This window comes from Candidatus Nanopelagicales bacterium (assembly GCA_041393815.1).
GTDB lineage: Bacteria > Actinomycetota > Actinomycetes > S36-B12 > JAWKJK01 > JAWKJK01.
On sequence record JAWKJK010000005.1, the window covers coordinates 56,998 to 114,668 of the forward strand.

General features: G+C 73.3%; 49 protein-coding genes (2 of these 49 only partly in view). 18 read left to right on the forward strand and 31 right to left on the reverse strand.

Translation table 11 applies throughout. The features are described from left to right. A protein-coding gene (locus tag R2737_14320) for a PLP-dependent aminotransferase family protein (GenBank protein MEZ5117431.1) crosses the window boundary here: on the reverse strand, nt 1–793 show its 5' portion. 533 nt of this gene lie to the left of the window's left edge; only the first 793 of its 1,326 coding nucleotides appear in the window; it begins with the start codon at nt 791–793; its stop codon lies off the left edge, out of view. A 132-nt stretch (nt 794–925) separates the two neighbouring features. On the opposite strand from R2737_14320, the gene R2737_14325 reads away from it, so the two are divergent. Then, nucleotides 926–1,078, forward strand: coding sequence for a hypothetical protein (locus R2737_14325; GenBank protein ID MEZ5117432.1), 153 nt, complete (start codon nt 926–928; stop codon nt 1,076–1,078). On the opposite strand, the gene R2737_14330 is transcribed toward R2737_14325, so the two are convergent. From R2737_14330 to sigM, 5 genes are all read right to left on the reverse strand, one after another. Beyond that, nucleotides 1,053–2,171, reverse strand: a complete 1,119-nt coding sequence (locus R2737_14330; protein ID MEZ5117433.1) for an N-acetylmuramoyl-L-alanine amidase — start codon at nt 2,169–2,171, stop codon at nt 1,053–1,055. The genes R2737_14325 and R2737_14330 overlap by 26 nt on opposite strands. Before the next feature lie 87 nt (nt 2,172–2,258). Continuing rightward, nucleotides 2,259–2,585, reverse strand: a complete 327-nt coding sequence (gene trxA / locus R2737_14335) for a thioredoxin (protein ID MEZ5117434.1) — start codon at nt 2,583–2,585, stop codon at nt 2,259–2,261. Between the two features lie 180 nt (nt 2,586–2,765). Continuing rightward, nucleotides 2,766–3,740, reverse strand: a complete 975-nt coding sequence (trxB, locus tag R2737_14340) for a thioredoxin-disulfide reductase (GenBank protein MEZ5117435.1) — start codon at nt 3,738–3,740, stop codon at nt 2,766–2,768. Nucleotides 3,741–4,006: 266 nt separating this feature from the next. Then, nucleotides 4,007–5,254 (reverse strand): hypothetical protein, encoded by a 1,248-nt coding sequence (locus R2737_14345; protein MEZ5117436.1) that lies wholly within the window; start codon nt 5,252–5,254, stop codon nt 4,007–4,009. Then, entirely contained in the window at nt 5,251–6,030 is a 780-nt protein-coding gene (gene sigM, locus R2737_14350) for an RNA polymerase sigma factor SigM (GenBank protein MEZ5117437.1), read from the reverse strand. The genes R2737_14345 and sigM overlap by 4 nt, the downstream gene beginning before the upstream one ends. Before the next feature lie 1,760 nt (nt 6,031–7,790). Here sigM and R2737_14355 point away from each other — a divergent pair. Beyond that, nucleotides 7,791–8,360 carry an HNH endonuclease signature motif containing protein gene (locus R2737_14355; protein ID MEZ5117438.1) on the forward strand — a complete coding sequence of 190 codons (570 nt, stop codon included), beginning with the start codon at nt 7,791–7,793 and terminating at the stop codon, nt 8,358–8,360. Between the two features lie 116 nt (nt 8,361–8,476). Here the strand turns inward: R2737_14355 and R2737_14360 are convergent, their stop codons facing one another. The 5 genes from R2737_14360 to R2737_14380 form a co-directional block, all read right to left on the reverse strand. After that, on the reverse strand, nt 8,477–9,940 hold the full coding sequence (locus R2737_14360; GenBank protein MEZ5117439.1) for a protein kinase family protein: 1,464 nt from the start codon (nt 9,938–9,940) through the stop codon (nt 8,477–8,479). A gap of 235 nt (nt 9,941–10,175) precedes the next feature. Next, a complete protein-coding gene (locus R2737_14365; protein MEZ5117440.1) occupies nt 10,176–11,507 on the reverse strand; it encodes an NlpC/P60 family protein in 1,332 nt (443 codons plus the stop codon). A gap of 19 nt (nt 11,508–11,526) precedes the next feature. Next, complete coding sequence (gene murJ, locus R2737_14370) at nt 11,527–13,338, reverse strand: murein biosynthesis integral membrane protein MurJ (protein MEZ5117441.1); 1,812 nt, start codon at nt 13,336–13,338, stop codon at nt 11,527–11,529. Further along, nucleotides 13,335–15,449, reverse strand: coding sequence for a DUF6049 family protein (locus R2737_14375; protein MEZ5117442.1), 2,115 nt, complete (start codon nt 15,447–15,449; stop codon nt 13,335–13,337). The genes murJ and R2737_14375 overlap by 4 nt, the downstream gene beginning before the upstream one ends. Further along, nucleotides 15,446–15,871 (reverse strand): NUDIX hydrolase, encoded by a 426-nt coding sequence (locus R2737_14380; GenBank protein ID MEZ5117443.1) that lies wholly within the window; start codon nt 15,869–15,871, stop codon nt 15,446–15,448. The genes R2737_14375 and R2737_14380 overlap by 4 nt, the downstream gene beginning before the upstream one ends. Nucleotides 15,872–15,970: 99 nt before the next feature. Here R2737_14380 and R2737_14385 point away from each other — a divergent pair, with 99 nt between their 5' ends. After that, complete coding sequence (locus R2737_14385) at nt 15,971–17,620, forward strand: CCA tRNA nucleotidyltransferase (protein ID MEZ5117444.1); 1,650 nt, start codon at nt 15,971–15,973, stop codon at nt 17,618–17,620. Between the two features lie 59 nt (nt 17,621–17,679). On the opposite strand, the gene R2737_14390 is transcribed toward R2737_14385, so the two are convergent. The 6 genes from R2737_14390 to R2737_14415 all read right to left on the reverse strand — a co-directional run bounded on the left by R2737_14390 (nt 17,680) and on the right by R2737_14415 (nt 23,875). Then, on the reverse strand, nt 17,680–17,856 hold the full coding sequence (locus R2737_14390) for a hypothetical protein (protein ID MEZ5117445.1): 177 nt from the start codon (nt 17,854–17,856) through the stop codon (nt 17,680–17,682). Between the two features lie 140 nt (nt 17,857–17,996). Continuing rightward, nucleotides 17,997–19,304, reverse strand: coding sequence for a hypothetical protein (locus tag R2737_14395; GenBank protein ID MEZ5117446.1), 1,308 nt, complete (start codon nt 19,302–19,304; stop codon nt 17,997–17,999). A 49-nt stretch (nt 19,305–19,353) separates the two neighbouring features. Beyond that, nucleotides 19,354–20,655, reverse strand: coding sequence for an MFS transporter (locus tag R2737_14400; GenBank protein MEZ5117447.1), 1,302 nt, complete (start codon nt 20,653–20,655; stop codon nt 19,354–19,356). A 154-nt stretch (nt 20,656–20,809) separates the two neighbouring features. After that, nucleotides 20,810–21,889, reverse strand: a complete 1,080-nt coding sequence (locus R2737_14405) for an inositol-3-phosphate synthase (protein ID MEZ5117448.1) — start codon at nt 21,887–21,889, stop codon at nt 20,810–20,812. 25 nt (nt 21,890–21,914) lie between these two features. Next, entirely contained in the window at nt 21,915–22,532 is a 618-nt protein-coding gene (locus R2737_14410; GenBank protein MEZ5117449.1) for a PadR family transcriptional regulator, read from the reverse strand. 239 nt (nt 22,533–22,771) lie between these two features. After that, nucleotides 22,772–23,875 carry a hypothetical protein gene (locus tag R2737_14415; GenBank protein MEZ5117450.1) on the reverse strand — a complete coding sequence of 368 codons (1,104 nt, stop codon included), beginning with the start codon at nt 23,873–23,875 and terminating at the stop codon, nt 22,772–22,774. Between the two features lie 145 nt (nt 23,876–24,020). On the opposite strand from R2737_14415, the gene R2737_14420 reads away from it, so the two are divergent. The 3 genes from R2737_14420 to R2737_14430 all read left to right on the forward strand — a co-directional run bounded on the left by R2737_14420 (nt 24,021) and on the right by R2737_14430 (nt 28,537). Beyond that, entirely contained in the window at nt 24,021–24,539 is a 519-nt protein-coding gene (locus tag R2737_14420; GenBank protein MEZ5117451.1) for a DUF5318 family protein, read from the forward strand. An 83-nt stretch (nt 24,540–24,622) separates the two neighbouring features. Then, entirely contained in the window at nt 24,623–26,890 is a 2,268-nt protein-coding gene (locus tag R2737_14425; GenBank protein ID MEZ5117452.1) for a transglycosylase domain-containing protein, read from the forward strand. A 93-nt stretch (nt 26,891–26,983) separates the two neighbouring features. Then, complete coding sequence (locus R2737_14430) at nt 26,984–28,537, forward strand: glycosyltransferase 87 family protein (GenBank protein ID MEZ5117453.1); 1,554 nt, start codon at nt 26,984–26,986, stop codon at nt 28,535–28,537. 37 nt (nt 28,538–28,574) lie between these two features. On the opposite strand, the gene R2737_14435 is transcribed toward R2737_14430, so the two are convergent. The 3 genes from R2737_14435 to R2737_14445 are packed head-to-tail and all read right to left on the reverse strand — an operon-like array spanning nt 28,575 to nt 31,704. Beyond that, nucleotides 28,575–29,744 carry an alanine racemase gene (locus R2737_14435; GenBank protein MEZ5117454.1) on the reverse strand — a complete coding sequence of 390 codons (1,170 nt, stop codon included), beginning with the start codon at nt 29,742–29,744 and terminating at the stop codon, nt 28,575–28,577. A 23-nt stretch (nt 29,745–29,767) separates the two neighbouring features. Continuing rightward, a complete protein-coding gene (locus R2737_14440; GenBank protein MEZ5117455.1) occupies nt 29,768–30,904 on the reverse strand; it encodes a peptidoglycan bridge formation glycyltransferase FemA/FemB family protein in 1,137 nt (378 codons plus the stop codon). Next, entirely contained in the window at nt 30,901–31,704 is an 804-nt protein-coding gene (locus R2737_14445; GenBank protein MEZ5117456.1) for an exodeoxyribonuclease III, read from the reverse strand. The genes R2737_14440 and R2737_14445 overlap by 4 nt, the downstream gene beginning before the upstream one ends. A gap of 193 nt (nt 31,705–31,897) precedes the next feature. Here R2737_14445 and rpsF point away from each other — a divergent pair, with 193 nt between their 5' ends. The 4 genes from rpsF (at nt 31,898) to rplI (ending at nt 33,522) form a co-directional block, all read left to right on the forward strand. Beyond that, nucleotides 31,898–32,188 carry a 30S ribosomal protein S6 gene (gene rpsF / locus R2737_14450; GenBank protein MEZ5117457.1) on the forward strand — a complete coding sequence of 97 codons (291 nt, stop codon included), beginning with the start codon at nt 31,898–31,900 and terminating at the stop codon, nt 32,186–32,188. Between the two features lie 10 nt (nt 32,189–32,198). Further along, on the forward strand, nt 32,199–32,696 hold the full coding sequence (locus tag R2737_14455) for a single-stranded DNA-binding protein (protein ID MEZ5117458.1): 498 nt from the start codon (nt 32,199–32,201) through the stop codon (nt 32,694–32,696). Between the two features lie 108 nt (nt 32,697–32,804). Beyond that, a complete protein-coding gene (gene rpsR / locus R2737_14460; GenBank protein MEZ5117459.1) occupies nt 32,805–33,044 on the forward strand; it encodes a 30S ribosomal protein S18 in 240 nt (79 codons plus the stop codon). Between the two features lie 31 nt (nt 33,045–33,075). Then, a complete protein-coding gene (gene rplI / locus R2737_14465) occupies nt 33,076–33,522 on the forward strand; it encodes a 50S ribosomal protein L9 (GenBank protein MEZ5117460.1) in 447 nt (148 codons plus the stop codon). A gap of 205 nt (nt 33,523–33,727) precedes the next feature. On the opposite strand, the gene R2737_14470 is transcribed toward rplI, so the two are convergent. Together R2737_14470 and R2737_14475 are read right to left on the reverse strand one after the other, a co-directional pair. Then, the gene (locus R2737_14470; GenBank protein MEZ5117461.1) at nt 33,728–34,537 is read right to left on the reverse strand and encodes a fructosamine kinase family protein; all 810 of its coding nucleotides are present in this window, start codon (nt 34,535–34,537) and stop codon (nt 33,728–33,730) included. Further along, entirely contained in the window at nt 34,534–35,115 is a 582-nt protein-coding gene (locus R2737_14475) for a low molecular weight protein-tyrosine-phosphatase (protein ID MEZ5117462.1), read from the reverse strand. The genes R2737_14470 and R2737_14475 overlap by 4 nt, the downstream gene beginning before the upstream one ends. A 452-nt stretch (nt 35,116–35,567) precedes the next feature. On the opposite strand from R2737_14475, the gene dnaB reads away from it, so the two are divergent. Beyond that, nucleotides 35,568–37,574, forward strand: coding sequence for a replicative DNA helicase (gene dnaB / locus R2737_14480; GenBank protein ID MEZ5117463.1), 2,007 nt, complete (start codon nt 35,568–35,570; stop codon nt 37,572–37,574). 129 nt (nt 37,575–37,703) lie between these two features. Here the strand turns inward: dnaB and R2737_14485 are convergent, their stop codons facing one another. Further along, on the reverse strand, nt 37,704–38,618 hold the full coding sequence (locus R2737_14485) for an AraC family transcriptional regulator (GenBank protein ID MEZ5117464.1): 915 nt from the start codon (nt 38,616–38,618) through the stop codon (nt 37,704–37,706). Between the two features lie 191 nt (nt 38,619–38,809). Here R2737_14485 and R2737_14490 point away from each other — a divergent pair, with 191 nt between their 5' ends. Continuing rightward, the gene (locus tag R2737_14490; protein ID MEZ5117465.1) at nt 38,810–39,820 is read left to right on the forward strand and encodes an NAD(P)-dependent alcohol dehydrogenase; all 1,011 of its coding nucleotides are present in this window, start codon (nt 38,810–38,812) and stop codon (nt 39,818–39,820) included. Nucleotides 39,821–40,077: 257 nt separating this feature from the next. On the opposite strand, the gene R2737_14495 is transcribed toward R2737_14490, so the two are convergent. Both R2737_14495 and R2737_14500 read right to left on the reverse strand, forming a co-directional pair. Then, nucleotides 40,078–41,532 carry a serine protease gene (locus R2737_14495; GenBank protein MEZ5117466.1) on the reverse strand — a complete coding sequence of 485 codons (1,455 nt, stop codon included), beginning with the start codon at nt 41,530–41,532 and terminating at the stop codon, nt 40,078–40,080. Between the two features lie 140 nt (nt 41,533–41,672). Next, nucleotides 41,673–42,659 carry an oxidoreductase gene (locus tag R2737_14500; protein ID MEZ5117467.1) on the reverse strand — a complete coding sequence of 329 codons (987 nt, stop codon included), beginning with the start codon at nt 42,657–42,659 and terminating at the stop codon, nt 41,673–41,675. A 120-nt stretch (nt 42,660–42,779) separates the two neighbouring features. Here R2737_14500 and R2737_14505 point away from each other — a divergent pair, with 120 nt between their 5' ends. The 3 genes from R2737_14505 to R2737_14515 all read left to right on the forward strand — a co-directional run bounded on the left by R2737_14505 (nt 42,780) and on the right by R2737_14515 (nt 45,048). Next, nucleotides 42,780–44,168, forward strand: coding sequence for an amidohydrolase family protein (locus tag R2737_14505; protein MEZ5117468.1), 1,389 nt, complete (start codon nt 42,780–42,782; stop codon nt 44,166–44,168). 192 nt (nt 44,169–44,360) lie between these two features. After that, nucleotides 44,361–44,849, forward strand: a complete 489-nt coding sequence (locus tag R2737_14510) for a hypothetical protein (GenBank protein MEZ5117469.1) — start codon at nt 44,361–44,363, stop codon at nt 44,847–44,849. After that, on the forward strand, nt 44,821–45,048 hold the full coding sequence (locus R2737_14515; protein ID MEZ5117470.1) for a hypothetical protein: 228 nt from the start codon (nt 44,821–44,823) through the stop codon (nt 45,046–45,048). The genes R2737_14510 and R2737_14515 overlap by 29 nt, the downstream gene beginning before the upstream one ends. A gap of 23 nt (nt 45,049–45,071) precedes the next feature. On the opposite strand, the gene R2737_14520 is transcribed toward R2737_14515, so the two are convergent. The 3 genes from R2737_14520 to R2737_14530 form a co-directional block, all read right to left on the reverse strand. Beyond that, a complete protein-coding gene (locus R2737_14520; protein MEZ5117471.1) occupies nt 45,072–46,523 on the reverse strand; it encodes a mannitol dehydrogenase family protein in 1,452 nt (483 codons plus the stop codon). Nucleotides 46,524–46,567: 44 nt separating this feature from the next. Further along, entirely contained in the window at nt 46,568–49,024 is a 2,457-nt protein-coding gene (locus tag R2737_14525) for an EAL domain-containing protein (protein ID MEZ5117472.1), read from the reverse strand. Between the two features lie 120 nt (nt 49,025–49,144). Next, complete coding sequence (locus R2737_14530) at nt 49,145–50,011, reverse strand: ion channel (GenBank protein ID MEZ5117473.1); 867 nt, start codon at nt 50,009–50,011, stop codon at nt 49,145–49,147. A 175-nt stretch (nt 50,012–50,186) separates the two neighbouring features. Here R2737_14530 and R2737_14535 point away from each other — a divergent pair, with 175 nt between their 5' ends. Then, a complete protein-coding gene (locus R2737_14535) occupies nt 50,187–50,903 on the forward strand; it encodes a hypothetical protein (protein ID MEZ5117474.1) in 717 nt (238 codons plus the stop codon). A 35-nt stretch (nt 50,904–50,938) separates the two neighbouring features. Here the strand turns inward: R2737_14535 and R2737_14540 are convergent, their stop codons facing one another. The 3 genes from R2737_14540 to R2737_14550 all read right to left on the reverse strand — a co-directional run bounded on the left by R2737_14540 (nt 50,939) and on the right by R2737_14550 (nt 56,624). Further along, the gene (locus R2737_14540) at nt 50,939–51,859 is read right to left on the reverse strand and encodes an alpha/beta hydrolase (protein MEZ5117475.1); all 921 of its coding nucleotides are present in this window, start codon (nt 51,857–51,859) and stop codon (nt 50,939–50,941) included. A gap of 160 nt (nt 51,860–52,019) precedes the next feature. After that, the gene (locus R2737_14545) at nt 52,020–54,068 is read right to left on the reverse strand and encodes a DUF222 domain-containing protein (protein MEZ5117476.1); all 2,049 of its coding nucleotides are present in this window, start codon (nt 54,066–54,068) and stop codon (nt 52,020–52,022) included. Between the two features lie 504 nt (nt 54,069–54,572). After that, nucleotides 54,573–56,624: a serine hydrolase domain-containing protein gene (locus tag R2737_14550; GenBank protein MEZ5117477.1), complete on the reverse strand. Its 2,052-nt coding sequence runs from the start codon at nt 56,622–56,624 to the stop codon at nt 54,573–54,575. 295 nt (nt 56,625–56,919) lie between these two features. Here R2737_14550 and R2737_14555 point away from each other — a divergent pair, with 295 nt between their 5' ends. Together R2737_14555 and R2737_14560 are read left to right on the forward strand one after the other, a co-directional pair. Further along, complete coding sequence (locus R2737_14555) at nt 56,920–57,372, forward strand: MarR family transcriptional regulator (GenBank protein ID MEZ5117478.1); 453 nt, start codon at nt 56,920–56,922, stop codon at nt 57,370–57,372. After that, nucleotides 57,369–57,671 carry the 5' portion of a DUF6544 family protein gene (locus R2737_14560; GenBank protein MEZ5117479.1) on the forward strand. The gene runs 834 nt beyond the window's last position, so only the first 303 of its 1,137 coding nucleotides appear in the window; its start codon is at nt 57,369–57,371; its stop codon lies beyond the right edge, outside the window. The genes R2737_14555 and R2737_14560 overlap by 4 nt, the downstream gene beginning before the upstream one ends.

Here is a 57,671-nt window from a genome sequence, read left to right on the forward strand (position 1 = left end):
GCAGGCCGGAGGCGACGGTCTTGGAGAACGAGCCGAGGTAGACCACGCCCTCCTCGTCGTCGGCCCGGATGGCGCGCGGCACGGTCCCGTCGAAGCCCAGCAGTCCGTACGGGTCGTCTTCCAGAACCAGCAGGCCGTGCCGGCGGGCCACCTCGAGCACCTGCTGCCGCCGCTGCGGCCCCTGGGTCACGCCGGCCGGGTTGTGGAACGACGGGATCGTGTAGACGAGCTTGGGGCGCCGCCCGGAGGCGCGGACCGCGGTGATCGCGTCCTCCAGGGCCTCCGGCAGGAGTCCCTGCTCGTCCATCGGGACGTGGACGACGTCGCACTCGTAGGCGCGGAACACGCCCAGGGCGCCCACGTACGACGGGGCCTCGACCAGCACGACGTCGCCCGGGTCGCAGAACACGCGGGTGACCAGGTCCAGCGCCATCTGCGAGCCGGTCGTGACCACGATGTCGTCGGCGTGCGCGGTGATCCCGGTCTCCGACATCACGTCGAGGATCTGGCTGCGCAGGGTGGGGTCACCCTGCCCCGAGCCGTACTGCAGGGCGACCGGCCCGCGCTCGCGCAGCAGCCGGGCCATGGTGTCGGCCAGCGAGTCCACCGGCAGCGCCTGCACGAACGGCATGCCGCCGGCCAGCGACACCACCTCCGGCCGGGAGGCCACCGCGAACAGCGCCCGGATCTCCGAGGCCGTCATGCCCTGGGCGCGCGCCGCGTAGGAATCCACCCAGGGGTCGAGCCGGGTGCCGTGCGCCGGGAACGGGTCCGGCGGCAGGGGCGTGGTCACGACGGTCACCTCCTCGGGGCGTCCGGGCGGATGGGGACTCGGGTCGAATCCCGGCCGCGGCGGACCGCGGCCTCGGTCCGCGGGGTGCGCACCGAGGCCCCTACCATGCCGGATGACGGGCGAGGAGGGCGCATGCGGGTGCTGCTGTGGGTCCTGCTGGCCGTGCTCGCGGTCCTGCTCGGGGCGGTGGCCGGCTTCCTCGGCGCCCTGCTGCGCCCCCGGGTGGACTACCACCCGGACTACCGCGCCCCCGGTGAGCTCAGTCCGGGGCGAAGAACCGGCTGATCGCCGTCGCCAGCCCCTCCGCCAGCACGTCGCGGAACGACGCGTCGGCCAGCCGGGAGGCGTCCCCGGGATGGGACAGGTAGCCCAGCTCGACGCGCACGGCGGGCATCCGGGTCAGCCGCAGCAGGTCCCAGGTGCGGGGATGGGACCGGCAGTCCTGCAGGTCGGTCCGCCCGCACACCTCCTCCTGCACGAGCTCGGCCAGGTGGTGCCCGGTCAGCGAGAACACCCCGCCGGTGGGCTCGCCGTAGTAGAACGAGGCCGCGCCGTTGGGCAGCGGGCTGCGCACGGCGTCGGTATGCAGTGACAGCACCAGGTCGGCGCCGGTGTCGTTGGCGAACGCCGCCCGGACGGACTCGTCCACCGCGTCGCCGGGCAGTTCGGGACCGGTCGCCCGGGTCAGCAGGACCTGCGTGCCGATGGCGGCCAGCCGGCCCTCCACCCGCACCGCGATGTCCGCGGCGACGTCGCACTCCCGCAGACCGCTGGCGCTGTGCCCGGGCTCGGGGCCGCCGTGGCCGGGGTCGAGGACGACGACCTTGTCGGCGACCCCGGTGCGCACGCTGGTCAGCGACAGCTGCTCGCGCAGCGCCTCCGGCTGGCCGCCCGGGGTGATCGCCCGGGTCAGCCGGGCCAGCGCCTTGAACGTCTGCGGGCCGCAGGTGCCGTCCGCCTCTGCACCGACGTTGCGCTGGAAGTCGCGCAGGGCGCCGTCGGTGAGCACCCCGAACACCCCGTCGGCCCGGCCGCAGTCGAACCCGAATCCGGACAGCCGGCGCTGCAGCTCCAGGACGTCGTCGCCGGCGGTGAGATGGCCGGGGGTGTACGACAGCACCCGGTCGCCGAGTCGCCAGCGCGCCTCCTCCAGCCGGCGGAAGGTCTGCGGCCCCACGACCCCATCGACCGTGATGCCGCGCAGCTGCTGGAAGGTGCGGACGGCGCGGTCGACATGATCGTCGAAGACGGCGTCGTCCGGCGGCGGCCCGGCTGCGCTGCCGTCGGGGTGCGGGAGCAGGGTGACCCGGGTCAGGCGGTCACGGATCTCGGCGACGACGGGGCCGCGGTCGCCCAGACGCGTCACCGGGATCGGCATGTCGGGCAGGGTAGAACGCCGGCCGGCGGCACCGGCGCCCGGTCCGGCGAACCGGTCCCGAGTCGACGGTGCCGTCGGGAGCGCTGGCTACAGGTAGGGGGCCAGGTCCTTGAGCAGGGCCGCCTTCGGCTTGGCGCCGATGATCTGCTTGACCACCTGCCCGCCGGAGAAGACGCTCATCGTCGGGATCGACGTGATGCCGTACGACGCGGCGATGCGGGGGTTCTCGTCGACGTTGAGCTTCGCGACCACGATCTTGTCGGAGTTCTCGGCCGCGATCTCCTCGAGGATCGGCGAGACCATCCGGCACGGGCCGCACCACTCGGCCCAGAAGTCGACCACGACGGGCTTGTCGCTGTTGAGGACCTCGGCGTCGAAGCTGGCGTCGGTCACGATCTTGGTGGCGTCGCCCACGGCGATCTCCTTCGGTGCGGTACGGGGCCCGTGCGGGCCGGGGTCCAGCGTACGGCTGCCCGCCGACGAGCGCCGCCGCGGAAACGGCGGCAGCTGCGGTGCCGGGGCGGCCTGGTGGCTGATCCGACCGGGTGCTGATCCGGTCGGAGGGTCTGATCGGGCGCGCCTGAGCCCGTCCGGTCAGGCGGTGGTGGCGACGACCGGGTCGCCGGTCGCTACTGAGTCCTCGAGGGCGGCCAGGTAGCGCTCGGCGTCCAGCGCGGCCGCGCAGCCGGAGCCAGCGGCCGTGATCGCCTGCCGGTAGGTGTGGTCGACCAGGTCGCCGGCGGCGAACACGCCCGGCACGTTGGTCTTGGTGCTGCCGGGCTCGGTGAGGACGTACCCGTCCTCGTCCAGGTGCACCTGACCCTTGACCAGCTCCGAGCGGGGGTCGTGGCCGATGGCGACGAACAGGCCCGTCACGGGCAGCTCGCGCTCCTCGCCGGTCACCGTGTCGCGCAGCACCACGCCGCTGACCTTGCTGTCGCCCAGGACGTCGGCGACGGCGGAGTTCCAGGCGAAGCGGATCTTGGGGTTGGCGAAAGCGCGCTCGGCCATGATCTTGCTGGCCCGCAGCTGGTCGCGGCGGTGCACCAGGGTGACCGAGTCGGCGAACTTGGTGAGGAAGGTGGCCTCCTCGACCGCGGAGTCCCCGCCGCCGACGACCGCGATGTCCTGGCCGCGGAAGAAGAACCCGTCGCAGGTGGCGCACCACGACACCCCGTGCCCGGACAGCCGCTTCTCGTTCGGCAGGCCGAGCTCGCGGTAGCCGGAGCCCATGGCCAGGATGACGGCGCGGGCGCGGTGGGTGCGGCCGGAGCCGTCGGTGACGACCTTGATGTCCCCGGTGAGGTCGACCTCGACCACGTCGTCGGTGACCATCTCGGTACCGAACCGCTCCGCCTGGGCGCGCATCTCCTCCATCAGCGCCGGGCCCATGATCCCGTCGCGGAAGCCGGGGTAGTTCTCCACCTCGGTGGTGTTCATCAGCGCACCGCCGGCGGTCACCGCGCCCTCGAACAGCAGCGGGGACAGCTGGGCGCGTGCGGCGTACACCGCGGCGGTGTAGCCGGAGGGGCCGGAGCCGATGATGATCACCTGGCGGACGTCGTCCACGGGTACTCCCAGGTCGTGCGGGGCGGGCGGTCAGGGTGACGAGTATACCCCCAGGGGTATGTGACCCGTCTGCTGCCACAACGATCCCACGGGCGTACGCATTCCCCGGGGGCGCCCCGGTGGGCCGCGACCAGGAGCCGCGACCGGGAGGAGCGACCGGGAGGAGCGACCGGGAGGAGCGACCGGGAGGAGCGACCGGGAGGAGCGACCGGGAGGAGCGACCGGGAGGAGCGACCGGGAGGAGCGACCGGGAGGAGCGACCGTGGCTAGGGCCGCGCCGACGTCCGCAGGAACAGCAGGACCTGCGGGTCCGTGTCGTCGCATCCGGGGCGCACGATCCAGACGTCCACCATCGCGAGCTGCCGGTCGGTGGAGAACACCACGACGCCGGCGGGTTCGCCCTGGTAGCGGCCCCGGTCGACGACCAGCGCCTGGGTGGCGGTGTCCCCGGCCAGTCCCCGGACGCAGTCGCTCATGGCCTCCTCGGACGCCGTGAAGCCGGAGCCGCCGTACTGGCGGACCAGCCCCCGGGTCGCGGGTGCGGCGACCTGACCCTCGGGCTGCGCGGTCCCGTCGCTGCCGGCCTGGCCGCCCGTCGGGCCACCCGTCGCGTCGTCCGTGCCGGCGCCGGTGTCCCCGTCGGGGTCCCCAGTGGTGTCCCCACCGGTGTCCCCGCCGGCTTCCGCAGCGGCGTCCCCCTCGGACCCGCTCCCGGAGCCGCCCTGGTCCTCGCCGGACCCCGGGGTGGCCTGTGGCTCGGTGCCGTCGGACCCCTCCCCGGCGTCGGCGGCCAGCGCCATCAGCCCGGTGGCGTCGAGCAGGTCGTGCACCTGGTCGCTGAGCCGGTCCTGGACGTAGTCGGTCCCGGTCGCCGCGACCGCCATGCTCGCCGGCACGCCCGCCGCCATGACCTCCCCGGGCTGGGAGAGGTCCTCGGCGGCGGCCACGGTCGGGCTGGGGTCGTCGCCCCCGCCGTTGAGCAGGGGTACGGCGACGGCGATGGCCAGCAGCGCCACGGATGCGGCGGCCAGACCGGGGAGGGCGCGCGACAGGCCCCGACGGGGCAGCGGGACGACCTCGGCCGGTGTGACCGCGTCGCCCGTTCCGGCACGTGCGCCGCTTCCTGCTCCCACGCCGCTTCCGGCTCCCGCGGTGATCGACTCCGCAGAACCCTGGGACCTGCGGGCCGACTCGCGCGCCAGGACGTCGTTCAGCCGGCTGGCCACCTCCGCCGGCATCGGGGGGTCCGGCAGTGCGCGGAGGGTGGCGAGCAACCACGCCTCGTCCGCCGGGTCCAGCGTCTCCGGGTCCAGATCGTCCGGCTCGCTGCCGGCGTTGGGGGTGCCGTCGCGAGTGCTGGCGTCGTTCGGGGTGTCGGCGTCGTTCGGGGTGTCGGCGTCGTTCGGTCCTCCGTACGACCGATCCGACGCCTCGGCGGCGGTCGCGCGGTCGTCCGGAGTGTCCTGGGTCACGGGGTCCCGGTCCTCGGGGGTTCCGTCGGTGGGCTGGCTCACGGGGTGGTGTCACCTCCTCCGGGGGTGCGAGGGGAATGTGTCCGTTCGGCTGAGGGGCGTGGCGCCGGGGATGGGACGGGGTCCTCCGCGTCGGGGTTCCGCAGGTGCCCCAGCCGACGGGCCAACTTCGCCCGGCCCCGGAAGCAGCGGCTCTTCACGGTTCCCGGCGGGCACTGCAGGATCCGGGCCGCCTCCTCCACCGACCAGCCCTCGACGTCGACCAGGACCACGGCGGCGCGCTGCTCCTCGGGTAGCTCGGCCAGCGCCCGCTGGATCTCCAGCGCGGTCTCGCGTCGGCCCAGCGGGTCGTCCGGGTCGGCGATCTCCGGGCGGGAGCCCTCGGGATCGTGCTCCGGGAGGGGTACCGACGGCCGGGCAGCGCGTCGCCGCATCCGGTCCAGGGAGGCGTTGACCACGATCCGGTGCAGCCAGGTCGTCACCCGGGCGTCGCCCCGGAACTGCTCGGCACGCCGGAACGCCGAGATCAGCGCGTCCTGCAGGGCGTCGGCGGCCTCCTCGGGGTCGCCGGTGGTCCGCAGCGCCACCGCCCACAGCCGGTCCCGGTGCCGGCGTACCAGCTCCGCGAAGGCGTCGGGATCCCCGGCCACGTGCGCGGCCAGCAGCCGGGCGTCCCGGGCGGCCTCCAGGTCCGCCGGCGTCGCGGCGGTCGTGTCCGACCCGGTTCCGTCCGACCCGGCGGCGTCCGACCCGGCGGCGTCCGACCCGGCGGCGTCCGACCCGGCGGCGTCCGACCCGGCGGCAGCGGCGCCTCCCAAGGGGTCCGTGGGGGCGGAGGATCCCGGGCCGCCCGACGACCCGGTCCCACCCGACGACCCGGTCCCACCCGACGACCCGGTCCCACCCGAGGAGCCCGAGCCGGTCCGGGTTCGCCGAGTCGACTCCTCCTCGGGCGTCGAACCGGGCGTGGGCACGACCCGAAGCCTAGGGCCGCATTCGCGGGCATCCCGTCTCGTCCCCCTCGATCCGGTCCGCTCGTCCGCCGCCGCGCGCTGGGGCGCCGCCAGGCTGCTCGCCCGTCCGACGCACCCCCACGACCCCGGGCCCGCACGTGGGGACGCCCATGACGCGGGGGCCGCGCGGCCGCCCCCGTCGCCGCCCACGCGGTCCGGGCGGCCGTCCACAGCACCGGCGTCCGACGGCCCGGGACCGTCAGACCCCCGCCGTACCGTCGCGGCATGGCGACCCTGACTCGACAGCGGATCCCGTCCGACGCGCGCATCGCGCCCCGGGACACACGCGGTGACGATGGCCTGCCGCTGGAGGTCCTGGAGGAGCGGGTGGTCGGCGAGGCCGGCCGGCTCGCTGCCGCCACCTGCCGCTGGTTGCTGCTGCTGGCGGAGTTCGACCGCCGTGACGGCTGGTGCCGCAGCATCGGGATCCGGTCGACCAGCCACTGGCTGTCCTGGCGGTGCGGCATCGGGGCGGGTACGGCGGCGGAACACGTCCGGGTCGCCCGCACGCTCGCGGGACTGCCTCTGGTGATCGAGGCGTTCCGGGCCGGCCGGCTGTCGTACTCGCAGGTCCGCGCTCTGACCCGGGTCGCCGATCTGGTGGACGAGGCCGCTCTGCTGGAGATGGCGCAGCACTGCACCGGGGCCCAGCTCGAGCGGCTGGTCAGCGGGCTGCGGCGCGCCACGATTCCTCCCGAGGAGCGCGCGGCCCACCGGGCCCGGCGCGCCGACTGGTTCGTGGACGACGACGGCACGGTGGTGATCCGGGCCCGACTGTCCGGTGCCGACGGCGCCCTCCTGGTGGCGGCGCTCGATGCGGCGTACGGCGCCCGCCTGGTCGAAGCAGAGGACGAGGGACACGACGTGGGGTACGGACAGGCCGGTCCTGCCGAACCGGGCGAGGAGCCCGGCGACCCTGCGGGCCGCGGCCGCGAGCAGCTAGGCGCGACGCCCCCGCGCACCCGGGCCGACGCGCTGGTCGACCTCGCCCGCGGCTACGCCGCGTGGGCCGCGGGCGCCCGCCGTCCGGGGCGAGCGGCCACCGCCGGATCCCGGCGTCGGCTGGGTCTCCGGCGTCGGCTGGGTCTCCGGCGTCGGCTGGGTCTCCGGCGTCGCCCCAGTCCGAACCCGCGCTGCCGACGCCGCCGCCGGTGCCCGTGCGGGTGGTGCTGCACGCGGACCTGGCGGCCCTCCAGGAGGCGGCCGAGACCCGCGCCGCCACCGGCGGCGGAGCCGGGCCCCGGCCTGCGGGGACCCGGGAGGCGGGGGATGCACGCGGCGGGAGCCCGGCGAGCCCGGTCCGATCCGAGGGCTGGAGGCCGCCCCGCGCGACACGATCTTCCGCGGAAAGGCCGGCGCCGTCTGTTCCCGCAGGTGAGGAACCGCCCGCTCCGCCTGCCCGGGGGCGGTCAGGCCGCGAGAACTCGTCGAACCCGGGGGCTCTCGCAGTCACGTCCCTGGGTGCTGACGGATGGAAACGATCTTCCGCGGAGAGACTGGCGTCGTCGGACCACGACCCGGGCGCGGATCGCGCCTCGGATACCGGAGCTGCTCCCGCCACTGCCGTGGCCCGCACCCCGTCGACCTGCCGGTACGAGGGCGCCGCCGGCGCGCATCCCGCCGTCCTCGCCCAACTGCTGTGCGACGGATCCGCGTACCTGGTGGCCCGGCTGGCCGACGGCAGCGGTGTCGACCTGGGCCGCTCGGCACGCCGTCCGGGCGCAGCGCTTCGGGCCGCCGTCCTGCGCCGGGATGGCGGACGTTGTCGCTTCCCCGGCTGCGGGTCCCGGCGGCACCTGCACCTGCACCACGTCCGACACTGGATCGCCGGGGGACCGACCGACTTGGAGAACCTCGTCACGTTGTGCCATTACCACCACCGGCGGCTGCACGAGGAGGCGTTCGCGATCGGCACCCGACCGAACGGCGCGTTCGTCTTCGTCCTCCCCGACGGCGAGCGGGTGCCGGAGCACCCGGACGTCCAGCCGACTCGTGGTGCGCCGGCACTGGCCGATGACCCCGGCCTGTCGGGTGCCGACAGACTGGCACGCGAGGCGGCGGAGTTCTTCGTACGCGGGCAGCGGCTGCGGCTCCACGACGCGGTGGACGCCCTGCTGAGGGCGGCCGCAGCTTAGGCGCGCGGGTTCACCGGGGCGCGCGGGTTCACCGGGGCGCGCGGGTTCACCGGGGCGCGCGGGTTCACCGGGGCGGGCGAGGGTCGGCCAGGCGGTCGGGGTCGGCCGGGTGGCGGTCAGCCGCGGACGGACACCTCGCGGATGCCGCCCTGGAAGCGGTTGTTGTCCAGCGGGATCCGGGTCAGCCAGACGAGTACGTAGCGACCGGTCACCGGACGCGGCGACCGCAGCGTGATCTCGGGGCCGGCTCCGGCGGCGGCGGCCAGCCGGGTCCAGTCCTCTGGGTTCTCGCTGACCTGGTCGGCGATCAACGCCTCGACGTCGGTCCCGTTGCCCACCAGCTGCAGGTCGACGGCGGTCACGGGCCGGGGCGCGCCGAGGTCGATGAGCAGGCCGGTGCCGCGCTTCCCGGACAGGTCCGGGTTGCGGTAGATCACGGTCGTCCAGGCTGTCGTGGGGTCGCCGTCCACGGCCAGCGGGACCAGTTCGGGGTTCTCGGTGCCGTCGTCACCGTCGGGGTCGAAGTCGCTGATCGTGACGATCGGCAGGGTCGTCTCGCCGCTCGGCGCCGGCAGCGAGGAGGTGGCGCCGACGGTGGAGGTGGCGGTGAGGACGCCGCTGGGGACGGGCACGGCGGAGGTACCGAACGGGGACTGGCCGGAGTTGACCAGCTGCAGCCCGAGCATGCCGAGGCCGACGACGGCGAGCAGCGCCACCACCACCGCGGCGAAGCGACCGAGGTAGCGCAGCCAGCGCCGCTCGCCCCGGGGGCGGCGGGCCGTCCTGGCGGCGCGGCCCGAGGCGTGCTCCGTCATCATCGACAGGGTCGCGGCGCAGTCACCGGCATCCGTGAACGGCGAACGGCCGCGCGGCAGGGCCATCCCGATCACGGAGCGTCCGCAGAAGTCGTCCGCCCCGGTCGGTACGTCGGCGACCACCTGGGACGGGGGCAGCACCCGGACGCCGGCGCGCGGTGCCGCGGCGACGCCCTGGGTCATCCCGTCCGGCCACCGGGCGGTGAGGCAGGCGTACAGCACCGACCCGATCCCGTGCACGTCGGCACGGTCGGGGTCCTGCTCGCCCATGGGGAGCAGGCCACGCAGGGCGGCGGAGACGCCCAGGCCGCGGACGCGTACCTCGCCGAGGTCGGTCACCAGGATGCTGTTGGGCTGCAGCCGTCCGTGCCAGACGCCGGCGTCGCGGGCCGCGGCCAGCGCGCGGGCGGTGGCGCGCGCGATCGTCACCGCCTGCTGGCCGGTGAGGGGCTCCCCGGCGCGCTCCTCGAGGATGTCGGCCAGCGTGCGCCCCGTGACCCACTCGGACACCACGGCGAGCAGCCCGTCGCCCTCCACCACGTCGAGGACGCTGACCAGGCGACGGTCGTGCACCTGCGCCGCCGCGAGGGCGGCCGCGTGCACCTCGGGGGCGTGCGGGTGGTCGGCGGCGATGAGCTGTACGCCGACGGCCCGCCCCAGCGCCGGGTCGGTGCCCCGCCACAACTGGACGGGTCCCTTCTCGGCCACCAGGTCGAGCAACTCGTACCGGCCGATGCGTCGACCGGTCACTCCCGTGGCGCCCACGTCTCGAGGTTAGGGGAGGGGGGTACGTCGGGCCACCGGCGCGCCGTCGGCCGAACGGACGGAATCTGCGCCGACAGGGGCGAATGGTTCGATGGCGCCTATCATTTGTCGCGGCCGAGCGTGCGGCGGCCAGCTCCCCCGAGCGGTCCTGTCCCAGCGGCGGCACGGATCCACGCGACGGTCCCGCGGTGCAGGGGGTCCGCCCCGGGAGGGGCGGTGCGACGGGGACGGCGGGTCACCGGAAGCTGGGGCGGACGGCGCCGACGAGGCCGTCGGTGTAGACCGGCGCCACCCGGACGTGATCCCCGGTGTGCGGCGAGTGCAGCATCAGGCCGTGGCCGAGGTAGAGCGCCACGTGGTGGATCGTCGCCGGGTTGGACAGGTCGTACGCCCAAAACAGCATGTCGCCGGGGGCGGCGTACGCCATCGGGACCCGGTCGCCCGCGAAGAACTGCTGCCGCGACACCCGCGGCAGCGCGTACCCGGCCGCGGCGAAGATGCGCAGCATCAGCCCGGAGCAGTCGAAGCCGACGGTGACCTGGGCCAGGCAGGCGCCCCCGAGCCGACCGTCGTCCCACCCGGCGTCGCAGAAGCCACGGGTCGGTCCGGACGTGCTGCCGCCGCCGGCGGAGTACGGGACACCCAGCCAGCGGCGGGCGTCGGCGAGGACGGCGACGGCGTACGGCGAGGCCGGCGCCGCGGTCGCCTCGGCCAGCGCCCGGTCCAGGGCGAGCCGCTGGTCGGCCGGAACCTCCGCCGGGGTGGTCCAGGGCGAGGCCGCGCGGGCGGCCGCCAGTGCGCGGGCGGCTGCCTCCCGGGCCTCCTGCTCGGCACGGGCGCGTTCCTCCTCCAGCAGGCGGCGCACCTGCGCGTCGGCCCCCGCCAGCGCGGTGCGAAGCTCGGCACTGAGTCGACGCACCGTCGACTCGGCGGCCGCGGCGCGCTGCGCCAGCTGCAGCCGGTCGGTGGTGTCGGCGGCCAGCTCGGCCTGCACGGCCCGGGCGGCGGCCAGCTCGGACTCCGCGGCCTCGATCCGGGTCAGGCCGCCGGTCACCAGGGACGTCGCCAGCCGGACCCGGTCCACCGCGTCGCCGAGGTCCTGGCCGTCGAGCACGGTGGCATACAGGGCGGGCATGCCGCCGCCCATGTAGAGCGCCCGCACCGTGCTCGTCATCCGGGCCCGGGCATCGGCCTCCACCCGGGCGACGGCGTCGACCTGCCGGGCCCCGGCGAGCTCACCGCTGATGGCGCGTGCCAGCGCGTCGCGGGCCGCGGCGGCGTCCTCGATGGCCAGCTCCCGGCGGGCCTCCAGGTCGTCCAGCCGCTCGCGCAGTGCCGCGGCCCGGGCGCGGGCGTCCTCGATGTCGGTCGGTGCTGCGGCAGCCACGGCAACCGCGGCGGACGCGCCGGCACCGGAGCGACCACCGGCGCCTGCGGGAGTGCTCGTCGCCCCTGCGGCCCCCGATCGCGACGGGACGGCCTGCGCGGGGAGCACGGCCGCCAGCACCGCCCCGGCGGCCAGCGCGCCGACCAGGGGGCGGCGCAGCCGACCCCGCCCTGCCCTCACCGGGTCAGCGTCTCACGCGTCAGCCGCGGCGGGACAGCCGCCGACCGACCATCCGGACGACCTGGCCGACCTCGTCGATGCGGAAGCTCCAGGCGGCGGCGAGGTAGACCGCCAGGCCCACCGCCGACACCACGACGACGTTGACCAGGATCTGCAGCCGGCCGTCGGGTCCCAGGTCGCTCCAGACCAGCAGGGCCTGCGTCCCGAACATGACCCCGAAGGCCAGTGCGGACGCGAGGAACATCCGGACCAGCGACCGCACCGTGCGGCGCGAGTCCAGGCCGCCGAGTCGGCGGGACAGCACCACCCACGCGACGACGAACGCGATCCAGTACGCCAGGGAGTAGCCCAGCGCCAGCGCGCCGATCTGCGCGGAGCCGCGCACGGCGTAGAAGAACGGCACCGACAGCGCCAGCATCACCACGTTGAAGACGACCGTCAGCCAGAACGGAGTCCGGGTGTCCTCCAGCGCGTAGAAGCCGCGCAGCAGCACGTAGAACAGCGTGAAGGGCAGCAGGCCGGTCATGAACACCGACACCACCGCGCCGAGCAGCTCGGCCTGCGCGGTGGTGGCGGCGCCGTAGCCGAACAGCAGCACGGACAGGCCGGGTGCGGTGAGGATGAGGATCGTCCCGACCGGCAGGACGAACGCCGCGACCAGCCGCATCGCCGAGGCGACGTCGAGGCCGACCTGGCGCAGCCGGCCGGAGTGCGCGACCCGCGACAGCGCGGGCAGCAGCGCGGTCACGATCGACACGGTGATGACGCTGTGCGGCAGGACGAAGATCAGATGTGCCTTCTGGTAGGTCGTCAGGCCGGCCGCGATCTGGTCGTTCTCCGACGCGGTGACGTTGGCCAGCGTGGCCAGCCGGGTGATGACGACGTACGCGAGCTGGTTGACCAGCACCAGCCCGATGGTCCAGGAGGCCAGGTTGCCCGCCTTGCCCAGGCCGGCGCCGCGCCAGTCGAAGCGGGGGCGGTACGCGTAGCCGGACCGCCACAGGATCGGCACCAGCACCAGCGCCTGGGCGGCGACGCCGAGGGTGGTGCCGACGCCGAGTAGCGCCGTCTCTCCGGGGGTCAGCGCGCCGTCCGCGGCGGCGGTGGGGCCGGCGATGCCGAGGAACAGCAGGAAGGTGCCGATCGCGACGACGTTGTTGACGATCGGCGCGAACATCGGCGCGCCGAACCGGCCGCGGGCGTTGAGCACCTGCGACAGCAGCGCGTACAGGCCGTAGAAGAAGATCTGCGGCAGGCAGTAGCGGGCGAATGCGGTGGCGAGGTCCAGCTGCTCGGGCGAGTAGGCGTCGGTGGCGTAGATCCGCACGATCCACGGGGCCAGCAGCACGGCCGCGATCGACAGCACCAGCAGCACGGTGCCGACCAGCGTGAGCAGTCGGTCGGCATAGCCCGCGCCGCCGTCGGGGTCGTCCTTCATCCGCCGGACCAACTGCGGGACGAAGACCGCGTTGAGCGCGCCGCCCACGACCAGGATGTAGATGATGTTGGGCAGCGTGTTGCCCAGCGAGTACGCGTCGGACACCAGGTAGAACCCGAGGGCCGCGGTCATCGCGACGTCGCGCAGGACCCCGGTCACGCGGGACGTGACGGTGCCCACGGCCATCACCGCGCTGTTGCGGACGAGGCCGCGGCCGGCCGCGCTCGGCGGGGCCGCGTTCAGGTCGCCCGGCTGCGCCTCGCGGGCGGCCTCCTCGACCTCGCGCTCCACCCCGGCGGCGTCACCGCGGGGCGCGACGCGACCGGACGCCTCGTCGTCGCCGGGACGGCCGGCGCCGGGGCGAGGGCGCCCGGCGGGGCGGTCGCGGGTCACGACGGGTCCTTCCGGGTGGCGGCTCGGATGCGCCGGACCGTACCGACCACCACGATCACCACCAGCGCGACCCCGGCAGCGGCGATGACCCACCCGGCGGCGCGTGCGTACGCGGTCGACCGCAGCTCCATCGCGACCGGCGCCCCGTACGGCTGGCCCTGCGGCGTGGTGAGCTGCACCGCGACGTCGACGGTGCCCGAGCCGACCACCCGCGCGTCGACCTCGACCGACGTCTTGCGGCCGGGGGCGAGCGTGAGGTCCGTGACCGGCTCGGACTCCAGTCGCAGCGGCGGGATGCCCACCAGGCGCAGGCCGACGGTGACGCTGCGGTCGAGGTCGTTGGCGATGGTGACCGGGACGACGCCGCGGTCGCCGGAGAAGGTGACGGTGCCCCGGGACAGCACGCGGACCCGGTCGATGTCCGCCGCGAGTTCGTCCTCCACCCGCCGCAGCAGGTCGTCGCCCGTGCGCGGCTCCTGCCGCCAGGCCGACGACTCGCACCGGATCAGGGCGGCCGAGAACGGCTCGGTCAGCCCGGCGGGGTCGTCGACGACGTCGGCGAAGCGGGCCAGCTCCTCCTGCGCGTCGGCGATCCGGGCGAGGAACGCCGGCGGGAGCTCGGACTTGCGCCCGTCGCCGTAGCCCTTGCGGGCCCGGCGGACCTCGCTGGGACGGGCGGCGATGAGGGTCTCCAGCGACGTGGGCGTGATCCACGGCGCGTTCTCGACCGTGGCGAGGATCTCGCGCACCAGCGAGGCGTTCGGGTTCCACCGGGGTGAGGACGGCGCGGCGACGACGGTGCGAGGGGTGCTGGGCAGCTCCAGGGTCACCATCGCGGTCTGCGCCAGGAACGCCTGCCGGGCCAGCAGCACCTGGCCGCGGGTCCGCTGCGGCATCGACAGCGCCGCGGTCAGGCCGCTGTCGGTGAGGATCGCGCGCATCGAGCCGAGTCCGGTGTTCAGGGTGCCGGTGCCGCTGGGGGTGAACGGCAGCGTCTCCTTGGGCGGCATGACCGTGTCGCTGATGATGACCGCGTCGACGCCCGCGGCGATGAGCAGCTCGAGGGTGGCCTTGTCGACGTTGCCACCCGGGGCCCAGTACAGGCCCCCGGTGACCTCGCGGTCCAGGATCCGTCCGGCCAGGGGCGGCGCCAGCGTGGTGGCGCGCACCAGGTCGCGGTCCAGGCCGGCGCGACGCAGCGCGGTGCCGTCGACGTCGGCGTACGGCAGCACCCGGACCGGCAGCGTGCCGGTGGCGCCGCGCACCGCGGTCAGCCAGGACGCCGCGTCGTCCGCGCGCTCGCCCGGCTCGACCGTCCCGGCGACGAGGACCTGGTAGCCCTCGCTCATCTCCTCCGCGGTCTGCAGCACCTCCGGGTCGACGATCCACGACACCGTCCCCGGGGCGGCGGCGCCCACGTCGACCAGCGTCCGCAACCGGCCGCCGGGGGACAGCTCGCGCGGCGTCCGGTCGGTCACCAGGACGCCGGCGGCGTCTCGGGACGGGAAGTCGACGATGGGCCACATCGTCACCAGCCGCGACGGGTCGAGCTGTTCGGGGTACGGCACCCAGGGCAGGAACGTGCGGGTCAGGCCCTGCCGGTCGAACAGCCCGTCGTAGCGCCCGAGGGCCTCCACGCCGAGGACGTACACCCCGGTCGCCGAGAGTGGCAGGTCGGTGAACGGGACCTCGAGCCGGAACGACGCCTCGCCGCCGGGCCGCAGCCGCTCGCTGATGCGCTCCCGGGTGCCGTCGACGGCCAGCCCGTCGTAGTTGGACGCGCCGTCGACGACCGACTCGATCTCGGCACGGCCGAGCAGGGGGATGGTGGACAGCCGCAGCCGGATCTCGACCTCGGTGACCGGGACGTCGGCGGTGTTGGACACCCGCCCGGAGACCACCAGGGTGCCGTCGGGCGTGGGCACGGCCGGGGCCAGGTTCTCCACCGACACCTGCAGGACCGTCGCGGGGTCGTCCTCCGCGGCGGCGGCCGGCCCGGGGGCCGCGAGCAGCAGCGGGGCCAGCAGGGCGGCGCACAGCAGGGCGGTCAGCAGCAGCGCCACCGGCGAGGGCAGGGACGTACGCGGGAACGGCCGCCGGCGCGGGGTCACCCCGCGTCCGCGAGCAGCTCGGACACCCGACCGAGCAGGCGGCGCTCGTCGGCGTACGTCAGCCGGCCGGGCAGCTCCTCCAGCGGCACCCAGGCGACCTCGACGACCTCGATGTCCTCGTCGGACAGCTCGCCGCCGACGGCCTCGAGCAGGTAGTGGTGCACGGTCTTGTGGATGCGCCGGTCCTCCACGACGAACCAGAAGTCGATGACCCCGAGCGGGGCGAGCACCCGGCCGCGGATGCCGGTCTCCTCCTCGACCTCGCGGATCGCGGCGTCCTCCGGCGTCTCGCCCTCCTCCAGGTGCCCCTTGGGCAGGGACCACACCAGGCGGCCCCGGCGGTCGTGCCGGCCGATGACGGCCGCCGCCTGGGGGTCGACGCTGCGGTCGACCACCAGGCCGCCGGCGGAGGTCTCCTCCACGCGGGGGAGGTGGCGCGTCCGCCCCCGGGGCCGCCGGCGTCCGGAGGACGGGCGGCTGCTCATGCTGGCGAGGATAACCGCGCCGTACCCTGGTCCACCGTGCCCACGACCCCGAGCCCCGATCCCGACGCCGCGGCGCGGGAGACGATGCGCCGGGTGGCCGAGCAGCGGGTGGCGGAGTCGCTGGCGCCGGTGTGGCCGCTGCTGGCCGAGCTCGGGGAGCGGTTCGAGGCGGCGGGGCACGAGCTGGCGCTGGTCGGCGGCCCGGTCCGCGACGCGCTGCTGGGCCGGTCCGGCGCGCCGGAGACGGTCGGCCCCCAGGACCAGGCCGAGCCGCCGGAGCACGCCGAGCCGCCGGAGCACGCCGGGCCGCCGGAGCACGCGGGGCCGCCGGAGCACGCGGGGCCGCCGGAGCACGCGGGGCCGCCGGAGCACGCCGAGCCGCCGGAGCACGCCGGGCCGCCGTGGGCGGACCTCGACCTCACGACCAGCGCGCACCCCGACGCGGTGCTGGCGCTGCTGGACGGCTGGGCCGACACCACCTGGGACGTCGGGATCCGCTTCGGCACGGTGGGCGCCCGGCACGGCGACCACCGGCTGGAGGTCACCACCTACCGGGCCGAGTCGTACGACCCGTCCTCGCGCAAGCCGGAGGTGACGTACGGCGACTCGCTGGACGGCGACCTGTCCCGGCGCGACTTCACCATCAACGCGCTGGCACTGCGACTGCCCTCGGGTGAACTGGTCGACCGGCACGACGGGCTGGGCGACCTGGCCCGCGGGGTGCTCCGTACGCCCGTGACACCCGATCAGTCCTTCGGCGACGACCCGCTGCGGATGATGCGGGCGGCCCGGTTCGTCTCGCAGCTCGGGGTCACCCCCACGCCGGACGTCGTCGAGGCGATGACCGCGATGGCGGCGCGGCTGGAGATTGTGTCCGCCGAGCGAGTCCGGGTCGAGCTGGACAAGCTGCTGCTGGGTGCCCACCCGCGCCGCGGGCTGGGGCTGATGGTCGACACCGGGCTGGCCGAGTATGTGCTGCCGGAGCTGCCGACGCTGCAGCTGGAGGTCGACGAGCACCATCGGCACAAGGACGTGTACGAGCACTCGCTGACGGTGCTGGAGCAGGCCATCGCGCTGGAGCAGTCGCACCGGCCGGCGTCCGGCCCGGACCTGGTGCTGCGGCTGGCGGCACTGCTGCACGACATCGGCAAGCCGCGGACCCGGCGGTTCGAGCCGGACGGCGGCGTGTCGTTCCACCACCACGAGGTCGTCGGCGCGCGGATGGTGCGCAAGCGGCTGACCGCGCTGCGCTACCCGCAGGACACCATCGACGAGGTGTCGACGCTGGTGGAGCTGCACCTGCGGTTCCACGGGTACGCCGGCGGGGAGTGGACCGACTCCGCCGTGCGCCGCTACGTCCGTGACGCCGGGCCGCTTCTGGTCCGGCTGCACAAGCTCACCCGGGCGGACAGCACGACGCGGAACCGGCGCAAGGCGGCGGCGCTGCAGCGGTCGTACGACCACCTCGAGGAGCGGATCGAGCGGCTGGCCGAGCAGGAGGAGCTGGCCGCGATCCGGCCGGACCTCGACGGCAACCGGATCATGGCCGTGCTGGGGATCCCGCCCGGGCGCGAGGTGGGCGAGGCGTACCGGTACCTGCTGGAGCTGCGGCTGGACCGCGGGCCGATGGGGGCCGAGCAGGCGGAGGCCGAGCTGCGCGCCTGGTGGGCCGCCCGCGAGGCGTAGCAGTCGTCGGCCGGGCGGCGGAGCGGTGATTCAGGCCGCCGGGCGGCGGACCAGTGCCGTCAGGCCGCCGGGCGGCGGACCATCGGCGCGTCGACGCGGGAGGGGACGGCCGGCGGCGGGGTCAGGTAGACCGCCGTGGCCCAGCGGCTCATCCAGGTGCCCAGCGGCTGCGGCGCGGGGCGACGGCGGCCGTCGACCACGGGGGCCACGGACGCGACGGTGAGACGGGTGGGCATGGGTCCTCCTCGACCGGCCCGGGCGCGGCGCCGCGGGCGTGCTGTCGTTCTTCCCCTAGGAGAACCCCGCCACACCCGTGGTCGTGCCCACCGAGCCTGCGATCTTGGTCACGCCACGGGCCGGCCGGGACGGTCGCGGGTCAGACCGGGACCGCCTCCGGCTCGGCCGGGGCCTCGGTGTCGACCGGGTGGGCGGCGCCGATGAGGACCTGCAGCGCGGCCAGGACGAGCGCCGTGATCGCCGTGGTCCACAGCACGCTGGTGACGTTGAAGTTCCACACCCACAGGATCAGGACGAGCGCGATCGCGATAACGAGGCCGCGCACCCAGAAGGCGGCTCCCTCGACGAACCGTCCGGCGTCGCTCACCGGCCCGGCGGGGAAGCGGGCCCCGGCCCGTTCCAGGCCGCCGGAGACCCAGCCGCGCACCTGCGTACCGGTCTGGTTCCGGCCGGCGAACCAGCCGGCCAGGATGAGCACGATCCCGAGGATGAGGATCGTGTGCCAGCCGTTGACCAGGTACGTGAGCAGGGTCGCGTAGAACACCCGGCTGGCCGGCCCGAACGGGGTGCCGAGCAGGGTGTTGACGAACAGCTGCTCTCCCACCGTGATCGCGATGCCCAGGACGACCGCGTTGACCACGGCTGCTGCGCCGATCCACACCGTCATCCGCGGCCGGCGGCGCGACAGCAGGAACGCCAGCGCGAACAGCCCGACGATGACGAAGATCGCCCAGGTCGCGACCGGGTTGGCGAAGGCGTAGATGGTGCGGGCCTGCGCCAGCTGCGGGGCCCGCAGCAGCACGATCTGCGCGTCGGTCTGCGGGATCGGGATGTTCTGCACGATCGTGAGTCCGCGGTCCACCAGCCGCTGCTTGACGGCGTCGACCAGGGTGGAGATGTCCAGCACCACGTCGTCGCCCTCGAGCTGGATCGCCCCCGGGTCCTCGTTGCCCTCCAGCAGCCGTATCAGCGTCTGCTGCGCCCGGGTGTTGACCTCGATCCACAGGTCCTGGAACAGGTCGGAGGCGAGGAACGCGCGGACCTGGCCGTCGATGAACGACTCGATCGCGCCCTCGAGCGGCGGGATGAGCAGCTGCAGCCGGGGGGCCTGCTCCAGCAGCGGGCCGAACGCCTCGTCGGCCAGCCCCTGGATGTCCAGCTGCTCGTTGATGATCGAGGTGATCTTGTTGCCGAGGACCTGCTGGACCTCCGGCTGCGCCACCAGCGGACCGACCGTCTCGATGTACCGCTCGGTGTCGGTGATCGTGCGCTGGCCCCAGTGCGCCACTGCGGCGGGCAGCGTGAGCAGAGCCGCCAGCACGAAGCAGATCGCGGCGGCGACCGAGCGCCAGCGGCCGCTGGGCTGCGCAGTCGCGGCCTCGGGGGCGGTGCTGCCGCCGGTGCCGGTGCCGCCCGCGTCGGTCGTGGTCGCGTCGGTGTCGGTCATGGCGGGCCTCCCGTCGCCGGCGCACGCCCGTGCGCCGTCGCGGTCGAGGCTAGTGATCGCGCGACCGGGATGTGTCCTCCGGAGCGGATGAGTCGGCGGCGGCCCGGTGCCGCAGGTACCAGACGCCCGTCGCGAGCAGCACCACCCCGAGCAGGACGTACGCCACCGGCGCCTCCCCGGAGGCAGGCGCGCCGAAGGCCATGGCGGTGATGCCGGAGACCAGCGCGACGTTCACGATCATGTCGAACAGGGCGAACACCCGACCGCGGTGGTCGTCGTGCACCTCCCGCTGGGTGACCGTGTCCGCGCACACCTTGGCGCTCTGCCCGGCGAACCCCACCGACAGTGCGGCGACCAGCAGGCCGGCGTACGCGGTCGGGAGCATGCCCAGCGGCACGATCACTCCGGCCTGGAGGATCGCCACCGATGTCCACGGCACGGTGCCGACGCGACGGGACATCGCCGGGGTGACCACGGCTCCGACCAGCGCCCCGGCCGCCGCGGCGCCGGTCACCACGGCGAACTCGCGCAGCGCGGCCTCCGGGTCGCTGCTGGGGTTGAGCGTGTTGCGGATCAGCAGCAGCCCGCCCACGGTGAGCGCGCCGAAGACGAACCGGTGCGCGGTGACGACCCCGATCGCCCGGGCGGCACGGCGCCGCCGGGCCAGCTCGCGGACCCCGTCCACCAGCCCGATCGCGACGTCCTTGACGGTGTCGCCGGGGACCGTCCCGTCGGGACCGAGGACGTCCTTGCCCAGCAGCGCGGCGATGGCCGCCGCGAGCAGGTACGTCACCACCGAGGCGACCAGCACCACCGTGGCGCCGCTGTCGCCGCCGCCCGCGATGCCGCGGATGCCGACGCCGATCAGGGCCCCGACCGCGGACGCGATCGTGCCCGACGTCGGCGTGAGTGCGTTGGCGGTGACCAGCCGTGGCCCGTCGACGACGTGGGGCAGCGACGCCGACAGCCCGGCCAGGACGAACCGGCCGATGCCCAGCGACACCAGCACGGTCAGGGCCAGGTCGGGGCCGTCGTGCCCGGCCGCGACGATCAGGGCGATGACGACGCCCACGCCGGCGCGCAGCACGTTGGCACGGACGAGGACCTGGCGGCGGCGCCACCGGTCCAGGAACACCCCCGCGAACGGGCCGACGACGGAGTACGGCAGCAGCAGGATCGCGAACGCGACGGCCACCTTCGGCGCGGTGGCCTGGCGCTCGGGGGAGAACAGCACGAACGTGGCGAGGGAGGCCTGCAGCAGGCCGTCGGAGAACTGGGACACCAGCCGGACCGCGAACAGGCGGCGGAAGTCCCGTCCGGCCAGCACCTGCCGGACGTTCCCCAGGGCCACGTGCGGAGGCTACCCGCAGGTCCGTGGGCGCTGCGGCATGCCGTCGGCCCCGCCCCCGGGAGTCCGGGGACGGGGCCGACGTGGGTGCCCTGGAGGAGGGCGGCCGCGCCGCGGTCAGACGCCGCGGCCTGGCTGGTGGGTCAGACCGACGCGGTCAGCGCTCGACGGTGCCGTCGATGAAGTCCTCGACGGCCGCCTTCGCCTCGTCGTCGGTGTACTGCACCGGCGGCGACTTCATGAAGTAGCTGGACGCGGACAGGATCGGGCCGCCGATGCCGCGGTCCTTGGCGATCTTCGCCGCGCGGATCGCGTCGATGATGATGCCGGCGGAGTTCGGCGAGTCCCAGACCTCGAGCTTGTACTCCAGGCTCAGCGGCACGTCCCCGAAGTTGCGGCCCTCGAGCCGAACGAAGGCCCACTTGCGGTCGTCGAGCCAGGCCACGTAGTCGGACGGCCCGATGTGCACGTTGCGCGCCGGGATCTCGCCCTGCAGCTGCGAGGTGACTGACTGGGTCTTGGAGATCTTCTTGGACTCCAGCCGCTCCCGCTCGAGCATGTTCATGAAGTCCATGTTGCCGCCGACGTTGAGCTGGTAGGTCCGGTCGACGGTGACGCCGCGGTCCTCGAACAGCTTCGCCAGCACCCGGTGGGTGATGGTGGCGCCGACCTGCGACTTGATGTCGTCGCCGACGATCGGGACGCCCGCGTCCTCGAACTTCTTCGCCCACTCCGGCGTGCCGGCGATGAACACGGGCAGCGCGTTGACGAAGGCCACGCCCGCGTCGATGGCGCACTGCGCGTAGTACTTCGCGGCGACCTCGGAGCCCACCGGCAGGTAGCAGACCAGCACGTCGGCCTTGCTCTCCTTGAGGGCCGCGACGACGTCCACCGGCTCGTCGTCGGACTCGGTGATCATCTCGCGGTAGTACTTGCCCAGGCCGTCGTAGGTGTGGCCGCGCTGCACGGTGACGCCGGTCGGCGGCACGTCGCAGATCTTGATCGTGTTGTTCTCGCTGGCGACGATCGCGTGCGCGAGGTCCTGACCGACCTTCTTGGCATCGACGTCGAATGCGGCGACGAACTCGACGTCGCCGACGTGGTACGGGCCGAACTGCACGTGCATCAGGCCCGGGACCTTCATGGTCGGGTCGGCGTCCTTGTAGTACTCCACGCCCTGTACGAGCGAGGCGGCACAGTTGCCGACGCCGACGATGGCCACGCGTAGGGAACCCATCGTTGTCCTTCCTCCAGTTACCCAGTCACCCGCGGGAGCCCGGCCGTGTCGGCCCGGTCCCGGTGGTCGTGTTCTCGGCGCGGTCGCGCCGGACGTTCTCGGTCTCGGTCTCCAGCAGCTCCGACAGCCAGCGGACCTCGCGCTCGACGCCCTCGAGGCCGTGCTGCTGCAGCTGCAGGGTGTAGCTGTCGACGCGCTCCCGGGTGCGCGCCAGCGACTGGCGCAGGGCGGCCAGGCGCTCCTCGAGCCGGCTGCGCCGGCCCTCGAGGATGCGGACGCGGACCTCGGCGTCGGTGCGGCCGAAGAAGGCCATGTGCACGTCGAAGCGCTCGTCCTCCCACGCCTCCGGGCCCGGCTCGGCCAGCCACTGCTGGAACCGCTCCTTGCCCTCGGCCGTGATCCGGTAGACGATCTTGGCCCGCTTGCCGGACAGCGACGGGGCGCCGGCGTCGGCCGGGCCGTCCTCGACGATCCAGCCCTGCGCGAGCATGTCCTTCAGGCACGGGTACAGCGACCCGTAGGAGATGGCCCGGAACGCACCGAGCAGGCCGTTGAGCCGCTTGCGCAGCTCGTAGCCGTGCATCGGGGACTCGTGGAGCAGACCCAGCACGGCGTACTCGAGCACGCCGCTGCGCTTGGCCACGTCCGGTCACCTCCTGGCAGAGTCTCGTCTCGATGTATCGGTCGCATGTATCGCGTCCATGTATCGAACCGATACATCCAGACGATAGGACACCGGGTGGCCGGCGCGCAAACGGAGGGTGTCCCCGGCGCGCCGGGGGTGGTTCCGGAGGCCGCCCTGGGGGTCACTGCGGGGCCGGGAGTCCCTGCGGGGCCGGGAGTCCCTGCGGGGCCGGGGGTCGCGACGGGGGCTGCGCGCGCTCAGGCCGGCGCGTCGACGATCGCGATGCCCATCGGGGCGATGCCGTCGATCGGCGTGGCCCCGGGGATGGTGTAGGCGAAGACGATCCGCGAGCCGTCGGGTGACCACTTGGCGTGCTGGACCGACAGATGGGCGGGGGTGGCCAGGCGCCCCCCCGGCCGTCGCACCGGTGGCGGCGCGGCGGGCGCGGGGTAGGGCATGACCCAGATCCGGTAGAACGCGTTGTAGCCGTCGCTGGGGGTCAGCACCGATTCGTACGCGATGCGGTCCCCCGTCGGCGACCACCACGGGGCGCGTCCCAGCAGGCCGTTCAGCTGGATGGCGGGGGTCGAGCCGTTCTTGACCCAGATTTGGTTCCAGTTCTGGTCGTAGGTGTTCACCAGGTTGGGAGCCTGACCCGCGAAGGCGACGAGCTCCGGACTGGAGGGGGACACGCTGCACATGCCCGGCCACACGTCGCGCGGGTTGGTCTCGTCGGTGCACCGGGCGTCGAACGGGGGCGTCGGCGGGATCGTCGAGGTGCGCAGCAGCCGCTGCCGGCGCGGGTCCCGTGCGTAGTTCGTCAGGACGATCTGCTGCCCGTCCGAGGTCCACGACGGGTAGCTGAGGGTCTCGAGGTTCCGGCCCGTGCAGTCGACCTGGACCGCCTTGCGGGTCGTCGCGTCCAGCAGCCAGAGCTGGTCGGAGTTGCCGGAGAACGCGATCTCGAACGACTGCCTGCTCCACGACCAGTCGGGACGGGTGGCTTGCAGGTTCTTGTTGACGTAGAACGGGTTCGGCTTGCGACACGTTCGCGGAGAGGACGTGGCGCGCGCGGTGGGCATCGTGTACAGCCAGACCTGGTCCCGGTCCTTCCCCCGCAGCGGCTGGTGCATGAACAGCACGTACTTCCCGGTGGGATCGAAGCAGGGGCGCGCGTCCAGGAAGTCCGGATCGCAGGTCAGGTACCGGATGGACCGACCCGGGAGGGGTCCGGCGGCCTCGGGGAGGAGCGACGGGCCGGGAGCCGTCTCGGCGCGCGCGGTCGCGGGCCCGGCCAGGGCGGGCGACGCCAGGGCCGCGCCGGCCGCCGTGACGGTGCGGAGGAAGCGTCGTCGGTCCATCCCCGGATTGTGGCCGTGGATGAGGTCGGTCACACGTGCTATCCGCACAGTGCCCGGCGAGCCAGCCCCGCAGTGCTGGCGCGCACGTGTCGGCGCCGGGGCCTGGGCGGTGCCGCCGCACGGGTTCGTTCCGTACCCTCGGGGGATGGCCGCGCCGCGCTCGTCGACCCCCCGGGGGTCCCGCGTGCTCGGCCGCCCGGGCAGCGGCGGACCGGACCCCGCCCGCGAGCCGCTGCCGGAGCCGGAGCCGGTCGACGACCCCACCGCGCCGCGCCAGGTCGTCGACTACGCCCTGCAGCGCCGGGCCGCTCTGGAGTCGCTGTTCCGCGGCGGGGCGCTGGACTCCGACCACTGCGACGCCGACCCCTACCTGGTCCGCGCCGCCCGGCACCACGGCGAGCCGGCCGCGGACGACTGCCCGGTCTGCCACCGCAGCGACCTGACGTACGTCACGTACGTCTACGGCGACGAGCTCGGCCACCTCAACGGCCGGGTCCGCAGCACCGAGGAGCTCGACGAGATGGCCCACCAGCACGGGGCTTTCCGCGTCTACGTCGTGGAGGTCTGCCCCGACTGCGGCTGGAACCACCTGTCGATCTCGTACGTCCTAGGCGACGGCACGCCGCGGCGTCCCCCACCCCGTCCGCGCGATCTGCTGGACTAGCACCGCACTAGCACCCGACGCCGGGCACCGGAACCGCCGACGGACCGGTGCGTGCCGGGTGCCGCACCCGGGAGAGGAACCTCGTGAGGATCGACTACCCGCGTGCCGGGCGCACCGGGATCCGGCGGTGGCTGCCGTCGTGGAAGCAGGTGCTCTCGATCGTCCTGCTCGGCATCGTCAGCGTCGTCGGCGCGTTCGCGATCGCGGTGGCCGTCACCGACGTGCCCGAGCCGAACGAGGTCGCGGTCTCGCAGGCCACGATCGTCTACTACGCCGACGGCACCACCGAGATCGGCCGGCTCAGCGACTCCACCCGGGTCAGCGTGCCGCTGTCCGAGGTGCCGGACCACGTGCAGAAGGCCGTGCTGGCGGCGGAGGACCGCTCGTTCTACGAGCACGGCGGGTTCAGTCCTGTCGCCATCGGCCGCGCCGCGTGGAACAACATCACCGGCGGGTCCACCCAGGGCGGGTCGACCATCACCCAGCAGTACGCCAAGAACGCCTACCTCACCCAGGACCAGACCATCGTCCGCAAGCTCAAGGAACTGGTCCTGTCGGTGAAGATCGAGGCCACGGTCCCCAAGGACCAGATCCTCGAGGACTACCTCAACACCATCTACTTCGGCCGCGGCGCCTACGGCATCGAGGCCGCGGCGAAGGCGTACTTCGGCAAGTCCGTGTCGGACCTGACCGTGGCGCAGGGCGCGGTGCTGGCGTCCATCATCCGCTCCCCCGGCGGCTACGCGCCGGAGGACAACCTGGACAAGCTCGAGGGGCGGTGGGCGTACGTCCTCGACGGGATGGTCGAGGAGGGCTGGCTCACCCCGGCCGAGCGCGCCCAGCTGGAGTTCCCCAAGATCCGCGAGCGGCGCACCTCGGACCGGCTCGCCGGTCAGGTCGGGTTCATGCTGGACGCGGTCCGGCAGGACCTGCTGGCCAAGGGCTTCACCGACACCGAGATCGACGGCGGCGGCCTGAAGGTGGTGTCCACCTTCGACCGCGACGCGATGAAGGCCGCGCGGCTGGCGGTGAAGGAGGCCGGCCCGCAGTCGGAGACCGAGGGCCTGCGCATCGGACTGGCCGCGGTGCGCCCGGGCACCGGCGAGGTCGTCGCGTTCTACGGCGGCAGGGACTACATCGACGACCAGTTCAACAACTCCACCCAGGCCATCGCGCAGGCCGGGTCGACGTTCAAGCCGTTCGCGCTCGCCGCCGGCACCGAGGCGGGCGTCCCGCTGGACTCGGTGTGGAACGGCGACTCCCCGGCGACGATCCAGGGCTACACGCTGAACAACTACGGCGGCTCCTCGTACGGGCAGATCACGCTGCTGCAGGCCACCGAGGACTCGGTCAACACCGCGTACGTCGAGCTCGAGGCCGACATCGGCGTCGACAACGTCGTCGACGCCGCGCTGCGCTCGGGCGTGCCGGAGGACACCCCCGGCATGTACGACGCCAACGGGCAGGCCAACCTCACGTTCGTGCTCGGCACCGCGTCGCCCACCGCGCTGGACATGGCGGGTGCCTACGCGACCTTCGCCGCCCGCGGCGCGCAGGTGACGCCGACCTACCTGCGCCAGGTCTTCGGAGCGAACGGCGGCCTGCTGTACGAGCTGAGCCCGTCGCCGGAGTCCGCGTTCGACTCGCAGGTCGCGGACACCGTGAACTACGCGCTGCAGAAGGTCGTCACCAACGGCACCGGGTTCGCCGCGCAGGCCCTCGGCCGGCCGTCCGCCGGCAAGACCGGCACCACCGACGAGAACAAGTCGGCCTGGTACGTCGGCTACACCCCGCAGCTCGCGACCGCGGTGATGATGGTGAAGTCCGACGCCGAGGGGAACCCGGTCACCCTGTCCGGCACCGGCGGCCTGGCGAGCGTCACCGGCGGCTCCTTCCCCGCGCAGATGTGGACGTCGTTCATGTCCGCGGCACTGGCCGACACCCCGGTGGAGGAGTTCGTCGACCCCGAGGTGATCCCGAGCGCGAGCGTCGCGCCGTCGGAGTCGGTCGTGTGCCCCAGCGTGCTGCCGCTGCCCAGCGGGGAGTCGCTGCCGGAGGGGTGCCCGCTGCCGACGATCACGTCCGGGGAGCCGAGCCCGACGGAGACCTCACCGACGGGTGAGCCGACGCCGACCGACACTGCGCCGACCGGTGAGCCGACGCCGACCGACACTGCGCCAACGGGTCCGCCGACGCCGACGGACACCGCACCGACGGGCGATCCGACGCCGACCGACACCGCGGCGTCCCCCTCGGCCGCGACGTCGGCCGCCTCCCCCGCCGCCGCCCCGCAGTCGGCGGCCCCGCAGTCGGCGCCCGCGCAGGGGCTGACACCCGCACCCTCCCCGTAGCGCGACGGTCGACCCGTGTCGCACGCGCGGGGCGGATCGCCGGGGGCCACGGGCCTGCGCCGACACGATGGTGGCGTACGGCACGATGCACGCGTGGACCCGGTCGTGCTTCCCTCGCGCGAGGACCGCACCCTGCGCGGCGGCAGCGAGGGTGTCGGCGGGCCCGCGGGTCGGCGGATCCGGCTGCCTGGCGGGTGGTGGACCCCGATCCGTGTGCTGCTGGTGCTGGCGACCGGGTCGTACCTGCTCGGCTACCTGCTGGACCTGCCCTGCGTGTCGAACGGCTGGGCGTCGCCGGACCGCTACCAGGCGCTGTGCTACTCCGACATCCCGCCGCTGTACGCCCTGCGCGGCTTCGCGGAGGGGCTGTTCCCGTACCTGGACTCCTCGGTCGCGCAGGAGGTCCTGGAGTACCCGGTCCTCACCGGGCTGTTCATGTTCGCGGCCGCCGCGCTCACCCGCGCGTCGGTGCCGCTGTTCGGCGACGTCGCCGCGGGGACCGTGTTCTTCCACGTCAACGTGGTGCTGCTGTTCCCGTTCCTGCTGCTGGCCGTCGCGGCCACCGCGGCGACGGTCCGGCGCCGGCCCTGGGACGCCGCGATGGTGGCCGTCGCGCCGGGGGTGATCCTGGCGTCGACCATCAACTGGGACCTGGTCGCCGTCGGCCTGACCGCGGCGGCGCTGCTGGTGTGGTCGCGCCGACATCCGACCTGGGCCGGGGTGCTGCTCGGGCTGGCGGTGGCGGCGAAGTTCTACCCGGTGGTCCTGCTCGGGCCCTGGCTGCTGCTGTGCCTGCGCGCGGGCCGGCTGCGCGACTTCGGCCGGCTGCTGCTGGGGTTCGCGGGCACCTGGCTGGTCGTGAACCTGCCGTTCATGCTGGCCAACTTCGACGGGTGGGCCCGGTTCTACGTGTTCAGCAACGAGCGCGGCCAGGACTTCGGGTCGGTCTGGTACGCGGTCAGCCTGCTCGGTGGGGGGTCGGTCCCGAAGGACCTGCTCAACGAGGTGGCCACCGGCTCGTTCCTGCTGCTGTGCGTGGGGATCGGCTGGCTGATGCTGGGGGCGCGGCGGCGGCCGCGGCTGGCGCAGGGCCTGTTCCTCGTGGTGGCGGCGTTCGCGCTGACCAACAAGGTGTACTCGCCGCAGTACGTGCTGTGGCTGATCCCGCTGGCCGCGCTGGCCCGGCCGCGCTGGCGGGACTTCCTGATCTGGCAGGCCGGCGAGGTCGTGTACTTCCTCGCGGTCTGGTGGTTCCTCGCCGGCTACGGGGTCGACGGCGCCAAGGGCCTGACGCAGCAGTGGTACGCGGTCGCGGTGTTCGTCCACGTGCTGGCGACGCTGTGGTTCGCCGGGATGGTGGTGCGCGACATCCTGCGGCCCGAGCACGACCCGGTGCGGTCCGACCCGTTCCCCGAGGACGACGACGACCCCGGCGGCGGCTGCCTGAACGGCGCCCCCGACGTGGTCGTCCTCCCCCCGGCCCGCCGCACCCCGCCGGCCCCGGCCGACCCTCTCGAGTCGGGGCGGAAGCTGGCCACACCAACCGGGCGAAGGGTCGCGTGGGGCGCGTGGGACGTACGAGCTACGGGGCTCTGCGGTGCGCCGACGGTCCCGGTCGCGCCGCGCGCCGGGGGCCGCTTCGGATGACGGGCGACCCGGGGGCGCTGCCGCATCGCCGTGAGGCTCAGCGGTCGGACACCACCACGGCGTCGGGGCGCAGCGTGGTGAAGCGGACCTCGCACGGCAGCTCGTCCCCGACCCGCGGCACCACGGTCCCGCCCGGCAGCCACAGCAGCGACACGTGCATGTGCGGCGGCTCGGCGAACCAGCGCCGCGCCCCCGCCCACCGGAACGGCGACAGCGCCCGGCCCGCGGCCTCCAGCGCCCCGGTCCCCGCGGCCACCGCGCGCTGGCGCAGCGTGGTCGCCGGCGTCGGAGCGGCCAGCGCCACCCCGTGCGACGTGCCGCCGCCGACCACGACCAACGTCCCGTCCCGCGGGCCCTTGCGCTGCCGGTAGCCCGCGGGCACCGCACCGTCCAGCGGGTGCACGGCCAGCACCACCCCCGCCGCCTTCAGCGCGTCGCGGTCGCCCAGCCACAGCCGGGTGCCCACCCGCGGGCGCAGGTCCGCACCGGGCAGGGCCTCGCGCACCGAGGCCAGCTCGTCGTCGGCCAGGTGCGACACCCACAGCGTCGCCGCGTCGGCCATGCCTGCGTCCGTCCCGGGTGCTGTGTCACGCAGCCGCTCCCGCAGCTCGGCCCAGCGCCGCGCCCAGGCGACCACCTGGTCCACCCGGGGTGGCGTGCCCGCGGCCAGCGGCAGGTGCAGTGCCAGCCCCGCCACGGCCAGCCGCCCGTCGGCCAGGGCCTCCTGCACGGACGAGTCGTCCAGCGCCGCGAGCAGCTCGGCGTCGTCCAGGCCGAAGCGGCGCACCGAGGTCAGCCCCTCGACCAGCACCCGCACCGGGGCGGACCCGGACTCCGGCGCTCTCGCGAGCTCGGCCAGGGCCGCCGCCGACGCGACCGTCCGCACGACCCGGTCGGCGTACGGCGCCGCCGCCACCGCGTCCCAGACCGACGCGGCCACCTCGTCGCGCGGCTCGTACGGCTCCAGCACCAGCACGTCACGGGGGAACTCCGCGGCGACCTCGGCGACCTCGACCACCGTCCCGACCGCGACGCAGTCCACGCCCAGGGCGTCGGACTCCGCCGCGACCAGCCCCTGGCCCAGGCCGTAGCCGCTTCCCTTCACGACCGGGACCAGCCGCCCGCCGGAAGCCGTCTCGACGGCGTCGCGGACCTCCGCCAGGTGCCGGCGCCAGCGTCGACCCTCGACCCGCACCACGAACGTCACGACCGCACCGTCCCTCGCCGTCCCTAGCCCTTGCGGCCCATGTACGCGTCGAACGCCTTGGCCCACAACGGCCGCAGCGCGTAGTCCCACTCCCCGACGTACTCCACGGCCTCGCCGCCGGTGCCCAGCTTGAACTGGATCAGCCCGAACAGGTGGTCGTCGGGGTCGAGGGTGTCGGAGATGCCGCGCAGGTCGTAGACCGCGCACCCGGCGGCGTGCGCGTCGCGGATCATCGCCCACTGCACCGCGTTCGACGGACGCACGTCGCGCCCGGCCGTGGTGGAGGCACCGTACGAGTACCACGCGTGGTCGCCGACCCGCACCATCGTGGTGGCCGCGACGACGTCGCCGCCGTGCCGCGCCACGTAGAGCCTGAGCCGGTCGTCCTCCTCCGCGGCCATCGCCCGCCACATCTGCTGGAAGTACCCCAGCCCCCGAGGGGTGAAGTGGTCGCGCGCGGCGGTCTCGACGTACACCTCGTGGAACGCGGGCAGATCCGCCTCGGTCCCGTGCGTGACCTCGACGCCCGCCTTCTCCGCCTTGCGCACGTTGCGCCGCCACAGCTGGTTGAACCCGGCGAACACGTCGTCCAGCGAGCGCCCCGCCAGCGGCAGCTGGAACACGTACCGCGGCTGCACGTCGCCGAAACCCGCTCCCTCCGAGGGCTTCTGCGTCCACCCGAGGGATGCCAGCCGCTCCGCGACGGCGACGCCTCGCTCGTCCTGACGGTCCGGCGGCACGTTGCGCAGCCGAGTGGAACCCCCCGCCGCGATCGCATCCTTCAGCGTGGCCGCGTCCCACCGGCGCACGACGACCTGCGGGCCCATCTTCACCTGGAACGCCCCGCGGCCCCGGCAGTGCTTGAGCAGCGGCAGCAGCCAGTCCTCGAGGTCGTACTGCGGCAGCCGATCGCCCAGCCAGTCCAGGTCGGGTCCCTCGGGCAGGTAGGCCAGCGACCGCTGCGGCAGCCGCGGCACCGGGCGGTACAGCACCAGTCCCGCGCCCACCAGCCGCGAGCCGACGAACCAGCCCAGCGACTCGTGCCGCCAGCCGGACTTCACCTCGCCCCACGCCGGGGTCTGCAGGAAGGAGACGCTGGGGCGCGACGCCACCCACTCGCGGTGCTGCGCCGCGGTGATCGGCCGGACCGTGATCGTCACGCGGCACCCGCGCTGGAGTCGATGTCGAGATCGACCACGATCGGCGCGTGGTCGCTGGGGCCCTTGCCCTTGCGCGCCTCCCGGTCGACGTACGCGTCGGTCACGGCGCGGGCGAACGGCTCGTTGCCGAGGACGAGGTCGATGCGCATCCCCTTGCCCTTGTGGAAGTTGCCGTCGCGGTAGTCCCAGAAGGTGAACGGCTCGCCCTTCAGCGCCCGGGCGGGCACGTCCACCAGGCCCAGCGCCTCCAGCTCACTGATCTTTGCCCGCTCCTGCGGGGTCACATGGGTGGCGCCGACGAAGTCGGCCGGGTCCCACACGTCGGCGTCGGTGGGGGCCACGTTGAAGTCGCCCACCAGTGCGAACGGCCGGCCGTCCCCGGCCGCGAGCTCGTGCTGCGCCACGTCGTGCAGCCGGTCCAGCCACTCCAGCTTGTAGCCGAAGTGCGGGTTGTCCGGCTCCCGGCCGTTGGGCACGTACAGGCTCCACAGCCGCAGCCCGCCGCAGGTCGCGCCGACCGCGCGGGGGTGCAGCGCACCGTCGAACTGCGGCTCCCCCTCCAGACCGCGCACCACGTCGTCGAGGCCGACCCGGGACAGCAGAGCCACACCGTTCCAGCGGCCCTCGCCGTACGCGGCGACCTCGTACCCCAGCGCCTCGACCTCGGCGAACGGGAACTGGTCGGTCGGGCACTTCAGCTCCTGCAGCCCGAGCACGTCGGGCGCCACGTCCTCCAGCCAGGCCAGCAGGCGGGGCAGCCGGGGGTTCACCCCGTTGACGTTCCAGGTGGCGATCCGCACGGCCGTGAGCCTACGGCGGTCCGGTCCCCGGTCTCGATCGGGGATTTCCGGGGCGGGGGCGTCTGCGGGTACCCTGGGCGCCGTCACGCCCGGTCCCCCGTGCGCCGCACGGACGGCCGGGCGCCTTGACGCTGCAGCCCTCCTGCCACGGAGAGACCGTGGCCGCTGAGTCCAGAGGAGGTGGGTTGTCCGCATGCGTCACTACGAGGTGATGGTGATCCTCGACCCCGATCTCGAGGAGCGCACCGTCCAGCCCAGTCTCGACACGTTCCTCAACGTGGTCCGCCAGGACGGCGGGTCCGTGGAGAAGGTCGACATCTGGGGCCGGCGTCGCCTGGCCTACGAGATCAAGCACAAGAACGAGGGCATCTACGCCGTCCTCGACCTGACCTGCACCCCCGAGGCGGTCAACGAGCTCGACCGGCAGCTGTCGCTGAACGAGTCGGTGCTGCGCACCAAGGTCCAGCGCGCGGACGCGAAGTAGGCGGGTCGCGATGGCCCAGGGCGACATCATCGTCACGATCGTCGGCAACCTGACGAACGACCCCGAGCTGCGGTTCACCCCCAGTGGTGCCGCGGTGGCGTCGTTCACCGTCGCGTCCAGCTCCCGCTACCTGGACAAGCAGTCCAACGAGTGGAAGGACTCCGACCCGGTCTTCATGCGCTGCAGCGTCTGGCGGCAGTACGCGGAGAACGTGGCCGAGTCCCTCACCAAGGGCACCCGGGTCATCGTGTCCGGCCGGCTCAAGCAGCGGTCGTACGAGACCCGCGAGGGCGAGAAGCGCACCGTGATGGAGCTCGAGGTCGACGACGTCGGCCCGGCGCTGCGCTACGCCACCGCCAAGGTCACCAAGGCCCAGCGCGGCGGCGGCGGCGGCTTCGGCGGCGGTGACTCCGGTGGTTCCGGCGGATCCTCCGACGACCCGTGGGCCGGTGGCGGCTCGGGGTCGTGGGGCGGCTCCGGCGGCGCGACCGACGAGCCCCCGTTCTGATCCGGGCCCCGCGCCCACCCGTGCAGCACACCCCCTGAACGAAACCCCCTGAACGAATCCCCTGACCATCCCGGCCCCCGCCGGGCATCCGTGAGACGGAGCACCACGATGGCCAAGCCCCCCATCCGCAAGCCCAAGAAGAAGGTCTGCGTCTTCTGCAAGGAGAAGAACGCCGAGGTCGTGGACTACAAGGACACCGCGCTGCTGCGCAAGTACATCTCCGATCGCGGGAAGATCCGCGCTCGCCGGGTGACGGGCAACTGCACCCAGCACCAGCGCGAGATCGCCACCGCGGTGAAGAACGCCCGCGAGATGGCGCTGCTGCCCTACACCTCGACCGCCCGCTGACGGGCCCGACACACCAAGGAGGCGACACCCGATGAAGCTCATCCTGACCCAGGAGGTTGCCGGCCTCGGCGCCCCCGGCGACGTGGTCGAGGTCAAGGACGGCTACGGCCGCAACTACCTGCTGCCCCGCGGCTTCGCCACGGCCTGGACCAAGGGCGCGGAGAAGCAGATCGCGACGATCAAGCGGGCCCGGTCGGTCCGCGAGGTCCGCGACCTCGGGCACGCGCAGGACATTAAGGCGCAGATCGAGGCGCTGAAGGTGACCCTCGCGGTCCGCGCCGGAGACACCGGCCGGCTGTTCGGCTCGGTGACGGCGTCCGACGTCGTCGACGCGGTCAAGAAGGCCGGCGGCCCGGACATCGACAAGCGCAAGATCGAGATCTCCACGCCGATCAAGACGGTGGGGGCGCACAGCGCGACGCTGCGCATCCACGCCGACGTCGCGGCCACGATCTCGCTGGACGTCGTCGGCGCCTGACGCCGTACGCCCGCACCACTCGACGGCCCCGCCCGGACCCCCGCGTCCGGCGCGGGGCCGTCGCGCGTGTCACCGCCCCCACCTCCCGCACTTCCCCGTCGAGTGCTCGCGCGTGGGGGTTTCAGGACCGTCCCGAAACCCCCACCGGCGAGCATTCGACGAGGGGTCGGGGTCGTCCCGGGGCGCGGGCGCGCGGGCTGGGCTGTTACCCGGCCAGCAGGCGGCGGGCGACCGCGGCGGCCTGTGATCCGTACGACGGCCCGAACAGCGCGGCGTGCACGAGCAGCGGGTGCAGCTGGTGCAGCGCGACCCGCTCCCGCCAGTCGGGCGCTAGGGGGCGGCCGTCGCCGGCGGCGGCGGCCTCGTACGCCTTGAGCACGGTGTCGAGGTGCGGCAGCCCGAACAGCGCCAGCATCGCCAGGTCGGTCTCGCGGTGCCCGCCGTGCGCGGCCGGGTCGATCAGCCAGGCGCCGGGTGTCCCGTCCGGGGTCGGAGCCCACAGCACGTTGCCGCTCCACAGGTCGCCGTGCAGCCGCGCCGGCGGCTCCGGCGGCCCGCACAGGTCCGCGTCGTCGGCCTCCAGCCGCGCCCACACCGCCTCCACGGCCGCGAGCCCGGCGGCGTCGAGCGCGCCCCGGTCGGCTGCCGAGCGGGCGTACGGCAGCACCCGGGCCCGCGCGTAGAACGGTCCGAACGAGGCCCACTCCCCGTACGGCAGCGGCAGGTCGGCGATCCAGCCGCGGTCGGCGCCCGGCGGCGGGGACCCGTACGCGGGAGCGCCGCAGGCATGCAGCCGGTGCAGCGCGCGGCCGAACGAGTCCGCGGCCCCCCGGCTCGCGGCGCCCGCGGGCACCCGGTCCAGGACGAGACGGGTCGCGGACACCTCCCGCACCCTCGGCACGGGTGGCCCGCCGGGGACCGCGGCCAGCCAGCGCAGGCCGGCGGCCTCGGCGGCGAAGTACGACGGGTCCGCCCCGGGCCGGGTCTTGCCGAAGGCGCCCGGGTCTCCCGTCACGGCACCGGGTCGTCGAGCAGCGGGTCGCCGACCGCCGGGACGCGCGCCACCCCGTCGCCGAGCACCGACCGCACGTGCGCGACGACCCCGTCCGCGGCCGCCTCCAGCATGGCCAGGACGTCGTCGAAGCCGGAGTCCCCGCCGTAGTACGGGTCCGGCACGTCCAGCTCGGGCTGGCCGGGGGTCAGGTGCGCCAGCGCCGGGTCGAAGGACCGCATCATTCGGACCCGGTCCCGGGCCCCGTCGTCGGGCGCCAGTCGCACCAGCCGGCGGTGGTTGTCCGCGTCCATCGCGACCACGAGGTCGCGGTCGTCGAACCAGGCGGCGTCGAACTGCCGGGCGGTGTGGTCCAGCGGGTAGCCGTGCCGGGCCAGCGTGCGCCGGGCCCGGGGGTCAGCGTCGTCCCCCACGTGCCACCCGCCGGTACCGGCGGAGTCGACCTCGACCGCGTGGGACAGCCCGGCCTCGTCCAGCCGTGCGCGCAGGACCGCCTCCCCCATCGGGGAGCGGCAGATGTTGCCCATGCAGACCACGCAGATCCGGTAGCGCGACGGGGCGGGCGGCGTCGGTGCGGGCACGGCCCGACGCTACCCCGACACACCGGTGTTACCGGACCGACGCATGCCGGACAAGTTTTCCCCCACACCGCGTGGACGGCGTTTCCGCAGGTCAACAGGGGTGTGCCGACTCGATCATCCACAGAATCCACAACTTGTCCCCAGCGTCGTCGACGGCCGTGTGGCGCGTCGCCCCCAGGTTGTCCACAGGTCTGTCCCCAGGGGGTGTCGACACCGTCGGACCGCCGTCCCTAGCCTCGCCGGCGGTACCGCGAGGTACCCGCCGCGCGCCCCCCGACGCCGGTCGACCCGCCCGCCCGTGCACTCTCGCCGGCCCCCCACCGCCCCGTCCGCTCCCCGCGGCCGGAGCGCCCGGCGACGGCCCGGACGGGCTGTCAGACCCCCCCGGTAGACCTGGGTGTCGGGAGGGCGCGCGACGCGCCCGGCGAGCCCAGGAGGTGTCCCGCGTGAGCGTGGCCGAGCTGCCGGTCCCCTCCGGGGGACCGGGTCCGGACCGAACCCCGCCGCAGGACATCGCCGCCGAGCAGTCGGTGCTCGGGGCGATGCTGCTGAGCAAGGACGCCATCGCCGACGTCGTGGAGACCCTGCGCGAGGCCGACTTCTACCGCCCCGCGCACGCCAGCGTCTACGCCGCGATCCTCGACCTGTACGGCCGCGGCGAGCCGGCGGACGCGGTCACCGTGGCCGCCGAGCTCACCCGGACCGGCGACCTCGGCCGGATCGGCGGGGCGCCGTACCTGCACACGCTGGTCTCGATGGTGCCCACCGCGGCCAACGCCGGCTACTACGCCCGGATCGTGCAGGAGCGGGCGGTCATGCGCCGGCTGGTGGAGGCCGGCACCCGCATCGTGCAGCTCGGCTACACGGCCGAGGGTGACGTCGACCAGGTCGTCGACCGGGCCCAGGCCGAGGTCTACGACGTCACCGACAAGCGCACCAGCGAGGACTACCTGCCGCTGCGCGACATCATGGACGGCGCGCTGAACGAGATCGAGGCGATCTCCAACCGCGGCGGCCAGATGGTGGGCGTCCCGACCGGGTTCGCCGACCTGGACTCCCTCACCAACGGCCTGCACCCCGGCCAGCTCGTCGTCGTGGCCGCCCGTCCCGCGATCGGAAAGTGCCTCGCGGCCTCGTCCATGGTGGTCGACGCGCGCACCGGCGACCGGATGACGATCGCGGACTTCGTGGCCTGCGGGCAGCGGGGCGAGACCCGGGTCATCCATACCCTCGACGAGCACTGGCGGCTGCGCGCGGTCGAGCCGAGCGACTTCCTGGACAACGGGATCCGCCGGGTGTTCCGGCTGCAGCTGCAGTCCGGGCGCCGGGTACGCGCGACCGGCCACCACCCGTTGCGCACGCTGGCGGGCTGGGTGCCGCTGGAGGAGTTGCGTCCCGGCGACCGGGTCGCGGTGCCGCGGCCGTCCACCCCGCGCGAGGGCTGGAGCTACGCCGCCGTGCCCGACACGCTGCCCGCGGCCGCCTGGGAGTACGTCGACAAGGCGCGCGGGGAGCGCAGCTGGGCCGAGGTCGCGGCGATCGCCGGGCTGCCGGGGGACGTGGACTGGTCCGCGGTCCGCGGAGACGATCTTCCGCGGAAGATCGTCGGGGACCTCGCCGAGGCGTTCGACGACGACGACCTGCGACTGCTGCACGACGCCGACGTGGTGTGGGACCGCGTGGTCTCCGTACGACCCGACGGCCACGACCGCGTCTACGACCTGACCGTCGACGGCACCCACAACTTCGTCGCCGACGACGTCGTGGTGCACAACTCCACGCTGGGACTGGACTTCACCCGCGCCGCGTCCATCAAGCACGGCCTGACCAGCGTCATCTTCTCCCTGGAGATGAGCCGCAACGAGATCGTCATGCGGCTGCTGTCCGCGGAGGCTCAGGTCGCCCTGCACCACATGCGCAGCGGTTCCATGGGCGACAGCGACTGGCAGAAGCTGGCCGCGAAGATGGGCGCGGTCAGCGACGCCCCGCTGTTCATCGACGACTCGCCGAACATGACGATGATGGAGATCCGGGCCAAGTGCCGGCGGCTCAAGCAGCGGCACGACCTGCGCCTGGTGGTGGTCGACTACCTGCAGCTGATGACGTCCGGCAAGCGGGTGGAGTCCCGGCAGCAGGAGGTCGCCGAGTTCTCCCGGTCGCTGAAGCTGCTGGCCAAGGAGCTCGAGGTCCCGGTCATCGCGATCAGCCAGCTCAACCGCGGTCCCGAGCAGCGCCAGGACAAGAAGCCGATGCTGTCCGACCTGCGCGAAAGTGGATCTATCGAACAGGATGCCGACGTGGTCATCCTGCTCAACCGGGAGGACGCGTACGAGCGGGAGTCACCGCGTGCAGGCGAGGCCGACTTCATCGTCGCCAAGCACCGCAACGGCCCCACCGCGACCGTGACCGTGGCCTTCCAGGGCCATTACTCCCGCTTCGTCGACATGGCGCAGATGTAGAGGTAGTAGTGAGTAGTAGGAGCGAAGCCGCGTTGCTCGCTTGCCGCCGTCATTGCTGCCACCGACAGCGCATGGCCGTCGCCCGGGCCACGGCTACACCAACGACTCACGCGGTGGCGCGTCGCCGCGTCATGCAGTAGCAGTCGTGGTGATCCTGTCTCTCGACGGCGGGTAGCCGAACGCGCGGCGGTACTCGCGGCTGAACTGCGTCGGGCTCATGTAGCCGACGGTGTGGGCGGCGTCGGTGATGGAGCGCGTGTCGGACTGGATGAGCCGACGGGCCTCGAGTAGTCGCAGCTGCTTCTGGAACTGGACGGGAGTGGTCCCGGTGACCGCCTTGAAGTGATGGTGGAGCGCTGAGGTGCTGAGCCCGACGTGGCTGGCGATCGCCTTCACGGTCAGCTGTGCCGCCAGGTCCTGTCGGATGAGTCTGATCGCCCTGAAGACCGGTTCTGCTGGCCCGTCCCCACGAGCAAGACTGCGGAGGGTCTGACCCTGTGGTGAGGCGAGGAGGCGGTAGTGGATCTCCCGAATCGCCAGGGGAGCGAGTACCTCGGCGTCCCTGGGGGTCCGGAGTGCGCGGATGTAGCGGGCGAACGCATCGATGAGTTCGCCATCGGCATTGCCCACGCGCAGGGCGGAGTGATCGCCGACCTCGGTGACGGAGGTCGCTGGTACGTGTTCCCGGAGGTCGGCGAGCACCCCGTGGTCGAGAGAGGCGATGAGCGCGAGATACGGCTCGCGTGGTGAAGCCCGGGTGATGCGGGAGACGACCGGCATGTCGTGGGTCACGATCAGGAACTGACCGGCCTCGATGGTCCGACTGCTGTCGCTTGTGCTCGTGTCCTTGGCTCCCTGCAGAACGAGGCACACCACGGGGTCGTAGACCTGTGCCAGATGATGGGAGGGCTGCCGATGCGCCAGGATGAGCAACCCGTCGTGGGGGCGCACCATCTGGGGGTCGGCACTAACTGCACCCAGCGTCGTCAGGGCCTGGCCTGACAGGGCCATCAGCGGCGCGGTGACGTCTGATGCAGGGTCCACGATGGTTGGTCCTCGCTCGCAGGATTGAGCAGGTTCATCCTGAGGCCCAGCCCCTCATAGCGCAATGACTCGCGCTGCGTCCACCCCGCTCGCGGAGTATTGGGCAAGGTTGCGAGACGTTTGGGCATGCCTCGGTGGGCGCAGCTGGGCCATCGTGAGACGACCCCGATGGATCAGCCGCAGGAGTACCCATGCCCACCACTGTGAACGCCTACCGAGCGATGGAGCCGGGCGGACGACTCGAGCCCTATCAGTTCGAGCTGCCGGATCTCTCGTACGGCGAAGTCGACATCGACATCGACTCGTGCGGGATCTGCTACAGCGACGTCAGCATGATCGACAACGAGTGGGGCTTCACTCCGTACCCGATCACCCCTGGCCACGAGATCGTCGGCCGGATCCGGGCCACCGGGCCCGGCGTCACGCACGTCGCTGTCGGCGATGTCGTGGGGCTCGGGTGGAACGCCGCCTACTGCGGGGTCTGCCGCCAGTGCGTGGCCGGCGAGCAGAACCTGTGTCCCGATGCCCAAAGCACCTTCATCGGGCGTCCCGGCGGCTATGCGGACATCGTGCGCGCCGATGCTGCTGCCGTGCTCCCCATCCCCGACGGTGTCGATCGCCGGACCGCCGGCCCGCTCATGTGCGGAGGGGTCACGGTCTTCGCGCCATTCCTGACGTACTCGGTCCTGCCGACCGACCGTGTCGGGGTGATCGGGCTCGGCGGTCTGGGTCACATGGCGGTCAAGCTGGCCAAGGCCTGGGGATGCGAGGTCACCGCCTTCACCTCCAGCGCGTCCAAGGCGGAACTGGCGAGGCAGCTGGGTGCCCACCGTGTGCTCGACTCCCGCGACGGCGCCGCGATCGCCTCCGCCGCAGACTCGTTCGATCTCCTCCTGTCGACGGTGAACGTCGCGCTCGACTGGTCCGCCTATCTCGACACCGTCACGCGGCGGGGACGCTTGCACGTGCTCGGGGCAGTTCCCCAACCGCTCGACATCGTCAACACCCAGTTGATGATGGCGAACCGATCCGTCTCGAGCTCACCTTCGGGTAGCCCGACCACCGCGCTCACCATGCTCGACTTCGCCGCACGACACGACATCGCCCCTGTCTGCGAGACGTTCGGCTTCGACCAGGTCAACGAGGCGATCGACCATCTCCGTTCCGGGAATGCGCGATTCCGTGTCGTTCTGGAGCACTGAGACGAGACGTGGACGTAGCGGCCCTGCGCGCCTGTCCGTCAGGGGCGCGTTCGCAGCGAGCGCCGGAATCGGCAGGAAGTGGGACGAAGTCCCCGCCTCGCTGCCCCGGACGGCTCAGCTACGCCAGGCCTCCATCATCGGCGTGCGCGTTGTGGTGCCGGTTGCGTGAGCTCTGGCTCGCGCAACCGGCACCACAGATGGTCCGAGCGGGGCGTAGGTCCGGCGCAGTCGCGTTCGGGTGACCGAACGCGCGCTGGTCAGTTCAGCGTGACGACCCCCGCTTGGTTGCCGTACACGTAGCCCTGGTGGGAGCTGACCCGGACCTGGTACGTCCCAGCGCGGTCCTGGGTCTGGATGACGATGCGCTCCCCGGTCCGTACGACCCGTCCGCTGCCGGCCGCGACCCCGTTGCGCGTGACGTAGATCCGCGTCCCGGGGGCCCAGTTGCCGGTGGCCACGGTGAAGCGCAGCCCCGCCGTGAACGCCGGGTCGCCGACGATCTGGAACGGGACGATGTCCAGCGAGACCGTCTCGCTGGTGGCCTGGACGGGGCCGCACGTCGACCCGCAGATCCGCACTGCGTAGTCACCGGCCTCGGCCGGGATCCAGCTCCCGCCGCCGACGGCGGTGTTGTCGAAGCGGACGTTGCCGTTGGCCTGGACCGTCGTGCTGGCCTTGGCGCTGCCGTTGAGGGTCAGGAACGCGGGGGTGCCCGCGGCGACCCCCGTCGTGGTGGCGGAGACGCCGAAGAGGCCGCCGCTGGAGATGGCCGACCCGTCGGCGGGCGAGGTGATCACCACGGTCGCCTCGCCCGTCGGCGGTGGGGTGGTCCCGCCGCCGATCGGCACCCCCAGGCCGCTGAGCCAGTTCAGGTACGCGGACAGCCGGGTGTAGACGCCGGGGGTGTCCCCGGCGCATGCCACCCCGAAGCTGACGACGCCGACCAGCCGGGCATCGGCACCGGCCCCGCTGAGCAGCGGGCCGCCCGAGTCCCCCTGGCAGGTGTCGATGACCTGCCCCGCGGCGTTCACGCCGTCGGCGCACACCATGATCGTCGGGTCGGCGTCCTGCGGCCCGAGCCCGTTGAAAGTGACGCCCGCGACGGTGTACGGCGCGCCCCCGCCGCACGAGGCGTTGGGGAAGACGACAAGGTCCGCCACCAGGAACGAGTTCGGGTAGTTCTCGCCCGTGGTGGAGGTGTTGCCCCATCCGGCCGACGCGGCCGGCGCGCCGGCCGCCAGCCGCACCGGTGCCTCGGTCGCCGACACGACCGGGACCGTCGGGATGCCGTTGAGCGGGCTGGCCAGGGTGAGGACGGCGACGTCGTTGGCGGTGGTGGTCTCGTTGTAGCCGGGGTTGACGGTCACCTTCGCGACGTTGACCACGCGGGCGCCGGGAGAGTCGAGGGCCACGGTCGATCCGACGATGAGGGTGGATGCGGCTGTCACCACGCCCTTGTCCACCAGGCAGTGCGCCGCGGTGACGACCACCGTGCTGCTGACCAGCGTGCCGCCGCAGAACTGCCCGTTCGCGAGACCGCCGGCCTTGGTCGCGAGTGCCACCAGTGAGCCGAACTCCCCCGCGGTCGGGGCCCGTCCGTTGATGACCCGGTCCTGCGGGTCGGGCTGCGCCGACACGGGGGCAGCCAGGCCGACGGAGGAGACGAGCGCCGCGGCGACGAGGGGTGTGAGCAGTCGCGTCGAACCGCGCATGGGCAGCGTCCCTCCTGGTCGTACCCGAGCGTGCTGACAGCGAGGCAACCACGGATGTCACCACGGCGGGCGCGTATCGCGAATCCCGCGTGGTTGGGCAACGACCTCGCGTGGTTCTCCCGCCGAGGAGTGCAGGAGGCTCAGCCGGCGAACGGGTGCAGTCCGGTAGCACGCACCGAGAGGTCGAACAGGCGCTCGGCCGCGTCGACGTCGATGGCCCACTCCTTGACGCCGCCGGTCATCGGGTCGGTGTGGTCGGCGGGCACGACGCCCTTGACCGAGCAGTCCTCGCAGTAGACCCCGCCGCGGTCGAGCAGCTCGGGAGCCGTGGCGGCCCACACTCCGGTGGACGCACCCTGCTCCGGCGTCTTGAACAGCGGGTTGGGGTTGCCGTCCTCGTCGATCCACTGCCGGGCCAGGAGCTCCTCGCGGGGCATGTGGCGCTGGAGCTCGGTGATGATGCCGCCGGGGTGCAGGGAGTAGGCGTGGATCCCGCGCTGAGCGGCCCGGGCGTCCAGCGCGACGGCGAACAGCACGTTGGCCGTCTTGGCCTGTCCGTAGGCGACCCACGGGTCGTACGGGGTGCTCTCGAAGTTGATGTCCTCGAAGCGCACCGGGGACCGGTAGTGCGCCATCGACGAGTAGGACACCACCCGACCCCCCTCGCGGACCAGGTCAGATATGCCGCCGACCAGCGCGAAGTGGCCGAGGTGGTTGGTCCCGAACTGGGACTCCCAGCCCTGCGGGGTGAGGGAGTACGGCGACGCCATGACACCGGCCACGTTGATCACCAGGTCGACCGGAGTGCCGTCCGAGCGCATCCCGGCGGTGAATGCGGCCACCGACTCCAGGTCGCCGAGGTCCATGGCCCGGACGGTGACCCGCGGGAGGCCGGCGAGCGCCGTCGCCGCAGCGTCCGGACGGCGCGCGGGGACGATCACGTCGGCTCCGGCTCCGATGAGGGCCTTCACCGTCTCCAGGCCGAGCCCTGAGTACCCGCCGGTAACGACGGCGGTCCGCCCGGTCAGGTCGTGCCCGGCCAGGACCTCAGCGGCGGTCGTGCGGTACCCGAACTCGGTGGCCAGGGGCTGCTGGCGGGCGATCATGTCCTCGGTGGTCGGCGTCATGACCCGAACCTACGGTCGGGACCCTTCGCCCGCATCAGCGCAACCCAGCCGACCGGGCTCACATCGGGGGCTCGCGGCTGGGATGCTGGCAGGCACCGCAGTCGAGCGGGGGGAGCGACCATGACCACCGTCCACCGCGGTCACATCTTCCACATCGCCGGCTCGCCGCTGGTCACCGCGGCCGCGGAGCACCTCGAGCAGTACGACGACGGCGCCCTCGTCGTCGACGACGACGGGATCATCCGCTGGTGCGGCTCGTGGCCGGACCTCCCCGCGGAGCATGCCGACGCGACGGTCGTCGACCACCACGACGCGTTCCTGCTGCCGGGGTTCATCGACACCCACATGCACTTCCCGCAGCTGTGGGCCGGTGATGCGTACGGCGGCGGCCAGCTGCTGGAGTGGCTGGACAACTGCATCTTCCCGACGGAGACGATGCTGGCGGACCCGGAGTTCGCCCAGCTGGCCGCGACCGAGTGGTGCGACCGCATGATCACCGCCGGCACGACGATGGGGATGGTGTTCGGCTCGGCGTTCCCGCACGCGCAGGACTCCCTCTTCCAGGCGGCGAGGGACCGCGGCCTCCGGCTGGTGTCCGGGCGCGGCATCCAGACGACCGGACCCGACTCGGCGGCCAAGCTGATCACCGGCGAGGACGAGGCCATCGAGCTGACCCGCGCGGAGATCGAGAAGTGGCACCCGAAGGGCGAGGAGGAGCGTCGGCACGCGCTGCAATTCGTCGCTGTCGTCCCGCGTTTCAGTCTGTCCGTCACCACGACGACGCTCGCGGCGCTGGGCGAGCTGTACGACGAGTACCGTTCCCGCGGCGTGTACTTCACCTCGCACCTGAACGAGAACTCGCGGCCGGGCACCGGCGAGATCGACACGGTGAAGCGGCTCTTCGGCGTGGACCACTACCTCGACACGTACGACGGGAGGTTCCTGCCCGGCTCGCGGGTGGGGGGCAAGACACTGCTGGGCCGGCGCAGCGTGATGGCGCACAGCGTGCACACCCACGACGTGGAGCTGGCCAGGATGGCCGAGACGGGGACGTCGATCGCGCACTGCCCGATCTCCCAACTCTTCCTGGGATCCGGCACGATGCCGTGGCGGCGCACCGTGGCCTCCGGTGTCACGGTGGCCATCGGCAGCGACTACGCCGCCGGTGACGAGATGTTCATCCCGATGGTCCTCAACAACGCGTTCAAGGTGCACATCTCCGAGCGGCAGCCGGTGGGGCTGGACCCGTATCCCGCCGAGGACGAGTCGCTGTCGATCCCGCCGGCGCAGCTGCTGTTCACCGGAACGCTGGCGGGGGCGCGGGCGCTCGACCTCGAGGACCGGGTGGGCAACTTCGACGTCGGCAAGGAGGCCGACTTCGTGGTGCTCGACCTCGACGCCTGGGAGATGTACGGACGCACGCTGCGGCACATGCACCTGTCCACGGACCCGGTCCGGCGCAGGACGCGCTGTTCGCCGTCATCATGCTCGCCCGGGAGAAGGCCCTGACGGGGACGTACGTGCGCGACGGAAGCTGGAGACCTCAGGCAGGTCCTGACCGGCGGGTCAGCGGACCCGGGCTGCTCGACGGGCAACGACGGTGCATCGGGTGACACGCTGCGAGGGCTGAACCACCTCGGGAACAGGAGCCTCCCATGCACGCGACCCGCACGCTCGCTCTCGCGGCCACCGCGGCCGCCCTTGCCCTCGGCATGCTCGCTCCGGCCGCCACTGCGGCGGACGGCGGAGAACCCGTTCTACGTCGCGCTCAACGGCCAGGGGAGGGCCCGCGTCGTCGTGCACCAGGCCGAGATCCCGACCTGGTTCGGCAAGGTCGACGTCGTGCAGGCCCCGCAGGCCAACGACGCGTCCACCGGGCGCATCACCCGCGTCAGCCTGTGTGACGGCGCCTCGTACGTCCCGCCGAAGATCCAGGGCACGAGCATCTTCAGCGCTGGGAAGCGGAACACCCTGGACTCGGAGATGTTCCAGTACTCCTCCGAGGCGAAGGCGGCCGCGGCGTTCGCGAAGCTCCGCGCCGACCTGTACGCACTGCCGGACCGGGTCGTACACCGGGTCCACGTTCTCCGGGCAGACCACGTACAACTACGAGCAGGCCCCGGTGGCGCTGCCGTCCCTGTACGGGGGCTCTGGTGTCGCCGTGTTCACGTCCGCGATCGGGACCGGTGACGAGCAGCAGCCGTACTGGGGCTACCAGGCCTTCCGCGTGGTCGGTCGGGCGATCCTGGCCGTCGGGTTCGTCCACGACCTGCCCGGGTCGGCGAAGGCCCCGTCCACGTCCGCGCCCATGTCGGCCACGTCCACCGTCGAGGTCCTCATCAACCGGATGGCGACGCGCTATCACAAGGCCGCCCTCCAGTCCCTGTAGGACGCGGGGCGTCGGCGGGATGGTCAGGCGGTGCGGGCCAGCGTCTCGCGCACGCCGTTCGACCGCAGTGACGTCAGGGCGTCGCTGAACGCGGCGACGAACTCGGGATCCCGCGGCAACCGTGGGCCGAAGACCGCGTCGAAGGCGAGGAACGCGCGCGGGTCCCGCAGCGACTCGGCCGCCAGCCGCATCGCGGTGTGCAGCAGCGGGTCGTCCGACACCTCGAGCGGCCGACCGTCGTCGCGGGTCCCGAGCAGGTACTGGCACCAGGCCGCCAGGGCCAGCGCGGACTGCCGGACCGGGCCGCCCCGGTCGAGCTGGGCCTCGACAGTGGGGATGAGGAACTTCGGCAGCTTCGCGCTGCCGTCGCCGCACACCCGGGCCAGGGTGTCGCGGATCTGCGGGTCGGAGAACCTCGCCACCACCCGGTCCGCGTACTCGGCCACGTCGACGCCGGCGACGGGCGGGAGCGCGGGAACCGCCTCCTCGGAGAAGAACCGGCGCAGGTAGGCCGCGAGGGCGGCGTCCGTCGCGGCCTCGTGGACGTACGTCATCCCGTCCAGCGCGGCGAGGTACGCCAGGCAGGAGTGGCCCGCGTTCAGGATGCGCAGCTTCAGCTGCTCGTACGGCGCCACGTCGTCGGTCATCAGCACGCCGACGTCCTGCCACGGCGGGCGCCCCTGCGGGAAGTCGTCCTCGATCACCCACTGGGTGAAGGTCTCCGCAACGACCGGCCAGCGGTCCGCCACGCCGTACTCGCGGGCCAGCCAGGCACGGTCCTCGTCCGTGGTCGCCGGTGTGATCCGGTCGACCATCGACGCGGGGAAGGTGACGTGGTCGGCCACCCACGCGGGCAGCTGCGGGTCGAGGTCGGCGGCCGCGCCGAGCACGGCGGCCCGTGCGAACGCGCCGTTGTGCACGACGTTGTCGCAGCTGAGGACCGCAATGCCCGGCTGGCCGCGGTCACGACGGCGCTGCAGGCCCTCGGCGACGGCGGCGAACGCCGGCGGTGCGGGCGCTCCCGGAGCTACGGCATACTCCCCCGACGCGGTGACCGGGTAGCCGCCCTCGGTCACGGTGAGGGACACGATGCGCGTCCGCGGGTCCGCGACGGCCGACGCGAGCGGATCAGGCGACGGGACCGCCAGCACGTAGCCCACGATCGAGCCGACGACGCGCACGCGGGTGTCGCGGCGGTCCCGGGTGACCAGGCAGTACAGGTGGTCCTGCGCGCGCAGCGCGTCGGCCATCGCCGAGTCGCCGGGCAGGACGCCCGCCCCGGCGATGGCCCAATCGGTGAGTCCTCGCTCCAGCAGCTCGTCCAGGTACGCGGCCTGGTGGGACCGGTGGAAGCCGCCGACGCCGATGTGCACGATCCGCGGTGCCAGCAGGGCGCGATCGTACGTGGGGACCGAGATCCGCGGGTCGAGGTCGCGCAGCCGGGCGGCGGACAGCGGCGTCGCTGCGGAGGCCATCCCGGGACCGTACGCCGGATCCGGCCAGCTGGCCCCGCGTCCGGTCAGGCCGGCGGGATGTCCTCGCCGGGCACGGCCCGCCCGAACAGGTAGCCCTGGGCGTGGATGCAGCCCATGGACAGCAGGGCGGCGGTCTGCTCCGGCTGCTCGACGCCCTCCGCGGTCACCGCGATCTCGAGTTCGGCCGCCAGTGCGAGGACGGCCGACACCAGCTTGCGGTCACGGTCGCTGGTGGTCACGCGGGCGACGAAGCTGCGGTCGATCTTCAGGACGCTGACCGGGTAGTCCATCAGGTAGGTGAGGGACCCGTAGCCGGTGCCGAAGTCGTCGATCGCGATCGGGATGCCGCGGTCCCGGATGCCGTCGAGGTTGTCCCGCACCGTGGTCGAACTGTCCAGCGCGGAGGTCTCGGTGATCTCCAGGCACAGCAGCGACGGGTCGAGCGCGTGGGTCGCGAGGATACGGTCGAGGGTGTCCAGCAGGTCCGGCTCGGCCAGCTGGAGCGGGGCCAGGTTGACCCGGACGAGGAGCGGCCGTCCCGCCGCCTGCCACCGGGCGCCCTGCCGGACCGCCTGGTTCAGGATCTCGGTGCCGATGGGCAGGATCAGGCCGGTGTCCTCGGCCAGCCCGATGAACTCGCCGGCCTCGTGCACGACGCCGTCGGCGGTGATCCACCGGGCCAGGGCCTCGACCGCCCGCAGACTGCCGTCGCGCAGGTCGCGCTCGGGCTGGTACCACGCGTGGAACTCCCCGGCCTCCAGGCCGCGACGCAGGGCGGCGTCCAGCTCGAGCCGGCCCTGCACCTCAGCCCGCATCGCATCGGTGAAGACGGCCACCCGGTCCCGACCCTCGCGCTTGGCCGCGTACATCGCCGTGTCGGCCTCGCGCACCAGGTCGTCGCCGGTGGCGTCGCCCTCGGCACCGGGGCGCAGGGTCACCCCGACCGAGACGGTGGCGTACAGGTCCACCTCGTAGACGCGCAGCGGCTCGCGGAACAGGGTCACCAGCCGCTCCGCCAGCGCGACCGGCTCGGAGCCGTCCGCGACGTGCGGCATCAGCACGACGATCTCGTCCCCGCCGTGGCGCGCGACCAGGTCACCCGACCGCACCGCCGCCGTCACCCGACGGGCCGCCTCGACCAGCAGGGCATCGCCCACGGCATGGCCGAGGGAGTCGTTGATGGTCTTGAAGTGGTCGACGTCCAGTAGGAGCAGCCCCACCAGGTGGCCGCCCACCGCCGCCTCGGCGAGCGGATGGTCGGCCCGGGAGGTCAGCAGGGCCCGGTTGCCCAGGCCGGTGAGCGGGTCGTGGGTGGCCGCGTGGACCAGCCGCTCCTCCGCGTGCTTGCGCTCGGTGATGTCGACCAGGCTGCCGACGAACCCGGGACGACCGTCGTCCACGTCGGTGGTCGGGCGTGCGGTCCAGCTGACCCAGGTGTGGGTCCCGTCCGGCCTGCGGTAGCGCATCTCACCCCGGTGCGCCCCGTCCGGGCCGACCGCGGCGGCGTTCTCCACGACCCGGCGGAGGTCGTCGGGGTGGATGAACTCCATCGACTGGTGACCGATCAGGTCCTCCGGCCGCCAGCCCAGGACCGCGGTGACCGACTCGGACACCCACCGGTAGACGCCGTCGGCGGACGTGGCCTGGACCACGTCGGAGGCGTTCTCGGCCAGCAGGCGGTAGCGGTGCTCGGACTCGCGCAGCGCCTGGACCGCCTGCATCTCCTCGTGGATGTCGCGGCAGGCGGACAGCCGTCCGATGACGTCGCCGGCGTCGTCGCGCACCGGGCCGGTATGGATCTCCAGCCAGCGCCAGCCGCCGTCGGCGCACCGGAAGCGGGCCCGGTAGGTCGCCGTCTCCCCGGCGTTGACCTGCTGCACGGTGGGGCGGAGTGCCTCCCGGTCCTCCTCGAGCACGAGCGCGGCGACGGGCTGCCCGACCAGGTCGGTCGGCTGCCAGCCGAGCACCTCCTGGACCGAGGGGGACACCCACAGGATGCGCGGCTCGAGGTCCGAGCGCATCAGGATGTCGGTGGCCGCCTCGGCGAGCAGGCGGTACTCCCGCCGCGACTCGGCCAGGTCCCGCTCGGCCAGGACCCGCCGGGTGACGTCGTGGGCGCTCACCAGGACGCAGCCCTGGAACGGCACCGCCGTCAGTGCGAACGCGCCCTCCACCCCGTTCTCGTCGAACCAGGGCACGTCGAACTCGACCAGGCGCCCTTCGCGCAGCACCCGCAGGTACTGGTCCACGATGCCCAGCGGGGCCGCCGAGGGGAACAGTTCCAACTGGCCGTGGCCGACCACGTCGGCCCGCTCCATGCCGTACAGCGCGAGGCCGGCGTCGTTGACGTACTCGTACGTGAGGTCCACGAAGGCGCCCGCGGCGTCGTACCGGGGACGGAACACGAACACCGGCTCGGGCAGCGCCAGCAGGGCCGCGGCCGTCGCCGTGGTCCCGAGTGCGTCAGACCCCCCGCTGCCCGACGTCGCCACGTCAGTCACGGCGATAGCCTGCCCGGCCGCCGTGGGGGTGTCTCGTGGTTCGCGCGACCTGCCCTGGTGCGGACGTGAGACGACCGGGTGGTATCCGGGTCGATCGGGGCGCGGTCACGACCCGTCGGCTCACGTCTGGAGTGTGTCCCCCGCGTCGTCGGCGCGGGCGTCCTCGCCCCGCCGTGCCCGCGTGGCCTGCTCGGCGAGGCTTCGCTCGTGCTGACTGGCGGACATCCGCCCGACGATCAGCGCGACGACGGTGACCAGGAACAACTGGCCGACCAGGGCCTCCGACGTTGCCAGCAGGCGCGCCAGGTTCCCGACCGGCTCGGGGTCGCCGTACCCGACGGTGGTGACGGTCGTGAGGCTGAAGAACATGAAGGTCGGCGACGACTCGTGCTGCCCGAACATCGACCCGGGCTGTACCGCGTTGAGCACGCGGTACGCGTAGAAGTAGGTCAGCGGGATGAACAGGTACGCGGTGACGGCGCCGAGCAGGGTGGCCTTCGTGACGCGCACGTGCCGGGCCAGGCGCCGCACGATCACGGAGAACGCGGCCAGGCTGAACAGCAGGTTGCCGACAGGCGGCGCGGCCCAGGCACGTTCGACTGCGAGGGCGGACAGCACGAGCAGCGTCTGCAGGACGGCGAAGAGACCCATCATCACCATGAGGATCACCAGTCGCCGGTGGGCGAGGCCGGAGGCGGCGAACGCCAGCAGCAGGGTGATCAGGCCCAGGTACCCGGCACCGAGCTCCAGCACTTCTTCGGCAGTGTCGCCGAAGCGCGCACCGGGGTCGAGCAGGCTCAGGCACGCGACGGTCAGCGCGGTCAGCGTGAGCAGCCAGCCGAAGTGGTCGAGGTAGCGGGACCGGTCGTCGAAGAGGGGGGTCCGGAACAGCATGCCGCGCGCACCCGACCCGGAGTCGGCCGGCAGCTTCCCGGTCGCCGGCGTGGCCCCGTCGGCGACCCTCGCGGGCTCGTCCTGCTTCGCCACGGTCCTACTCTGCCCGGCAGCGCCGCCGGTTGCCGGTCAGTCGGCCTCGCGCGCGCCCCCGTCACTCGCCGAGCGACGGCGCCCGTCCGGCGCCTACGGTCGGGTTGGGCCGCGGTGGCTCTGGCGAGCAGCCGCCGGGTCGGCAGGGCGTGCGGCTACGGCGAGGGGAGTCGTCATGCGTGGAGTTCGTCTGGTGGCCGTGGCCGCCGTGGCCGCGATCGGGGTGGGCCTGGCGCCGGCAGCCGCGTCCGCTGACCCGTTCACCATGGTGTCCGCCAACGATCTCAAGAACGGCAACGCGCCCCTGCAGGTCGGCGAGGCGTACGGCATCTGGACCTGCTTGAGCAAGGACTACGACATCACCCTGTACGTCCTCGACGCCGGAGGCACCTGGCGGGCCGTGTCCACCGACAGGCGGATGAGCCGCGACCCCAACTACTGCCCGAAGTCGCAGTACCCGTACATGTCGAACAACGCGTGGACGGTCACCATCTACGGGTCCCAGGGCACCGGGGTGAAGACGGACGTCGTCGCGTTCGCGTTGGGGTGGAACCGCGTGGCGCCGACGGCCTCGTACGCGCTGGCCCGTATCGGCCCGGCGCAGTACACGTACCGGCCGACGTGGTCCCAGCTCACCTCCGGCTACGTGCCGCTGTCCCCGACCGCGTCCTACGCGATGAACTACCCGGGCTGCTCGATCAACGGCGGCAACACGAACCTGTACGCGGCCGACGGCGACGGCACGTGGCGGACCCTCGCGACGTACTGCCTGGACGGGTGGCGGTTGCCGTCCAACGGGTCGTGGACCGTCGGCGCGCAGGCCGGCGTCGTCCTCCTCGCCGCTGGCAAGGCCGCGCCGCTGTACTCCTACGGACTGGCGCGAGTCGGGTAGCCGGCTCGCACCCGAGCCTGGCGGGCGGCGCTGCGCTACGACGTGGTCAGCGCACCGAGGAACTGCGTCCAGCGGTCGCGGTCGACGAAGCCGTAGTGCCCGGCGCCGGTCCACACGGTCGCGGACGCCTGCGGCAGCTGGTCGGCGACGTGCTGCGGCATCTCGGGCTGCACGATGTCGTCGGCGTCGCCGTAGAACACGTGGAAGGGCTGCGCGACCTGGGCGATGTCGAAGCCCCACTCCCACAGCGCCATCGTCATCTCGTAGACGCCTTCCTCGTCCTGCGCCATGCCCGCGGTGAAGTTGGCGGCGAACATGGCGCGCTGCTCCGGGGAGGTGAGGAAGGTGTCGGCGTCGGACGGGTCCTCGTGCGCCATCTCCTCGACGAACCCGTCGACGTCCTTGCGGGCCTTGCGTACGTCGGCCCGGTAGGCCCAGCGGATCAGGTGGTGGAACCGGTGCAGCCGGACGACCAGCTTGAGGTCACGCATCGCCAGCATGCGGTCGAAGCCGTCGCGGTCCAGCGGCCCGACCGGGGATGCCAGCACGCCGCGGGTGACCCGGTCGGGGAGGTGGTGGGCGATCGCCAGGGCGTGCGGGCCGCCGCCGGAGTGACCCGCCACGGCGAACGTGTCCAGTCCGAGGGCGTCGGCGAGCTGCTCCATGTCCGCACCCCAGTCGACCATCCGGCGGCCGGGCTGAGGCGTCGACTCCCCGACGCCGGGCTGGTCGGCCGCGATGACGCGGACGCCGAGGCTCGCGGTGAGCTCCTCGTCGGGGTTGCGGATCAGGCGTGAGTCGGACAGCCCGTGGTTGAAGATGACCGGCTGCCCGTCGGGATCCCCGTAGTCGTCGTAGGACAGGGTTCGCCCGTCCGTCAGGGTGATGGTCCCCGTCGGCGTCGCCAGGGTCGGCGTGGTCGGGGTCGGCGTGGTCGGGGTCGGCGTGGTCGTCATGGCGTCCCTCCTCGACGTCTGCCGACCATCTCAGCAGGGTGCGCGTGCGGTCACGGCGGATTGGCCGAAGCTGCTGGGTCGAGCTGATGGGTCGAAGCTGATGGGTCCCACTGTCACCCGCGACCCGACCACCCGTCCGGTTGGTCCCTCGCGGCGGCGGTCAGGCTGCGAGCACGCGGGCCGTCCAGCGTTCGAGCGGGCTGTCGCCAGGTGCAGGGACGGTATGCGCGGTAGGCGCGTGGTGGTGCGGATCGAGGTCGTCGCCGGCGTTCGCGGGTAGTCCCGGGCCCCCGTCCGCTTCGGTGCTTGTGTCGGCCACGATCGGAACGGCCGGCATCGGCGGGGGCCCGGTGTCCCAGATCGGGTCCGGCGGTGTGGGGTAGGTGTGTCCGGTGGGGCTGGTCCACCTGATCCTTCCGCTGCCGGGGTCGGGGGTCGCGTCCCAGGTGGTGTGGGTCTTGATCCGGTGATGTCGCCGGCAGGCCGGATGCAGGTTGCCCGCCGTGGTGTTCGCGCCGTCGTAGGTGGCCGCGTGGTCGAGGTCGGTGTGCACCGAGGGGATGGTGCAGCCGGGGAAGGTGCAGGTGGTGTCGCGGGCGGTGACCAGTTCGCGCAGCCGGTCGGTGGGCCGGTAGCGGGTGGCGCCGGTGCCGAGCAGGCGGCCGTGGTCGGTGAGGAACGCCCGCCAGGTGTCGGCGGTGGCTGCGAGTTCGCGGGCCAGGGGTGCGGGGACCCAGCCGTGGCCGGGGACCCAGCCGGGGTTGTCGGCCAGCCCGAGCAGGGTGGCGGCGTCGACGATGACGACCGCGGACGACCACGACCGTCCCCGCCCGCCGCTGCCACCCGTGCCAGCGCCAGCGCCCGTGCTCGCTCCAGCGTCCGCACCAGCACCCGCGTTCGCCCCTGTGCCGCCGGCGGTGTCCCTGCCTGAGGTCCCGCTGCCTGAGGTGCAGGTGCCGTTGCCTGAGGTCCCGCTGCCCGTGGTCCCGGTGGCCGCGGTCGCGGCGCTGCTGCCGTGGGCGGCCATGCCGGTGGCAGAGCCGGTGGTGAGCGGGGCGTCGTCGCTGTCGTGGCCCAGGGTCCGCATGAGCAGGCGGGCGGCCTCGATGACGGCGTCGGCGCGCAGGGCTTCCAGGGTGGTGTCGGGGTGGTGCGGGCAGCCGAGCTGGTGGGTCCGGTCCGCTGCCGGGTCGGTCGCGGTGTCGCTGCAAAGGACACCGGTCCCCGACCCGCCGGGCTGGCGGCGGTGGCCCCGCAGCGCCGCAAGGGTGCCGACCAGACCGGCAGACCCGGCACGTCCGGCCGGACCCGTGCCCGCGCCAGAGCCGACGGTGCCTGCGCTCGCTCCAGCCATGGCGGTGTCCTCGCTGCGGGGGCAGGTGCAGGGGCCGAGCAGGGCGGTCAGGTCCGCGGTCGGGTCCTTCAGGGTGGCTTGCCGGTTCCGGGCCCAGGTGTCGAACTGCCGCCACGCCCATGACGCCATCGGCTGGGAGGCCTCCAGGGTGATCTTGGCGCGGAAGTCCGGCAGCGGGCTGATCCGCAGCGACCGTTCCCGCTTCCGCTTCGTCGCCCGCTCCGCGGCGGCGGCGGCGTCGATGCGCAGGATGGTGCGGCGGATGCGGTGCCGCAGCCGGCCCGGGGTCTCCTCCGCGTACCGCGACGCGACCCCGCCCGCGTCCGGCAGGGTGTCGGCCACGACGACCTGCACGACCTTCTCGGTCAGGCCCGGGGACAGCTCGGCGGTCTCGGACACCACCGCGGACAGGTGCCCGTACCCCCACGCACCGCACTCCAGCAGTCCCGCGACCGGCGCGCCGGGACCTGCGAGGAAGCGGGCGGTGGTGATCCGGTCCGAGGCGGCGGTCGTGGACAGCCGGCAGGCGGCGGCGACCTCGGCGTGCCGGGCCTCCTCCACGCACTCGAACGGACCGACGTCCACCAGGCCCGCCTCGTCCGGGTCGGGATCCCGCGCCGGCTCCGGCTCGACCACGGGGAGGATCGCGGCGTACGACCGGGCGGTCACCCACGCGGCCTGCGCCTGCCACGCGGTCAGGAACGCCACCCGGTCATGCCCGCACAGCGCCTCGGGGTCGACCTGCTCCAGCAGCCCGATCGCCACCGGCCCCGGGCCCACCGTCACCGCCTGCGCGAGCAGGGCGGCGTCCCACGCGCGGGAGGTCCGCGAACCGGGAACCACGAGATCGAACATGTGTACGAGTCTAGCGTCAGGGTCCGACACCGCGCAAGACCCCGTGCACACCAAATCCATTACGCCGCAGACGAAATCATGCGGTCGAGCTTCCTGTGACGTCCCTGCAGGAAGGGGACCGCGGTGACGCCGAGGCCAGTCCAGGTGGGGTGGGAGGGGACCGAGCGCTGCGAATCAAGAACTCTCGACCGCTGGGCGGCGACCGCCCCGACCGGGGAGGGCCCGCGTCAGCTGAGTCCGACCGATCTGGCCCAGCAGGACCGCCCGGGCCCAGCAGGACCGCCCGGGCCCAGCTGGACCTCCCGGGCCGAGCTGGACCTCCCGGGCCGAGCCTCGCCCCCCGTCGCGCCCGTCGCCCCCGACGCCACTGGTGGCACGGCTGACCGCCGCGACGGCGCACGGACGTGGCCAGCGGTTCCACCAGTGAGCCTGGGCGGGGACGCCGTCAGCCCGGTGTCAACCTCGTCCGAGCGTCCCCGGCGTCACCTCAGCCCCGCGTCAGGCTCAGCCGAGCATCACCGATGCCGTCGTCCCGGCCGGCCCGAACAGCAGCAGCAGGCCTCCGGTGGGCACCGCGACCCCGTCCGCAGAGCCCGATCCCGCGGCCAGCCGCTCGTAGTCCGCCGAGTACACCGCCCAGTCGCTCACGCCGCTCACCGACACCGTCCCGGCGCCCGGCACCGACCGCCACTCGGCATAGCCCGTGTCACCGAACGGGACCGCGTTGGCGCCCGCCACCAGCACCGGAACCCCGTCGACCGGGCGCATGACGGACCCGCCCTGACGCAGCCACTCCTGGCCACCGACGCGGAGCACCTCGAGATCGTTGAGGTCGCGGCCGTTGGCGTTGGGCACCACCAGGAACATCGGAGCGAGGTCGTCGCTGTAGTCCGCGTCGACCGGCACGCCGTTGAGCACCAGGTAGCCGGGCAGGTCGGGGATCGCTTCAAGCCGACTTGCCGGCGCGTTCCACGCCATCGAGCTCGGGATGTCGGAGACGAGCAGCCACTCGTGGCCCGCGCGGGCCTGCCAGGCCGCCGACGGCTCGGCCGAGGGCGCCACCCGCTCCCCCGTGACCGCATCGATGCGGTAGTGCCCGTACCCGAACGGAATGCTCACCACGAGATAGGACCGGTCCCAGCCGTACACCACCCGAACGGAGGAGGCCGGATCGGCGGTGGACCAGAACCGTCCGTCACGGCGCAGGGTGTACTTCGTCGGGTTCGCGACCCACTCGCCGTCCGTCGGGCGGGCCAGCGAGATGCTGCGGTCCGAGTTCACGACCACCCGGATCGTGGAGCCCTGCCCGAGGTAGATCCCGCTCACCGCGCGCAGCTGCGCGTCGGTGGGGCGCACCGCCTTCACCGTCGCGACACCGACCTTGCGCGGCAGGGCGCGCAACGTCCCGCGGTCAACCAGCGCGTTCAGCAGGATCGTCTCCCCGAGCGCCTCCGCGGCGGTGGAGCTGAACGTCGTGCCCGCACCGAGCACCGTGACCGCCAGCCGCTCGCCCGGGGCCACCGTGAACCCGGCGTGGTAGTCACCGGTGTCTCCGCCCTTGACCCAACCGGTCACGCCCACCTTCGCCAGCCCCAGCTCCGCCACGGTGTCCCAGCCCAGGCCGTAGACCATCCAGCGCGCGACGCTCGGGTCGAGGGTGGACTTGATCTGGTCGGTGCCCATCTCGGCCACGGACGCGGCGGACAGGATCCGGCGGCCCTGGAAGGTGCCCCCATTGATGAACATCGTGGCCAGCCGGCTCATGTCGCTGGGCGTCGAGTACGCACCGCCGGACGCGTAGATGTTGGTGACCTCCAGCGGCGCCGGGCCGTCATCGCCCAGCACCGGCGCGAACGCGTCCGCCGGCGGCAGCGATGTCACGAACCCGCTGTGCTGCATGCCCAACGGGGCGAAGATCGAGTCGTGCACGTACTGCGTGTACGGCTTCCCGCTCACCCGCGACACCACGATCCCCGCCAGGGTGAAGCAGTCGTTGCAGTACACGCTCATCGACCCCGGCGTCGTCTTCAGGCGCGCCGTCCGCAGCACCCGCAGCACCTGGTCCTCGTACCCGGCGTACGGCTGCGTGCTCATGCCGTTGGAGTAGTCCGTGCCGGGCAGTCCCGCGGTGTGGTTGAGCAGCATCCGTACGGTGATCTGCCGGTACGCCGGATCCGCCATCCGGAAGTCGGTGATGTACCGCGTCACCGGCGCGTCGAGCACCACGCGCCCGGCGTCGACGAGCTGCATCACCGACGCCGTCGCGAGCATCTTGCTCACCGAGCCGATCCCGTAGACGGTGTCGAGGGTGGGCGCGGTACCGGCCGTGTTCACGGCCCCGAACGTCTCCCGCCACACGATCCGCGCCCCATCGGCGAGCGCGAGCGAGATGGACGACGCACCCGTCCCTTCCAGCGTCGCCTGTGCCGCGGCCCGACCTGCTGCGATCGTCCTCGCGTACGAGACGGTCGATGTCGCCGCGGACGCGCTGGCGGCAGGCGCGGGAGCCACCGCTGGCGCGGCGACGGCCACCGCAGGCGCCAGCGTCACCACCATCGCGGCGCAGGCGACGAGGCCGAGGGGGGCGGACGAGCGGGGACGACCAGGACGGGCGGGGCGAGCGGACACGGGGACCTCCCGGGTGGATGTGCCGATCCCAGGTTTCTCTGCCACGGGTCGCCGGGTCAGGGCCGATGGCGCACGGGGCACGGGGGCCTCGGACCGGCCCGTGGCGCCGTTCGGAGGAGGTGCTCCTAGTCGGGGCCGCCACCTTCCGTGAGATACGTAATGTCTTACCCATCGGGACCTTGGACCCTGGCCGCTGCGCTCCACTACGTAAGACATTACGTACATGACGGATCGTCCGGTCGAGGCGGAGCTGTTCGGTTCCCTGTTCGTCCTGGCCCAGCACCTCACCCGCCGCGCCGACGCCGCGATCGCGCCGCTGGGGCTGACCAGCCGGCAGTGGTTGCTGCTGGCCGTCCTCGATGCCCGTTTCTCCGACGGCCCGGCAACCCTGTCCGGGGCCGCCGCCGCGTATGGCTCGTCCCGGCAGAACGTGAAGCAGATCGCACTGCAGCTCGAACGCGGTGGCTGGCTGCGGCTGCTCCCCGACCCCGACGACGGTCGCGTCACCCGACTGGCCCTCACCGACCGGGTCGAGGAGTTCCGCGACCCGGCGCGCGTCGCCGCGGACCTGGCGTTCCTGGACGACCTGTTCGGCGCCCTGACCGACCGTCAGCGCCGCACCCTGCTCACCCTCGTCACCCGCTGCATCGAGCACCTGGAGGAGAACGCGTCATGAGGACCGTCCTGCGCTGGACCGTCGCCGTGGTCGCCGTGCTGCACGGCCTGGTCCACCTGGTCGGACTGGACCGGCCGGACGCGGTCGCCTGGGTGCTCGCCAGCGTGCTGATGGTCGCCACCGGTGTGCTGCTGGCCGCCCGCGTGCGCACCTGGTGGCTCGTCGGTGCTGTCGCCGTCGTGCTGTCCCAGTACCTGGTCGTGACCGCATGGCCCGAGGCCGCCGCGGGCACCGTCGCCAACGCGCTGGTCGCCGTCGCAGTCGCATACGGGCTCGCCGCCGACGGCCCATGGAGTCTG

Bases quoted from the DNA above. Each gene is read 5' to 3' on its own strand.
- R2737_14505 (MEZ5117468.1), top strand. From the start codon at position 42,780: ATGACCACCGTCCACCGCGGTCACATCTTCCACATCGCCGGCTCGCCG.
- R2737_14405 (MEZ5117448.1), bottom strand. From the start codon at position 21,889: ATGGGTTCCCTACGCGTGGCCATCGTCGGCGTCGGCAACTGTGCCGCC.
- R2737_14455 (MEZ5117458.1), top strand. From the start codon at position 32,199: ATGGCCCAGGGCGACATCATCGTCACGATCGTCGGCAACCTGACGAAC.
- R2737_14500 (MEZ5117467.1), bottom strand. From the start codon at position 42,659: ATGACGCCGACCACCGAGGACATGATCGCCCGCCAGCAGCCCCTGGCC.
- R2737_14325 (MEZ5117432.1), top strand. From the start codon at position 926: ATGCGGGTGCTGCTGTGGGTCCTGCTGGCCGTGCTCGCGGTCCTGCTC.
- rpsR (MEZ5117459.1), top strand. From the start codon at position 32,805: ATGGCCAAGCCCCCCATCCGCAAGCCCAAGAAGAAGGTCTGCGTCTTC.
- R2737_14550 (MEZ5117477.1), bottom strand. From the start codon at position 56,624: ATGGTGGTGACGCTGGCGCCTGCGGTGGCCGTCGCCGCGCCAGCGGTG.
- R2737_14390 (MEZ5117445.1), bottom strand. From the start codon at position 17,856: ATGCCCACCCGTCTCACCGTCGCGTCCGTGGCCCCCGTGGTCGACGGC.
- R2737_14555 (MEZ5117478.1), top strand. From the start codon at position 56,920: ATGACGGATCGTCCGGTCGAGGCGGAGCTGTTCGGTTCCCTGTTCGTC.
- R2737_14535 (MEZ5117474.1), top strand. From the start codon at position 50,187: ATGCGTGGAGTTCGTCTGGTGGCCGTGGCCGCCGTGGCCGCGATCGGG.
- R2737_14495 (MEZ5117466.1), bottom strand. From the start codon at position 41,532: ATGCGCGGTTCGACGCGACTGCTCACACCCCTCGTCGCCGCGGCGCTC.
- R2737_14520 (MEZ5117471.1), bottom strand. From the start codon at position 46,523: ATGGCCTCCGCAGCGACGCCGCTGTCCGCCGCCCGGCTGCGCGACCTC.
- R2737_14545 (MEZ5117476.1), bottom strand. From the start codon at position 54,068: ATGTTCGATCTCGTGGTTCCCGGTTCGCGGACCTCCCGCGCGTGGGAC.
- R2737_14490 (MEZ5117465.1), top strand. From the start codon at position 38,810: ATGCCCACCACTGTGAACGCCTACCGAGCGATGGAGCCGGGCGGACGA.
- R2737_14415 (MEZ5117450.1), bottom strand. From the start codon at position 23,875: ATGGACCGACGACGCTTCCTCCGCACCGTCACGGCGGCCGGCGCGGCC.
- R2737_14420 (MEZ5117451.1), top strand. From the start codon at position 24,021: ATGGCCGCGCCGCGCTCGTCGACCCCCCGGGGGTCCCGCGTGCTCGGC.
- rplI (MEZ5117460.1), top strand. From the start codon at position 33,076: ATGAAGCTCATCCTGACCCAGGAGGTTGCCGGCCTCGGCGCCCCCGGC.
- R2737_14540 (MEZ5117475.1), bottom strand. From the start codon at position 51,859: ATGACGACCACGCCGACCCCGACCACGCCGACCCCGACCACGCCGACC.
- R2737_14330 (MEZ5117433.1), bottom strand. From the start codon at position 2,171: ATGCCGATCCCGGTGACGCGTCTGGGCGACCGCGGCCCCGTCGTCGCC.
- rpsF (MEZ5117457.1), top strand. From the start codon at position 31,898: ATGCGTCACTACGAGGTGATGGTGATCCTCGACCCCGATCTCGAGGAG.
- R2737_14395 (MEZ5117446.1), bottom strand. From the start codon at position 19,304: ATGACCGACACCGACGCGACCACGACCGACGCGGGCGGCACCGGCACC.